Consider the following 57,671-nt stretch of genomic DNA (forward strand, 5'->3'; position numbering starts at 1 on the left):
GCCGATGAAGCCGGCGACGAACAGGTTGACCGGGTGGTCGAAGAGGTTCTTGGGCGTGTCGACCTGCTGGAGCTTGCCGTCCTTGAGGACCGCCACGCGGTCGCCCAGGGTCATCGCCTCGACCTGGTCGTGGGTGACGTAGATGGTGGTCACGCCCAGCCGCTCGTGCAACTGGTGTAGGGAGGCGCGCATCTGCACGCGCAGCTTGGCGTCCAGGTTGGACAGCGGCTCGTCCATGAGGAACGCCTGCGGCTCGCGGACGATCGCGCGTCCCATCGCCACGCGCTGGCGCTGGCCGCCGGAGAGGGCGGCGGGCTTGCGCTTGAGGTAGGGCTCCAGGCCGAGCATGGCCGCGGCCTCCTTGACCCGGCGCTCGATCTCGGGCTTGGGGGTCTTGCGCAGCTTCAGGCCGAAGGCCAGGTTCTGCTCCACCGTCATGTGCGGGTAGAGCGCGTAGTTCTGGAAGACCATGGCGATGTCGCGGCTCTTGGGGGGCAGGTCGTTGACGACCTTGCCGCCGATGGTCAGGGTGCCCGCGCTGATCTCCTCCAGACCCGCGATCATCCGCAGCGCGGTCGACTTGCCGCAGCCGGACGGGCCGACGAGCACCATGAACTCGCCGTCCTTGATCTCCAGGTTGAGGTTGTCCACGGCTTTGACGCCGCCGCTGTAGATCTTGTCGACGCCGCTGAGGACGATCTCGGCCATGAGTGCACAGCTCCTTATGTGACCGATAACGGATCGGTGTGTGACTTAGATCGAACACCAGATTGATCGATTTGTCTACCTGTCCGCAATGGATGATCGATTTCGTGATCGATTTGATCGATTTTTTCGGGCTGGGGTGGACTGGCGTCAGCGGCGGCGTTGCGTTAGCCTGACACGCGCCGTCAATCCAGACAGCGGCGTGACGGCCGTGCGCCGTCGGCGCCACCGCGCGCCGACACACGAGCGCGCACGGTGATGGACGAGTGCGTGAGTCTGGGTAGGCTGACGGCCAGTCCAGCGCTGGACGGACCGGTCTGCGGCCTGGAGACTCGCGCGTCGGACGCCGCGCCATGCACCAGGTTCGGCGCACGGCGTGGGAGGACCAGCACACCGCGGCCGGGCGGGGGGTTGGACCCGGAAAAGGCCCGAACATCCAGTAGACAACGGTCTCCGAGCTCGCCGCCTACGGGACGGAACCGGTCCGAAGGGTGTCCGGGCCTTTCTCCGCACTCCCCGCATCCCACGCGTTCCCCCGACCCCGCCGCACCCCGTAGGCTTCTCGCGTGACCCTCCTTCTCCGCGTCCTGGCCGCGGCCCTGTCGGGCCTGGCCCAGCTCGCCGCCCTGGAACCGTACGGACTGTGGCCGCTGGCCGTCCTCGGCCCGGCGCTCCTCCTCGCCGCGGTCCACGGCACACGCCCGCGGCGGGCCGCCTGGCTCGGCGCGGTCAGCGGAGCCTGCCTCATGGTCCCGCTCATCAAGTGGCAGGAGGTCTTCGGCGTCGACGTGTGGCTGCTCATCGCCGCCGCCGAAACCGTCTACTTCGTCCCCATGGCCGCAGGAATCGCCCTGGTGGCGCGCCTGCCCGGCTGGCCGCTGTGGACCGCGGCACTGTGGGTGGCCCAGGAGTTCTGCCGCGCCCGCTTCCCCCTCGGCGGCTTCCCCTGGGGCAAACTGGCGTTCAGCCAGCCCGACACGCCCTTCGCCGGCTACGCCGCCCTCGGCTCCTCCGCGCTGGTCACCTTCACGGTCGCACTGGTCGGCGCGGCCCTGGCGGCCGCGGCCCGCGCACTGTGGTCGGCCCGCCGCGGCACCACCGCACGCCGCCTGCTGCCGCCGCTCCTGGGCGGCCTGGCCGCAACCGCCCTCGTCCCCCTCGGCGGCACCCTGGCGCTGCACGCCACCGCACTGGAGGAGGACCACACCGCCACCGTCGCCCTCGTCCAGGGCGACGTGCCCAACGCGGGAGAGATGAACATCCTGGGCGAGCGCATGCAGGTGCTGCGCAACCACGTCGACGGCGTCCACGCACTGGCGCGCCTGGTACGCCAGGGCGAGGCCCCCCAACCCGACCTGGTGATCCTGCCGGAGAACGCCAGCGACATCGACGCCTACACCGACCCGCAGGCGGCCGACCTCATCTCCGCCGCAGCCGACGACATCGGAGTGCCGCTGCTGTTCGGCATCACCCGCTACAGCCCCGACGGCACCGAACGCGAGATCCGCAGCGTGGTGTGGCACCCCGCCAGCGGCCCGGGCGACCACTACACCAAGCGCTACCTGGTGCCCTTCGGCGAGTACGTGCCGATGCGCGACCTGTTCGCCACCGTCGTCACCCGCCTGGAGCAGGTCGGCAGCGACGCCGTCCCCGGCACCGAGCCCGGGGCGCTGGACATGAACGGCACCACGGTCGCCGCCGCCATCTGCTTCGACATCGCCTTCGACCTGCCGGTGCGCGAGTCGGTGGCCGCGGGCGGCCAGATCATCGTGGTGCCCACCAACAACGCCAACTACAACTTCACCGGCCAGTCCGCCCAGCAGCTCGCGATCACCCGGCTGCGCGCCGTGGAGCACGGCAGGCCCGCCGTGGTCGCCGCCACCAGCGGCATCAGCGCCGTGGTCGACCAGCGCGGACACGTCCTCTACCGCTCCCCGGAGGCAGAACCGGCCGTCCACGTCGCCGAGGTCCCCGCCATGCGCGGCCTGACCCCCGCCACCCGGCTCGGCGCCCTCCCCGAGACCGCCCTGGCCCTGCTCGGCCTGGGCGCGGTCGCCGCAGCCCTGCTGCGCTCCCGCCGCAACCGCGCCCGGCAGGAGCAGCCGGACGGCCACGACACCGCGCCCCTGCCCACCGGCTGACCCCCACACCCCGCCCGGGAGGGCCGCCGGCCCTCCCGGGCGGGGAAGGTCAGGGCACCCGGGTGCCGGGCGGCACGATCGCGTCCAACGCCGCCAGGTCCTCGGCGGCGGGCTCCCAGCGCGCCGCCGCGGCATTGGCGCGGACCTGCTCGGCACTGGTGGCCCCGGCGATCACCGACCCCACCACCGGCCGGGCCAGCAGCGCCGAGACCGCCACCTCCAGCAGGGTCAGCGAACGCTCCGCCGCGTAGGCGGTGAGCCGCTCCACCGCGTCGAACCGGGCCTCGGTGAGCCGGTCGGCGATCCCCCACGCCGCATACCGGCTGTCGGCCGCAGGCGCGACCCCCCGCCGGTACTTGCCCGTCAACAGCCCGCTCGCCAGCGGGAAGTACGGCAGCACGCCCACCCCGAAACGCTCGGCGGCGGGCAGCAGCTCGGCCTCCACCCGCCGGTCGAGCAGGCTGTACTCGTTCTGCGCGCTCACGAACGGCACCAGCCCCCGCGAGCGGGCCGTCCACGCGGCGTCGGCGACCTGCCAGGCGGCCAGGTTGGAGGAGCCCACGTAGCGCACCTTGCCCTCGCGCACCAGCTCGGTGAGCGCCTCCAGGGTCTCCTCGACCGGAGTGAGCGGGTCGGGCCAGTGAAGCTGGTACAGGTCGATGTAGTCGGTGCGCAGGCGGCGCAGCGACCGCTCCACGGCCCTGCGGATGTAACGGCGGGAGCCGCGCGCCCCCCAGTCGGGGCCGTTGGCCCCCTTCAGGTCGCTGCCGAACTTGGTGGCCAGCACGAACTCGTCGCGGCGCCCCTGGAGCACCTCGCCGAGGATCTCCTCGGAGTCGCCGTAGGAGTCGGCGGTGTCGATGAGCGTGATCCCGGCCTCCTGGGCGGCGTCGACCACCTTGCGGGCGCCCTGGGCGTCCACCCGGCCCCGCCAGCCGAAGTTGTTGGTCCCCAGGCCCACCACGGACACGACCAGACCGGAGTCGCCGAGACGGCGGTATCGCATCGATGTCATACCACGATCGAATCGCGCACCGGGCCCGCTTATTCCCCGCACCGGGAACGCCGCGCGGGCGCGCCGCGTTGACAGGAGGAGAGTCGTTCCCGGCCGTTGGATGGGGCACCATGCCGCTGTTGACCGTGATCGCGCTGATCGCGCTGCCGTTCCTGGAGATCGGGCTGATGGTCCTGGTGGGCAGCCAGATCGGGGCCGCCTGGACGATCGTGGCGCTGGGCGCGCTGAGCCTCGCCGGCGTGCTGGTGGTGCGCCACGCCGGACGCGGCGCCTACGCCGACCTCCAGCGGGCGCTGCGCACCGGCGAGCCGCCGCGCGCCGACCTGCTGGACACGCTGATGCTGCTGGCCGGCGGCGTCCTGCTGGCCGTCCCCGGCTTCCTCACCGGCCTGGCGGGCGCGCTCATGGCGCTGCCCCCCACCCGCCCCGCGCTGCGCTGGGCCGTCGACGGCTGGCTGCGCAGGCGCCTGGAGCGCGTGCGCGCCCAGATGGAGGCCGACCTGCTCACCCTGCGCGACTACGCCTCCGGCGCGGCCGGGCCCGACGGCGGCTTCCGCCCCGGCCGGGGCCGGGTCATCCAGGGCCGCGTCATCCACGACGAACCCGGCCAGGACGGCCCCGGGGAGGGCACGCCGCCCGTCCTGCGCGGCTAGCCGTCCCCGGAACCCTCCCGGCCGCGGCCCGCCGCGGGCTCACGCCCCCGAGCCCGCCGGCTCCGGCAGCCCCAGCACCGCGCGGACACGCCGGGCCAGCGCGGCCTCCTCGCCCGCCGGCAGCACCGGGTCGAGGGAGAAGTCCGCCTCCGGCCACACGAAGCACCACATGAGCCGGCGGTCGAACGTGCGCAGCGCCACCGTCTGCGTCCTGCCCTCCAACACCCCGGTGACGGTCATGGTCGGCCCGTCGGGCAGCGGCCGCACCCCCAGCCGGTCCAGCTCCACGCACAGCCTCCTGGCCGCCTCCTTGCGTTCGTTCATCGTCTCCTCCCGGGCGGGGCCGCGCCCCCGTCGGCAGCGGCCGAGAATCCTGAAACCCCCGCCTGGGATCCACTGTCGCGTTACAAACGACAGGAGGAGACCGGAGCCACTGACCTGCCCATTCCATTCGTGCGGGGTGGCCGGTCGTGAAATCGGGGTGGAGGCTGGTGGAACCGTGGTGAAACGTCAGGTCCGCGCAGAAGGGATCAGGTTCGGGACGGAGCTGAGGAGGATCCGGCTCAACGCCGGGCTGACCCAGGGCCAACTGGCCCGGGCGGTCAACGTCTCGACCTCCCTGATGAGCTGCTTCGAACGGGGGACGCACTGGCCCAGACGGGACGTGGCCGAGGCCCTGGACCGCGCCACCGGCGCCTCGGGGCACCTGATACGGCTGTGGGTGGAGCTGAGCAACCGGCAGGCCTACCCCGGCTGGCTGGGCGAGCTGGTGGAGGCCGAACCCCAGGCCACGCTGATCCGCGACTACGCGCCGCTCGCCGTCCCGGGGCTGTTGCAGACGGAGGCCTACGCCCGGACGGTGATCGAGGCCGCCAACTCCCTGGCCACCCCGCGCCAGATCGACGAGCTGGTGGCCGGACGCATGCGCCGGCAGCGGATCTGGGAGTCCGCCGAGCCGCCGGCGATGGTGACCGTCATCGCCGAACCGGTGCTGACCAGCCCCATCGGTGGCCCAGTTGTTATGAACTCCCAGCTCGAACACCTGATCAGCCAGGTGGAGAAGCATAGAATCCGGTTGCAGGTGATACCGGCGGACACCCGGCTGCACCCGGGGCTGGCGGGGATGTTCCTGCTGCTGTCGTTCCGGGACAGAGCCGATGTCCTGTACGTGGAAAACGCCGTGTCGGGAACCATGATCCACGAACCCGACCAGGTGCGGCGCATGTCGATGCTGTTCGGGGACCTCCAGGCGGTCGCACTCTCGCCCGAACGGTCGCTGAACCGGCTCAACGAGATCAGGAGGCAGTTCCGTGGAACTCCGGAAGCAGTGGCGTAAGTCCAGCTACAGCGCGGGCAACGGCGGGGCGTGCGTGGAGGTCGCCGAGACGGCCTCGCGGGTGCTGGTCCGCGACACCCGCCACCGGGAGCTGGGCCACCTGGAGTTCGGGCACCGGGAGTGGGCCGGCCTGCTGCGCGCGGTCAAGACCGGCCGGCTCTAGCGGCCTCCCGCCGACGGGACCGCCCGCGACGGCGACCCCGCCCGCGGCACGGCGTGTTTCACCGGTTACTGGTGGGACAATCGGTACGTGATGCAAGAAACCGGTTACAACTACCTGATGGACATGGACGGTGTGCTCGTCCGCGAGGAGCACGCCGTCCCCGGGGCCGACCAGTTCATCGCCGAGCTGCGCGCCAACGGCACCCGCTTCATGGTGCTGACCAACAACTCCATCTACACCCCGCGCGACCTGCGGGCACGGCTGCTGCGCAGCGGACTGGACATCCCCGAGGAGGCCATCTGGACCTCGGCGCTGGCCACCGCGCGCTTCCTGCAGGAGCAGCGGCCCGGCGGATCGGCCTACGTCATCGGGGAGTCAGGGCTGACCACCGCGCTCCACAACGCCGGCTACATCCTGACCGAACGCGACCCCGACTACGTGGTCCTGGGGGAGACCCGCACCTACAGCTTCGAGGCGATCACCCGGGCCATCCGCCTCGTCGAGAGCGGCGCCCGGTTCATCGCCACCAACCCCGACGAGAAGGGGCCCAGCCGGGAGGGGTCGCTGCCCGCCACCGGGGCGGTCGCCGCACTCATCGAGAAGGCCACCGGACGCGCCCCCTACTACGTGGGCAAGCCGAACCCGCTGATGATGCGCTCCGCGCTGCGCGCCCTGGGCACGCACTCGGAGAACACCGTGATGATCGGCGACCGGATGGACACCGACGTGCGCTCCGGACTGGAAGCGGGCATGAAGACCGTCCTGGTTCTCACCGGGATCTCCGACGCCACCACCGCGGAGCTCTTCCCCTACCGGCCCACCGCCGTCCTCGGATCCGTGGCCGACCTGGTCGGGCGCAGCCGCGACCCGTTCGCCCCGCAGCCCTGCGCCGACTGACGTCGGCTCGGACACAGACGACCGCGGGGCGGCGCCAGGCGCCGCCCCGTGCCTCGTCGGACCGCGGTCAGGCGCTGCGCCGCTGCTCGGACAGGGAGCGCATGTGCTTCTGCTCCTCGCGGCGGCGGGCACGCAGCAGCTCCAGACGCTCGGCCAGCACCTCCTCCAGGTCCTCCATGCTGCGCCGCTCCAGCAGCATGTCCCAGTGGGTGCGCGCGGGCTTGGTCTTCTTCGCCTGCGGCTGCTTGCCGTCGACCATCAGCGCGCTCTCCCCGCAGAAGCGGCACTCCCAGGTCGCGGGGATCTCCGCCTCCGAGGCGAAGGTGATGGCGAAGCGATGGCCCCGAGGGCAGTCGTAGGTCACCTCCTGGCGCGGAGCCAGGTCGGTGTTGCGGTCGTTTTCGTAGCTGGTCGCCCCGAGTCGGGTTCCGCGAAGTGCTCGCTCGGCCATCGTGTGGGTGCCTCCAGGCGCTCTTGCGGTCTCGTGGGTGTCAACGCAACAGTCGGTCTCAAGATTCCCCGGACGGTGAACGCCCAACCGTGCGACAATGATCCGTTTCACGGTGGTCCCGGATCCGGTCCACCGATCCCCGCATTGTGGCCTGGGCCACCTGCCCCGCGGGCCGTGAATCACCGCAGTTCGCCACCGTTTGGCACAGCCTTTGCGGAGCGGCCGCCGCCGCACGGCACCACGCCGAAAACCCGTGCTTTCGCCGCGGAAGCATCCCTGAAACATTCCGCTCCTAGGCTTCGGAGGCGTTCCCCGCACAAGGAGCACTGCCGTGAACCAAGGTCCGAGCCGCCCCCGCCCCACGCCCGGAACACCCCCTCAGCCGCGCTGCCCTGTGCACGCCCAAGCCGTCCCCCTCTACCGGAACGCCCACCGCTCCGACCACGCGCTGCTGTGGGAGGAGCTGCGCGCCCGCTTCGGCGCGGTCGCCCCCGTGGAGATCAGCCCCGGAGTCCCCGGCTGGCTGCTGCTGGGCTACCACGAGAACCTCAACGTGCTGCGCAACCCCGTCAGCTTCTCCACCGACCCGGCCCGGTGGCGCGAGGCACGCGAGGGACGGCAGGAGAACCGCGTCGGCGGCACCGCCCTGGCCGCGGACGGCGAACGCCACCGCCGGATGCGCACCCCCCTCGTCGAGGCGCTGCACGCACTCAGCGGACGCCGCCTCAGCAGGACCGTCACCCGCCTGGCCTCCTCGCTCGTCGACCGGTTCGCCACCACCGGACGCGCCGACCTCATCGCCGACTACGCGGCGCCGCTGCCCGCCATGGTGCTCAACTTCCTGTTCGGCCTCGACGACCGGTACGGCGACCTGCTGGCCCGGCTGTGCGCGGCCCGCGACGGCGACGACCCCGACGCAGCCGAGCGCGCCACCGCCGACCTGCGCCGCTACGTGCGCGCCCTGGTCGCCCGCCGCCGCGCCGAACCCGGCGACGACCTCGTCTCACGGCTGCTCGCCCACCCCGTCGCCCTCACCGACGCCGAGGTCGCCACCGAAGTGGAGACGCTGCTGCGGCTCGGCGTGGAACCCACCGCACACCTCATCGGCAACGCGCTGCGGCTGCTGCTCACCCAGCCCGAGGTCGCCGCCGCCTACCGGGGCGCGGCGCTGCCCTCCGTCGACTTCCTCGACTACGTGATGTGGGCCGACCCGCCGTTGCAGGCCCTGCAAGCCCGCTACCCCACCCACGACGTCCGCATCGGCGGCGCCGACATCAAGGAGGGCGAGGCCCTGGTCCTGGGATTCGCCCCCGCGCACGCCGACCCGGCGACCCGCCGCGGCCACGCCCTCGACGACCTCGCCGGCAACCGCTCCCACCTGATGTGGGGGGCCGGACCGCACGGCTGCCCCGCCCGGGCACTGGCCTCCGAGGTCGCGGCCACCGCCATCGACGTCCTCCTCGACCGCCTCGACCCGAAACTGGACGGGCCGCCCGAGCAGCTCCGCTGGCGCGCCTCGCTGTCGGTGCACGGACTGGCCGCGCTGCCCGTGGTCTTCCCCCCGGAACCGGCCCCCGCCGTGCCGCAGCAGCCCGCCCCCCGCCCCAGGCGCCGCCTGCTGGCACGCACCGCACGCCGCACCGCCGCCCCGCGGGGAGCCCGCTACGGCGCCCCCGGCGACACCGCCGAACCCCCCGCGCCCCGCACACCGACCGCCCGCCACGCGCGCGTCCCCGCACCCGCCTCCCGGGCGACCGGAGCCCGCTACCATGTGCCCGCCCCCGCCGACGAGCCGCGACCCGACCCCCTGGAGGGCCTGCTCGCCCAGTGGGCGTGACCGGGGTTCCCGGGCCGCGGCCCGGGAACCTCAGACCCGCTCGGGCACCCGGTTGCCCGCCGCGCGGATCGCCGCCGGGACGTCCACGGCCAGCAGCAGCACGAACCCCAGGGCGAAGAACACGATCATCGACAGGATCGCCAGCCGGTAGTCCCCGCCGGTGGCGTCCAGCACCACGCCCAGCGCGAGCGCCCCCAGAAACGCCGACCCCTTGTCGCTGATCTCGTACAACCCGAAGTACTCCGCCTCCTTGCCCCTGGGGATGAGCTGAGAGAACAGGGAACGCGACAGCGCCTGGGTGCCGCCCAGCACGATCGCGATGAAGAAGGCCAGCGCGAAGAACTGCACGGCCGCGCCCTCCTGCAACAGCGGCGCCACCGCCACCACCGCGGTCCACACCACGAGACTGCCCAGGACGGCTTTCTTCGCGCCCACACGCCGGGCGATCGCACCCAGCAGCAGCGCCCCGCCGAACGCCACGAACTGCACCATGAGGATCGTGCCGATCTGCACGGTCTGGTCCAGGCCCAGCGCCTGGTCGGCGAAGGTCGCCGAGAACCCGATGACGGTCTGGATGCCGTCGTTGAACAGGATGTAGGCGACCAGGAACAGCAGCGTGCGCGGATAGGCGCGCAGACTCTTGACGGTCTGCCACAACTGGGTGAAGCTGCGGCCCACCGACAGGCGCCGCGGAGCGCCGTCCGGCTCCCCCCGGCGCCGGTTGCGCAGCCGGGCCAGCGGGATCAGGGTGAACACCGCCCACCACACGCCCGCCGACACCAGGCAGATGCGCACCGCGTGCCCCTCCTCCAGGCCCAGGCTCTCGTGGCTGAGGAACAGCGCCAGGTTGAGCGCGAGCAGCAGCGCGCCGCCCAGGTAGCCGGTCGCCCAGCCGCGGGACGACACCGCGTCCCGCTCGTCCTCGGAGGCCAGGTCGGGCAGGAACGCGTTGGCGACCACCACCGAGGCGCCGAACGCGACGTTGGCCACCACGAACAGGCCCGCGCCGAGCACGTAGCGGTCCCCGTGCACGAAGTACAGGCCCATGGTGGCGAACGCGCCGAGGTAGGCGGTCACCCCGAGCAGCTCCCGCTTGCGCCCGCTGGTGTCGACGAACGCGCCGAGCACCGGCAGCAGCACCAGTTGGAGCAGCACCGACAGGGACGTGGCGTAGGGGTAGAGCGAGGCGGGCGTGACCAGCCAGCCGAACACGCTGATCCGGCCGTCGGCCCCGGCGCCGCCCTCGGCGAGCGCGGTCAGGTAGGGGCCGAGGAAGACGGTGATCACGGAGGTGGTGAAGACCGACTGCGCCCAGTCGTACATGTACCAGGCGCGCCGCTCGGAGCGGCGGGCACGGTCCTCGCCGGGAGGGGCGGGGGGCGGCGCGGGAGTGGGGGACGACAACGCGGTGCTTCCTCTCGTACGGGGACCGGCGTGCGGCGGCCGGCGGGTGGTCAGGACGAGGGGGCTGCGGGCCACAGCCCCCGGTCGGTCAGGACGCGGCGCAGCGCGGCGACGTCGTCGGTGACGATGCCGTCCACGCCCGCGTCCAGCAGGCGCCCCATCAGCGCGGGGTCGTTGACGGTCCACACGTGCACCTGGAGGCCCAGGCGGTGCGCGGCCGCCACCAGGTCCCGGGTGAGCAGCGGGAACCCCCGGTAGCGCAGGGGGATCTGCACGCAGGAGACGTCACGGCGGGCCAGCGGGAGCAGCAGCGGCACCAGGGAGGCCAGCCGCACCCGCAGCACGTCCACCGGGCCGCTGGACAGGGCCACCGGGCGGTCGAAGGTGCGGCGCACCCGCTCCAGACGCGCCTGGCTGAACGAGCCGACGCACACCCGGTGCCAGGCGTTGGTGCGGCGCAGCACCCGGCGCAGCGGCTCCACCGCCGCGTCGTCCTTGACGTCGATGTTGAACCGCGCCTCGGGCAGGGCGCCCAGCAGGTCCTCCAGCAGCGGCACCGGCTCGCTGCCGCCGACGCGGGCGCGCGCCACCTCGGCGTAGGGCAGTTCGGCGACGGCGCCGGTGCGGTCGGTCACCCGGTCCAGGACGGGGTCGTGGAAGGCCAGCAGCACCCCGTCGGCGGTGGCGCGCACGTCCGTCTCCAGGTAGCGGTAGCCCAGGCGCACCGCGTGCTCGAAGGCCGCCGCGGTGTTCTCCAGGTCGGTGCGGACCCGGCCGTCCGGGCCGGTGATCCAGCCGCCCCGGTGCGCCAGGCCGATGGGGCCGGGGGCGGCGAGGTACACGTCGCTCACCCGACCAGTATGGCGGGGCGGGATAACGGCCGAGGTACAGAAAGGGGCAGATCGGGAAGCAGCGGGCGGGCAAGCGGGAAAATCCCGGTTCGCATGGTCGAACGGGGCGCGTGGCGACTCTGGAACGGGCGACGACTGTCCCCCCGAGAACCGGCTTCGAGCCGAAGGAGGCGTCATGACTATCGCCACGGACGACCACCGGCGGGGACGCCGGGAACGGCGGCTGCCGGCCTGCCCCTCCCGCCGCCGTGTCCGCCCCGGACGCGACCTGCCGCTCCTCGCCCAACTCGTCGCCGAGGTGCTGGCCGGACAGCGCTCCCCCCGACAGTTGCGCCCCTGCCTGTCCGAGAGCGCCTACCGGAGCCTGCTGCTGCGCGCCGGCTGCTACACCATGCGGCAGCGGCCCCGCCTGCGCATGGTGGTGCTGGACGGCCCCGAACCGGGCGTCGCCGAGGTGAGCGGCGTCGTCGCCTACGGGGAGCGGCACCGCGCGCTGGCGCTACGGGTGGTCTACGCCGAATACCGTTGGGTGTGCACGCACATCGAGACCGACGTGCGCTGACCCGGGGTGGTTCGGGCGCGGCCGCGGCCACGCCCGAACCACCCGGAACAGGCGGTCGGTTTCGTTACTATCGGCAGGGTCGGACGGCACGGCGTACTAGCGGAGGTCAAACGTGGGCCCCTTGGAGAACGGCGATCCGGAACGGATCGGCCGCTATCGGCTGATCGGGCGGCTGGGCGCCGGAGGCATGGGCCAGGTCTACTTCGGTCGTTCCGCGGCCGGGCGGCCGGTGGCCGTCAAGCGCATCCACCCGCACATGGCCACCGACCGGTCGTTCCGCGAGCGCTTCGCCCGCGAGGTCACCGCCGCCCGCCGGGTCAGCGGGGCGTTCACCGCCCCGGTCATCGACGCCGACCCCGAGGGCGAGGTGCCGTGGCTGGTCACCGCCTACGTCCCCTCGCTCCCGCTGGACCAGGCGGTGCGCGACCACGGCCCGCTGCCGGAGCCGAGCCTGCGGGTGCTGGCCGCGAGCCTCGCCGAGGCGCTCACCGAGATCCACCGGGTCGGACTGATCCACCGCGACCTCAAGCCCGGCAACGTGCTGCTCGCCGAGGACGGGCCGCGCGTCATCGACTTCGGCATCGCCCGCGCCACCGAGGGCACGGCCGCCACCCAGTCGATCATCGGCACGCCCGGGTTCATGTCGCCCGAGCAGATCCAGGGCGCCCCCCTCACCCCCAAGAGCGACATGTTCGCCTACGGCGCGGTGCTGGTGTACGCCGCGGGCGGGGTGGGGCCGTTCGGCGAGGGCCCCATGCCCACCATGGTCATGCGGGTCCTGCACCACGAGCCCGACCTGTCGTCGGTGCCGGCGTCGCTGCGCGGGCTGGTGGCGGCCTGCCTGGCCAAGGACGAGCGGAACCGCCCCGGGCCGGGGGAGGTGCTGGACGCGCTCGGCGACGTGCCCGCGGGCTCCTCCTGGCTGCCCCCGGTGTTCATGCGCGGCATCCAGGAACGGGTCGCCCAGGTCAACGCGGCGCTGAGCGGGGCGCTGCCCGCCGACGGCGGCGCGACCGCCGTGCTGGGAACGCAGGGCGCCGCCCACCCCGCGACCGAGGTGCTCGGCGACGACCAGCAGCGGACCTCGGTGCTGGGCGCGGACCCCGGCCCCGCCGGCGCGGCGCCCACCGCCGTCTACGGCCAGCCCAGCGGCGGCCAGGTCCCGCCCACCGCCGCCTACGGCCAGCCCAGCGGCGGCCAGGTCCCCCCCACCGCCGCCTACGGGCAGGGCGCACACCAGACGCCGCCCACCGCGGCGATGCCACCCGCCACCCAGGCCACCCCGCCCTCGCGCGACGACGCCTACGCCGACCTGTACCGCGGCTCCCCCGCCGAGGAGCAGCGCCGCCGCGAACGCGAGGAACTGCGCCGCCGCGAGGAGCGCATGCGCCGGGAAGAGGAGGAGAGGCTGCGCCGCGCCCGCGAAAGGGAGCTGGAACGCCAGGAGGAGCTGCGCCGCCGCCAGGAGGCCGAGCGCGCCCACCGGGAGCGGCTGCGCGCCGAACGCGAGTACGAGCGGCGGGCCCGCGCCGCCCGCGCCGCCGCCGACCAGCCCAGCCTGTGGAGCTTCGTCAAACTGCTCCCGCTGCTGATCATCCCGATCATCCAGATCCCGCTGGGCTGGGGCGCCTCCATCGCCTGGGAGTGGTTCGCCACCACCGAGCTCTACACCGGGGACGGCTGGTACTACCCTGGCCTGCTCACCGTCGACGGCTTCTTCCAGGCGCTGTACCTGGGCTACTTCCTGCTCAACAACGTCGTCGCCGCCGAGTACCTGGTCCGCTGCCTGCGCACGGGGTTCGTGACCGGGACGATGCTGGCCCTGGCGGCCGCCCTGGGCACCAACTGCGCCCTGTGGTACTTCGGGTTCTTCGGCTGACCGACCGCCCCGCAACCGGCATTCCCCCCAGTGGCCACAACAGGCCGCAACCTCGGACAAGCCCCTCCGGCCCGCTATGGTGCTGCCCCGACGCTGCCCGACACGGCGGAGGAGGCCCGGTGGGAGCACGACGGCGGCCCCTGGAGGCGGCACTGGACCGGGTCGAGGCGCACGGCCGCGCCGGACGCACCACCGCCCAGCTCATCCGCTTCGGCCTCGCCGAGGCGGCAGCGTGCGCGTTCGCGGCGTGCGTCTTCACCGGCCTGGCCCTGTCCACCGTGCTGCCGCTGCCCCTGCCCCGCTACGACGCACTCCTGGTCTACCTGGTCGCGGTGACCGCGGTGTTCTGGGCGCTGCGCCTGGAGACCGGCCGGGAACTCCTCGCCGTCCTCGGCTTCCACGTGGTCGGCCTGGCCTTCGAACTGTTCAAGGTGCAGATGGGCTCCTGGACCTACCCCGAACCCGCCTGGACCAAGATCGCCGGCGTCCCCCTGTACAGCGGATTCATGTACGCCGCGGTCGGCAGCTACGTGGCGCGCGCCTGGCGGCTGCTCGACCTGAGGCTCACCGGCTACCGGCGCGCCGCCACCGCCGCCGTGGCCGCCGCGGTCTACCTCAACTTCTTCGCCCACCACTGGCTGCCCGACCTGCGCGCCCTGCTCGCGGTCGCGGTGCTCGCGGTCACCTGGGGCACGTGGGTGCACTTCACCGTGGGACAGACCCGCTACCGCATGCCGCTGGCGCTGTCGTTCGTCCTCATCGGCTTCTTCCTGTGGGTCGCCGAGAACCTCGCCACCCTGCTGGGCGCCTGGAACTACCCCGACCAGACCGAGTCGTGGACGATGGTCTCGCCCAGCAAGTTCGGCTCCTGGGCGCTGCTGGTCACCGTGTCGTTCGTGCTGGTGGTCGCCTGGAAGCGCAGGCACGCACTGGAGGAGGGCGCCCCGGCCGCTCAGTCCGCGTAACGGCGCACCATGGCCCGCGCCAGCGCCAGCAGCCGCTCCCGCAGCTCCCGCGGCTCCAGCACCTCCGCGTCGGGACCGCACTGGGCGAACTGCGCCACCGCCTGCTCCACGGTCTCGAACGGCACCCGCGCCAGCAGGCGCCCACCGGGCTGCGGCTCGGCCGCCGCCAACGCGTCGTGCAGCACGGGCGGCGAGGCGGCGCGCAACAGCTCCAGGCCCCGCTCGGTGAGCAGCACCCGCGCGGTGTGCCGGTACAGGCCCGCCTCGAACTCGCGGGACCACGCCTCCCAGTAGGCGGCCAGGTCGAAACCGTCGGGCCGGTCGAAACGCTCCCCGGTCACGGTGAGCTCCTCCACCCGGGAGGCCCGGAAGGTCAGCGGCCCGCGGCCGGGCGCGGCCGGGTACGGCAGCGCCACGAAGTACCACAGCCCGCTCTTGAGGACCACGCCCAGCGGCGCGAGGACGTGCACCACCGGCTCGGCCCGCCACCGCCGGTAGCGGACCTCCACCACCTGCTGCTCCCACACCGCCGAGGCGATCGCCGCCAGGTGCGGGGCCCGGTCGGGGTCGCGGAACCAGGCGGGCGCGTCCAGGTGGAACCGGTCGCGCACCCGCTGGGCGCGCTCACGCATGCCCTCGGGCAGGGCCGCCAGGAGCTTGCGGTGGGCGGCGGCCATCTCCGCGCCCAGGCCCAGCTCCGCGGCGGCCTGCGGCACCGCAGCCAGGAACACCGAGTCGGCCTCCCCGCTGTTGAGCCCGGTCAGCCGGGTGCGGTAGCCGTCCACCAGCCGGTACCCGCCGCCCGCGCCGCGCTCGGCGTACACGGGCACGCCCGCAGCGCTCAGCGACTCCACGTCGCGGTAGACGGTGCGTTCGGAGACCTCCAGCTCGGCGGCGATCTGCGCGGCCGTCAACCGGCCGCGGTTCTGCAACAGCAGGAGCAGGGAGAGCAAGCGGCTGGCGCGCATACCCCCATTCTCGCCCGCTCCCCGCCCCGGCTTTCTCCCGGACAGAGGGGTTGAGGGCGGCCGCCTCGGATAGAGGGCACCCGCGACGGGACGACAGCACAGCACGCGCCGGCGCGCCGTGGAGCAGTCCCGCCGCCGGCGCGAGAAGGAGACGACATGAGAGCCGTGGTGTGGCACGGAGTGGGGGACATCCGGGTGGAGGAGGTCGCCGAACCGGCCGTCCAGGACCCCCAGGACGCGATCGTCCAGATCACCACCAGCGCGATCTGCGGCACCGACCTGCGCCTGCTGCGCGGCACCCTGCCCGGCATGCAACCGGGCACGGTGATGGGCCACGAGGGGGTGGGGGTGGTCACCGAGGTCGGCCCCGGGGTGCGCAACTTCCGGCCCGGGGACCGGGTGGTGGTCCCCGCCACGATCGGCTGCGGGACGTGCAGCTACTGCCGCGCCGGCTACTTCGCCCAGTGCGACAACGCCAACCCGGGCGGCCGCCGCGCCGGGACCGCCTACTTCGGCGGCCCGCGCGCCACCGGCTCCTTCCACGGCACGCAGGCCGAACGGGTCCGCGTGCCCTACGCCAACGTCGGCCTCGTGGGCCTGCCCGAACGGGTCAGCGACGAAGAGGGCATCCTGCTCTCCGACATGTTCCCCACCGGCTGGTTCGCCGCCCGGCTCGCCGAGGTCACCAGCGGCGACACCGTCGCCGTCTTCGGCTGCGGACCGGTGGGCCTGTTCACGGTCCTCAGCGCCTGGCAGCAGGGCGCGGGCCGGGTGCTGGCCGTCGACGGGGCGCCCGACCGCCTGGAGCAGGCGCGCGCCCTGCACGCCGAGGTCGTCGACTACACCGCCGAGGACCCGGTGGCGGCCCTGGTCGAGCTGACCGGCGGCATCGGCCCCGACCGGGTGGTCGACGCGGTCGGCGCGGACGCCCACCGGCCCGCCGGCGGAGCCGCCGCCGCGGCCGAGGACGACGTGCACCGCCTGGAGAAGGAGCACGCGGCCACCGTGCCCAGCGCCCGCACCGGGGACGGGCAGACCGTCGGCGGGGGAGGAGCCCAGGCCCTGCACTGGGCCGTGGACGCGGTGGCCAAGGCGGGGACGGTCGCGGTCGTCGGCAGCTACCCGCCCGACGCCGACGCCTTCCCCGTCGGCCGGGCCATGAACAAGAACCTCACGGTCAACGCGGGCCACTGCAACCACCGCGCCTACATCCCGCAACTGCTGGACATGGTCGCCTCCAAGCAGCTCGACATCACCTCGGTGCTCACCCGGGAAGAACCCGTCACCGGTGACGTCCTGCACGCCTACGAGGCGTTCGACCGGCACGAGCCCGGCTGGACCAAGGTGGCGCTCACCGCCGTGTGACCGCGACGACGAACGAGGAGGCCCGATGCCGTCACTACGTCGCGACGACCTGATGATCCCCGACTACGAGTACCTGCCGCTGGGCACGCTGCAACACCGCATCCGCGCCCTGGACCAGGAGCAGATGCGCCAGCTCATCGCCTACGAGGAGGCGCACGCCCGGCGCACCCCGGTGCTGGAGCTGATGTACCAGCGGCTCCGGAGCCTCCAGGAGGGGGCGCAGCCCTCCTCCGGGGACCAGACGGCCGCCCCCGAGGTGCCGCCGCCCGCCTCGGGCGACTCCCCGGTGAGCCGGGCCGGGCAGGCGCCCGCCGCCGGCCCGCCGCCGCACGGAAACCCCGCCCAGCCGGGCAGGGCCAAGGGCGACCGCCGGACCTGACCACCAGGGCACCGCCCGGCGCGGGCCGACCGGCCCGCGCCGGGCGGTGCTGTCCTTCGCACTCCCGGAACGGACACCGCCCCGGTTGGGTACCGTCGGCGGTGTCCCCTGTCCACCCCGACCGTCCGGGAGGTGCCCCCCATGGCGTCCGGTGAACCGTTCCGCCTGTCGGTGCTGGAAGGAGTGCTGGAGCGCGTCACCTACGCCAACGAGGAGACCGGCTACACCGTGGCCCGCGTCGACACCGGACGCGGCGGCGACCTGGTGACCGTGGTCGGCGCGCTGCTGGGCGCCCACCCCGGCGAGTCGCTGCGCATGGAGGGCCGCTGGACCTCCCACCCCCAGTACGGGCGGCAGTTCCAGGTGGAGAACTACACCACGGTCCTGCCCGCCACCGTGCAGGGCATCCGCCGCTACCTGGGCTCCGGCCTGGTCAAGGGCGTGGGGCCGCGGCTGGCCGAGCACATCGTCAACCACTTCGGCGCCGAGGCGCTCGACATCATCGAGCACACCCCCGAACGGCTCATGGAGGTCCCCAAGCTCGGCCCCAAACGCACCAAGATCATCACCGAGGCCTGGGAGGAGCAGAAGGCCATCAAGGAGGTGATGGTCTTCCTGCAGACCGTCCGGGTCTCCACCTCCCTGGCGGTGCGCATCTACAAGAAGTACGGCGACGACGCGATCCGCGTGGTGCGCGAGGAGCCCTACTCGCTGGCCGCCGACGTGTGGGGCATCGGCTTCAAGACCGCCGACGCCATCGCCCAGGCCGTCGGCATCCCGCACGACAGCCCCCAGCGCGTCAAGGCCGGCATCCAGTTCACCCTGTCGGAGTCCACCGGCGACGGCCACTGCTACCTGCCCGAGGAGACGCTGATCAGCGAGGCCGTCAAGATCCTCCAGGTGGACTCCGCCCTGGTGATCGACTGCCTGGCCGAACTCGTCGCCGAGGAGGGGGTGGTGCGCGAGAAGCTGCCCGACCGCGACGGCGAGACGGTGACGGGCATCTACCTGCTCCCCTTCCACCGCGCCGAGACGGCACTGGCCAACCAGTTGCGCGCCCTGCTCAACGCCGACCAGGACCGGCTGGGCGCCTTCGCCGACGTCGACTGGGACCGGGCACTGTCGTGGCTGCGCTCCCGCACCGGCGCCGAACTGGCCCCCGAACAGGAGAAGGCGGTCAAACTCGCCCTGACCAGCAAGGTCGCGGTCCTCACCGGCGGCCCCGGCTGCGGCAAGTCCTTCACCGTCTCCTCCATCATCACCCTGGCCGCCGCCAAACGCGCCAAGATCGTGCTGGCCGCCCCCACCGGGCGCGCCGCCAAACGGCTCACCGAGCTGACCGGCCACGAAGCCTCCACCGTGCACCGGCTGCTGGAGCTCAAGCCCGGCGGCGACGCCTCCTACGACCGCGACAACCCCCTCGACTGCGACCTGCTCGTCGTCGACGAGGCGTCCATGCTCGACCTGCTGCTCGCCAACAAACTGGCCAAGGCCGTGCCGCCCGGCGCGCACCTGCTCCTCGTCGGCGACGTCGACCAGTTGCCGTCGGTGGGCGCCGGACAGGTGCTGCGCGACCTGCTGGCGGAGGGCTCGCCGGTGCCCAGCGTCCGCCTCACCCAGGTGTTCCGCCAGGCCGCCAAGTCCGGCGTGGTCACCAACGCGCACCGCGTCAACACCGGCAGGCCCCTGCTGCTGGAGGGCATGTCGGACTTCTTCCTCTTCCCCTGCGAGGACGCCGAGGCCGCCGCCGAGCTCACCGTGGACGTGGTCGCCCGGCGCATCCCGCGCCGCTTCGGCCTGGACCCGCGCCGCGACGTCCAGGTGCTCACCCCCATGCACCGCGGCCCGGCGGGCGCGGGCAACCTCAACGCGCTGTTGCAGGAGGCGCTCACCCCGGCCCGCCCCGGCGCGCCCGAGCGGCGCGTGGGCGGCCGCGTCTTCCGGGTCGGCGACAAGGTGGTGCAGATCCGCAACAACTACGACAAGGGCGCCAACGGGGTGTTCAACGGCACCCTCGGCACCGTCACCGCCATCGACCCGGTCGAGCAGGAGCTGACGGTCCTCACCGACGAGAACGAGGAGGTCGGCTACGACTTCGCGGAACTCGACGAGCTGACCCACGCCTACGCGCTGACCGTCCACCGCTCCCAGGGCAGCGAGTACCCGTGCGTGGTCGTGCCGATGACCACCAGCGCCTGGATGATGCTGCAACGCAACCTGCTGTACACCGCGATCACCCGCGCCAAGAAGCTGGTGGTCCTGGTCGGGTCGCGGCGGGCGATCGCCCAGGCGGTGCGCAGCACCGCCGCCGGACGCCGCCACACCGCGCTGGACCACCGGCTGGGCCGGTGGAGTCAGTCCGCTTCCGCGTAGGCGCTGCCGTCGGGCAGGTCCAGCTCGAACCAGACCACCTTGCCGGTCGTCTTGGCGCTGGCGCCCCACCGCCGCGACAGGTGGCTGACGAGTTGCAGGCCGCGCCCGCCCTCGTCGGTGGTGGACGCCCGGCGCAGCACCGGACGGTGCTGGTCGTCGTCGGTGACCTCGCACAGCAGGATGTCGGTGCGCAGCAGCCGCAGTTCGATCGGCCGGGACGCATAGCGGACGGCGTTGGTGATCAGCTCGGTCGCCAACAGCTCGACCAGGTCGGTCATCTCCGCCAGGCCCCACTCGGCGAGCGTGGTGCGCAGCAGGCGGCGGGCCAGCGCGGGCGTGGTGGGCCGCGGTTGCAGCATCCACTGCGCGAAGTCGCCGCTGGAGATGCCGCGCAGCCGCGCCACCAGCAGCGCCACGTCGTCCTCCTGCTCGGCGGTGTTCAGCGCCTGGAGCAGCGTCTGGCACTGCTCCTCCAGCGGCAGGTCCGGGTCGCTGAGGTGGGCGCGCAGCTCCTCCAGCCCGGACTCCACGTCCCGGGTGCGCGTCTCCACCAGCCCGTCGGTGCACAGCACCAGCACGTCGCCGTCGGCGACGCTGAACTCGAAGGACTCGAAGGCCACCCCGCCCAGCCCGATGGGCGCCCCGGTGGGCGGGCGCAGCACCTCGGTGCTGCCGTCGCCGCGCAGCAGCACCGGCGGCACGTGCCCGGCGCTGGCGATCGTGCACAGGTGGATGACCGGGTCGTAGACCGCGTACAGGCAGGTGGCCAGGTAGGTGTCGCCGAGCTGGTGGGCCAGGTCGTCCAGGTGGCGCAGCACCTGGTCGGGCGGCAGGTCCATGGCGGCCAGGGTCTGCACCGCGGTGCGGAACTGGCCCATGACCGCGGCGGAGCGCAGCCCGTGCCCCATGACGTCGCCCACGACGAGCGCCACCCGGTTGCCCGGCAGCGGGATCGCGTCGAACCAGTCGCCGCCGACCTGGGCGGTGTGGCTGCTGCTGACGTACCGGGAGGCGATGTCCACGCTGGACAGCCGGGAGGGCAGGGTCGGCAGCATGCTGTGTTGCAGGGAGTCGCCGACGCTGGCCTGCACCTGGTACAGGTAGCCGTTGTCGACGCCGAGGCTGGCCTGGGCGGTCAGTTGGCGCGCGGTGAGCACGTCGACCTCGTCGAAGCCGGGCCGGTCGGGGTGGCGGGCCAGGACGGCGGCGCCCAGCTTGCGCCCCCGCACCGTCAGCGGCACGACGAGCAGCGGACAGCCCGACAGGTTGCGCCCGCCCGGACCGTCGCCCAGGACCGCCGCGGTCACGGGGTCCACGGAGCAGACCACGGGCTGCCCCTCGGCCATCGCCCGGTGCACCGGGTGGGCGGGCACGGGTGTCCAGGTGTCGCCCGTGACGGCGAGGGCGCGCCAGCGGGGGTGGTCGTCGTGGGTGACCGCGGTCTGCCACAGGGTCCGCGACGACGGAGGAGCGGGCTCGGGAGGCCCCACCTCCAGGCGGTGCGGCAGGCGCAGGGCGTCCACCAGGTGCACCGCGGCGAAGTCCGCCAGGGTGGGCACCAGCGCGTCGGCCAGACCCCAGGTGGTCTTCTCCGGGTCGAGGCTGGCGCCGATCGCCATGGTCGCCTCGTTGAGGAAGCCGAGGCGGTCCCGGAGCAGTGCCCGCGGCTCCGGGACGTCGGGAGAGGTGCTGCGCCTGTGTGGTCTCGGTTCCATCGGTGTGGGCTCTCCGCGTTCGACGGACGGTCCTGGGAGGGTGGGGCTGCGCGGCCGGGAAGCGGAGCAGGGCCGCCCGGCGGCGGCCTGCCCGCTTCCGCGACGCAGCGGCCCGGAGGAGTGTCAGTCGATGCGGCGACAGGTGAGGAAGAGCTGGACTTCGGGGTAGGCCTGGGAGCTGGCCGGGGCGTAGGAGAAGGCGTTCTGGTGCTCGACGGAGAAGCCGGCGTCCTCGACCACGGCGCGCAGTTCGTCGCGCAGGTAGCCGCTGACGTGGACCAGGTTGCCCAGGAAGGGGATGGGCTCGTCGTCGATGTCGGCCTCCACCATGGACAGGCAGAACCAGCCGCCGGGCACCAGCGCGCGGTGGATCGACCTGAGGACCTCGGGGATGCGCGCGCGGGGCAGCATCAGCAGCGCGAAGAACGCGACCACGGCGTCGTATTCCTGCTCCGCCTTCAGGTCGACGATGTCGGCGACGTGGAACTCCCCCTCGGGGACGTTGCGGCGGGCCAGGTCCACCATGGCGGGGGAGATGTCGGTGCCGGTGACCCGGAACCCGGCGTCGACGAGCTGTCGGCTGGTCGGTATCCCGGTGCCGCAGCCGAGGTCGAGCACGTGGGCGCCCTTCGGCAGGTGGGCGGCGAGCCGCTGCACGGTCTCGATCTGCCCCTCCTTGTGCGGGAACGCCTCGTCGTAGTTCTGCCCGATGTTGTCGAACGCCGCCGCGTGGCTGGCCGCCCGTTCCTTCCACGCCTCGGCGGAGGTGATGTCCTGCGTTTCGCCAGTCATCGTGATGTGCCCCTTTGACTTTCGCCAGAGTTTTCGGCTGGCCGGAAAGTACAGTTCCCCGGAAAGGGGATGCGATCCTACCCCGTTTATGATCATGTGGCCACGCGCGAGGAAAAAACGGATGCGAATGATTCATGTAACGGATCGACCGTTGCATTTTGGGGCTTAAGGCCTAATTCAGACGCTACCTGGCAAACGCGACAAAAGGGTGTTGTGGGTGTGGTGGGTCCGGAGCGGGTGCGCCTCCCCTCACGGCCTGCGCGGCCGCGAGCAGCCCCGGCGCACTCCGCACGGGCCGGCCCCGTACCACCCCGCTCCGACGCGCCGCGAACAGGGCGGGCAGCGGCAGCACGGGCGCGGTACGCCGAGAGCGCGCCCCCTCACGGCCTGCGCGGCCGCGAGCGCCCTCTGGCGCGGCTTTCGCGGCTCAGCCCTCGTACAGCCAGTCCAGCACGACCGCGGCCGTCCACGACTGGCTGAGACTGCCCAGCGGGGCGCCGGTGAGCGGGTGGTAGTACTCGGCGAAGGTGCCGTCGGAGACCAGGCGCAGCGTCTCGGCGCGGATGTCGGCGGCCGTGTCGTACATGCCGCCCCGGCGCATCGCCCAACTGAACAGCCAACTGATCACCGGCCACTGCGGCCCCCGCCAGTACTGCTTGGGCATGAAGTGGGGGGAGGAGGGGGAGACCGTGGGCGGGGTGGCGACGACCAGGTCGGGGTGGCCCATCCAGTCCGGGCCCTCCAGGACGGCCAGCATCTCCGCCTGCTGCTGCGGGTCCAGCCCGCCGCACAGCAGCGGGGCGAAACCGGCGATGCTGGGAGTGGAGACCCACTGCCCGGCGCGCACGTCGTAGTCGCGCGCCAGCCCGGTCACCGGGTCGCGGGTGTCCAGCACCGCGGCCCGCGAGCGCGCCGCCCACCGCCGCAACTGCGCGATCTGCTCCTCGGGCTGGCCCCCCTCCTCGCCGAGCTCGGCCAGCACCTCGCAGGAGAGCGCGAACAGCGCGGTCATGAACACGTCGCCCACCAGGAAGCTGCCGGTGCGCACGACCTCGTCGGGGCGGTAGCCGACGCGCCGCATCTCCTCGATCAGCCACAGGTAGCGGTCGTACTCGGCGTCGGTGGGCCGCTCGCCCTCGTCGCCCACCTTGTCGAGGTCCTTGCGCACGTACGGCGGCAGGTCCGCACCCGGCTGCACCGCCGCGTAGGCGGAGTCCCAGCGGGGCGAGTTGTCCATGCCGGACTCCCAGCCGTGCGTCACCGCGATCAGGCCGGTGCCCAGCGGGTCGCGGTAGGTGGCCAGCCACCGCTGCCAGGCGAACAGCCGGGGCCAACTGTAGTGCAGCAGCGACTCGGCGCGGCGGCGGTCCGCACCGGAGCGCCGCCGCCCGGCGTCCACGATCTTGCGCAGCGCGATGGCGTGGACCGGGGGCTGGCAGATGCCGGAGGTGTGCGGGCGGGCCGGCGCGTGCTCGCACACCACCGCCGTCTGCCAGCGGTCGGGACCGGGGAAGTAGCCGTTCTCCTCGCTGAACACGATGTGCGGGATCATGCCGTCGGCCCACTGCCCGCTCAGCAGGGTCTCCATCTCCCGGGCGGCACGGTCCACGTCCAACTGGGCCAGGCCCACCATGATGAACGCGGCGTCCCAGCTCCACATGTGGGGGTAGAGGCGCGGCGAGGCCGTCACCATGGTTCCGGTGTCGTTGCCGGCCAGGACCCAGGCCGCACCCGAGGCGAGCGCGACGGATCCCAGCCGGGGGCGCTGTGGTTGGGGCGCGAACAGGCCGATGGGGCCCGTGGTCATGGAAGTCTCCAAAGGGACGAGGTGCTGCCGGGTAGAGACGGGTTCGGTCCGATGCTCGCGCGCCTGTTGCGGGTGCGGGAGAGGAGCAACGAGCGTGTTAATAAAATGTTACAGCCACGGTCAGGGAAGAGCCATCCTTCTGGCGAATGCCGGGCTGCCCCGAAACAGGTTTTCTGCGCGCCTTTGCGCCGACGCCCGAGCCTCGTGTGCGGACCCGTTTCCGCTATGGTGCCGCGCTTCCCGCGCGGAACCGAGCCTCCTGGTCGAATGTGTCTCGCGTCACGTCCGCCGGTAAAGTGCGGTTTGTCCGGGCGTGGGCTCCAACCGCAGGTCACCGCCGTCGCCGCGCACCACAAGCGGAGGAAAGCCGCAAAAGACGCCAGAACACCGCCACCGACAGGCCGATACCGGCACCGACCGGATCCCGTAGTTCCAGACGTCCCTTAACCGGCGGGCCGTTCGGCCCCGCACCGCCCGGCCCGCGCCTCACCGCGCCCCGCCCGACCACGCGTCCCCGACGCCGCACACCCCCGCCCGACGGGCACCGCAGGAGAGGGCACCCGAAAGACCCGGGTCACCGGCACACCGCTGCCCCGCAGCAGGTGCACACACGCCCGCACCCGCTCGGCCAGGTCCGGCACCGCGGCGTCGAAGAGCACACCCGCCACGTTGCCGCTGTGCGCGACCTGCACCCCCGTGCCGCCGCTGCCGCGGGCCGCCTCCTCCACCGCGGGCAGCTCCGGCTTGGGCACGGCGCGCTGGTTGCGCCGGGCACTCTCGGTGGCGACCCGGCCCAGCAGCACCGGATCGGCCTCGGCCACCGCCCGCCGCAGCAGCGCGCGCAGCTCCTCGAACGCCGCCAGGTCCGCCGCCCCGTAGCGGACGGGCGCCAGCCGCAGCGTGTCCACCGCACGCCCCCCGCCGGTCAGACAGCCCACCACCACGCTCGCGGGCAGGGCCGCGCCGAACTCCTCCAGGACGCGCCCCTCGCGCTGCGCGAACAGCACCGGACGCTCCCCGAGCATGGTCGGGTCGGCCGCGGTCTCGGCGCGCACCGCGATCCGCGCCACCTCCCGCGCGGACAGCTCCACGGCGAAGCACGCCGCCACCGCGCGCACGGCCGCGATGACGTCACTGGTGGAAGAACCCATGCCCAGGCCCACCGGCGCGCCGCCGCGCAGCACCAGCCGCCCACCGCACACGGCACGTCCCGACCGCCGGGCGCACTCGGCGACGGCCAGCCGCGCGGCCCGCGCGGCCTTGACCCGACCGGCGGGGACCACCGCGATCCGGTGGGCGGGCGCGTGGGGCAGGGGCACGAACACGGCGCGCGTCACGGGCGCGGCCAGCGGCAGGGTGACCAGGCCCCGGCAGGGCCTGCCCCCGCCGTCGCGGAAGACGCCCTGGAGGATCTCCCCGTGGTGGCAGGGCGCCGACCCCCGGCCCAGGGTCACGGCCCGCACCCCGCGCCGGGCACGGCCGCACCACAGCCCCGGCACGGCGGGGCGGCACAACTCTGGGCGGGCACGACGCGAGCCTAGCCCCCGGCCCCGCCGCCCCGGCAGGCGGGGCCGCCTCCCACCGGGAACACCCCCACGGCCACCCGCCGACACGGGGCCGCACCCCCGCCCCCCAAGACAACAAACCAGCGAAAAACAGGATTTTTCGTGAAGACGCTATTATCGTCGCGAAACGACAGACCGGACCTTTCCCACATCCGTCGGCTCCACCGCGAAGACCGGCGACACGCCGCAGTCCACGCCGACAGCCCGACGGCTCCCACGAGACAAGCGATGAGCGACTACATCCCCCCGGCGGCCCTCCCGGAAGACTTCCTGCAGCGCGCCGACGTCCAGGAAGCCCTGGCCCGCAGGGACTTCGGACAGCTCTTCCACCTCGCGCGGAAGTGGGCGGGCATCAGCTACAGCAAGATCGCCGCCTCCTGCGGCATCAAACCCGAACGGGTGGGACGGCTGGCCCGCGGCACCGGCTCCATCACCACCTACGACAAGATCGTCCAGATCTGCGACGGCATGCGCATCCCCGGCCACTTCCTCGGCCTGCTGCCCCGCCCCTGGGAGAACCAGCAGGACCCCGCCGGCAGCACCCGCCCCTGAGACCGCCCGGACCCGCCGCCGACCGGCGGACGGACGGACCGGCCCCGGGGCACCGCCCCGCGCCGGACCCGCCCGCCGCCGGCCGACCTCACACCCGCACCGTCACGCCGCGGCCCGCTGCGCGCTCAACCGCACCGGCAGCGACGCCGGGGAGTTGATGAACACCGACCCCAGCCGCGGCACGTCCCCCTCCACCAGGGAGACCTCCGGGAACCGGGTGAACAGCGCCTTCAGGGCCACCTCCAGCTCCAGGCGGGCCAGCGCAGCACCCAGGCAGGTGTGCGGGCCGTGCCCGAAGGCCAGGTGCCGGGGACGCGACCGGGTCAGGTCGAACTCCGCGGCATCCGCACCGTAGCGGTCGGTGTCGAGGTTGGCCGCCAGGTAGGCGAGCAGCACCGGCTCCCCGGCCCGCACCGTCCGCCCGCCGATCTCCACGTCCTCGGCGGCGAACAGGAACGGCAGCGTCGCCACGCTCCCCGCCTGCCGCAGCACCTCCTCCACCGCGTCCGTCCACGCCGCCGACCCCGACCGCAGCAGCGCCAACTGCTCCGGGTGCGACAGCAGCGCCTGCACACCGTTGACCAGCGCAGACGACGTCGTCTCGAACCCGGCGGTCACCAGCAGCCACAGCGTGTCACGCAGCTCGGCGTCGCTGAGCTGGTGCTCCTCGTCGGTCGCCGACACCAGCGCCGACGTCAGGTCCTCGCCCGGCTCGCTGCGCTTGTCCGAGATCAGCTCGGTGAGGAACGCGTCCAACTGCTCACGCATGGCGCGCACCTCCTCCGGCGTGGACGGCGAGAACGCCGTGGCCACCATCTGCCGCATCCGGTCGTGGTCGCGCTCGGGAATCCCGAACAGCTCGCTGAACACCCGCATCGACAGCGGATAGGCGAACTCGGCCTTGAGGTCGACCGGGCCGTCCCGCTCGGCCAGCTCCTCCAGCAGGGAGTCCACGACCGCGCCGACCGCCGGGCGCAGCGCCTCCACCCGCCGCGGGGTGAACGCCTTGGAGACCGGGCCGCGCATCCGCCGGTGCGCCTCACCGTCCACGGTGAGCATGTTGTCCAGGTACACCATCGCCGCCACCGGGTGGTCGGTGGCGACCTCCCCCTCCGACAGGGCACGCCAGGTGCGCCAGTTGCGGCGGAACCGGGTGTCGACCAGCGCCTCGCGCAACTCCCGGTCGTGGGTCAGCGCCCAAACCTCCAGACCTTCCACCACCACGCGGGCAAGCGGCCCCGCTTCACGGAGCCGGAGGGCTTGGTCGTGGGCGTCTGAGGGGACGAGGACGATGGGTTCGGGGACTGCGGCCATGAGGCTTCTCCAGGTGGGGTGATGTCAACGGGGTAGAAGGTGACGGGCAGGGACTTCAGGCCGTGCGCGAACAGCGACCTGCGCCACTCCAGCGTCTCGGCGGGCACCGCCAGCCGCACGTCCGGCAGCAGGTCCAGCAGCGCCTCCACGGCGTCCACCGCGATCTGGCGGGCGATCTGCTGGGCCGGACACGCGTGCGGGCCGGTGCCCCACGCCAGGTGGGCACGCATCCCCGACAGGCTGAGCGGGTCGATGTAGGGGGCCACCGTCGGATCGGCGTGCGCCGGACCGTAACCGATGATCAGACAGTCGCCCTCGGACAGGCGGGCCCCCTCCAACACGGTGTCGCGCACCGGGTAGCGGCCCGGAAGCAGCGTGATCGGCGGAGACCGCCACAGCACCGTGTCGACCACGTCCTCCACCCGCAGGTGCGCCCCCGCCACGTCGTGCCGGACCTGCTGGTCCGTCATCAGCGTGTACACCGTGTTGGCGATCAGGTTCATCAACGGGTCGTGCGCCGCCGAGATCAACAGGATGAGCTGGTGCGCGATCTCCTCGTCGTCCAACGCGTTGGGGTGGACGACCATCCGCGACACGATGTCGGACCCCGGCTCCTCCCGCCTGCGGGCGGTCACCGCCTGGGCGTAGGAGAACAGGCCCAGCCGCGCCGCCTCCGCCTGCTCACCGCCGTCCCACACCTGCCGCATCAGGTCCACCAGGTCGGCGCCCTCCTGCGGCGGCAGGCCGAAGTAGCGGTTGAGCACCAGCAGCGGCACCCGGAACGCAAAGTCGGACACCAGGTCGGCACGCCCCGACTGCGCCACCGGCGCCAGCAGCTCGGTGGAGATCCGCCGCACCGCCAGCCGCGTGCCGTCGGCGGTGATCCCGCTGAGCGCGTCCACGATCACCGGACGGTAGCGGCTGTGGTCGGGATCGTCGGAGGCCAGCGCGTTGCGGAAGTACCAGAACGGACCCGGCACCTTCTCCGGGGTGGCCCGCCCCTCCCGGGCCTCCCGCCACCGCCGCGGATCACGCGCGAACTCCGTGGAATCCTGCAACACCCGGCGGTTGGCGTCGTAGCCCAGCAGGATCCACGCGGCCACCCCCGGCGCCACCTCCACGGGCGCCACGGCACCGAACCGCTTGCGCAGCCGCTCCAACAGCTCCGGAAGGTTGGTGTCCAACTCCCCGTGCACGGGCACCGCCAGACGGTGCAACGCCTCCGGATGGGACAGGTCGACAGGGCAGCCGCCGGGGGGCCCCTCCCCAGTGCGGGACTCCGGACGGTCTGCCGGAAAGAGTGGCTGGTTCACGAACCACCGCCCGCAGACAGGATCCAGCGGGAACGAAGAAAACGAGAAGACATCAGACTCATAACGCCAAGATCGTGAACAACCCTCCGCCCGTTTGTCATGCCCATGACGGATATCCCCATGATGGGGATGCCCCGTGTCGGTACCATCGGACCTGTGACGGTCCACGAGCAGGCAGACGCCGCAGAACCGAGACCGACCTTCGCCCTGCCCGAGGAGGTCACCTGGCGGCTGCACCTCGACCGCGCCATGTGGGTGGCAGGCGTACGCGCCCTCATGCTCCAAGCCCTGCACCCCGTCGCCCTCCAAGGCGTCTGGCAGCGCTCCGACTTCCGCACCGACCCCACCGGACGCCTCCTGCGCACCGCCGACTACGTCGCCGTCACCACCTACGGCAGCCCCGCCGAGGTCGAACAGGCCGCCGCCCGCGTCCGACACGTCCACGCCCGACTGTCCTTCACCGACCCGGCCACCGGCCGCCGCCACCGCGTCGACGAACCCGACCTGCTGCTGTGGGTGCACTGCGCCGAAGTCGTCTCCTACCTGGAAGTGGTGGCCCGCGCGGGACTCCCGCTCACCCGCGCCGACGCCGACCGCTACCTCGCCGAACAGGTTCGCACCGCCACCCTCGTCGGACTCGACCCCGCCGACGTGCCCGCCTCCGTCGCACAGATGCGCCGCTACCTCGCCGCGATCCGCCCCCGCCTGCGCGCCGGACCCCAGGCCCGCGCCGTGGCCCGCTACCTGCTGTGGCCCGCCCTGCCCGACCGGCTCGCCCCACTGCGCCCCCTGCGACCGCTGTGGCTGCCCGTCGGCGCCCTCGCCTACTACACGCTGCCGGACTGGGCACGCCGCGCCTACCGGCTGCTGCCCGAACCACCCGGCACCCAGACCGCCGTCACCGCCGCCCTCGGCGCGCTGCGCACCGCCCTCAACGCCCTGCCCACCACCGTCTACAACCTCCTCTTCGACGAAGCCACCGTGCGCCGCGCCGACGCCGCCAGACACCGGCTCGCCGCAGCCGGATACGACGTCAGCCGCGGCCTGCAAGGCCTGCGCCGCCCCGCCTCCCGGCCACCCGGCCGCACCCACCCGAATCAGCCCGCCCCGCACGGGTAGCAGCCCCCACGAGGACACCCGCCGGGAGGGCCGAGATGACCTACATCAACCGGACGGACGCGGGACGACGCCTCGCCGCACAGACGGCACGCCGACTCGGCGGCCAGGACACCGTCGTCCTCGGCCTGCCGCGCGGCGGCGTCCCCGTCGCCCACGAGGTCGCCACCGCGCTCGACGCACCCCTGGACGTCATCGTGGTCCGCAAGATCGGCGTCCCCTACCAGCCGGAACTCGCCATGGGCGCGATCGGCGAAGACGACGTCCGCGTCGTCGACCGGCGCGTCCGCGCCATGACCGGCCTCGGCGACGACGACTTCGCCGCCGTGGAACGCCGCGAACGCGCAGAACTGCACCGCCGCGTCCACCGCTTCCGCGCAGGACGCCCCAGGACACCACTGCACGGCCGCACCGCCGTCGTCGTCGACGACGGCATCGCCACCGGCTCCACCGCACGCGCCGCCTGCCAGGTCGCCCGACGCCTGGGCGCACGCCGCGTCGTCCTGGCCGCCCCGGTCGGCTCACCCGACGCGGTCGCCCGACTGCACGACGACGCCGACGAGGTGATCTGCCCGCTGGTCCCCGACGGCTTCTCCGCGATCGGCGAGTGGTACACCGACTTCACCCAGACCACCGACGACGAGGTCACCGCACTCCTCGCCCGAGCAGCCGCCCGCCCCCGCACCGAACACACCCCCTCGCACGGCCCCGCCGTCGACGAGGTCGAGATCCAGGCCGGACCCGTCCGCCTGCCCGGACACCTGACCGTGCCGCAACGGGCCGTGGGCATCGTGGTGTTCGCCCACGGCAGCGGCAGCGGACGGAACTCGCCGCGCAACCGCGCCGTCGCCGAGGAACTGCACCGGGGCGGACTGGCCACCCTCCTGTTCGACCTGCTCGACGACGCCGAAGCCGAGGAACGGGCCAACGTGTTCGACATCGCCCTGCTCGCCGGACGGCTCGCCGTGGCCGCCGAGTGGGTGCGCGAACGCCCCGACACCGCCCGACTGCCCCTCGGCTACTTCGGCGCCAGCACCGGAGCCGCCGCCGCACTCGCCGCCGCCGCCCGACCGGACAGCGACGCCCAGGCCGTCGTGTCCCGCGGCGGCCGCCCCGACCTCGCCGGAGAGGCCCTGGAATCGGTGCGCGCCGCCACCCTGCTCGTCGTCGGCGGCGACGACCAGACCGTCCTCGACCTCAACCGCAGGGCCCGGGTGCGGCTGCGCTGCGAGCACCGGCTCACCGTGATCCCCGGCGCAGGCCACCTCTTCGAGGAGCCGGGCGCGCTGACCACCGTCGCAGAACTGGCCCGCGACTGGTTCACCACCCACCTGGCCGCGGCCCCGCGCCCGGCCCGGCGCTGAACCGCCCGGACCGCCCGACCAGAAGGAGGAGGCGAAGGACCGTGGCCGTGCACCGGTGGAGCAGCACCGCGCTACGGCGCTGGCGCGGCCAGCCGCGCCGCAGACGGCGCTACGAGGCGCTGATGGCGGCATGCCTGCTGCTGTTCGCACTGTCCGCGCCGGTCGGCATGCTGCTCGGCGCGGGCTGGGGCCTGGCGATGTGCGTGGCCGCAACCGCCATCCCGCCCGTCGCCGTGGTCATCGCCAACACCGCCGACCCCCGCGACCCCAAGGACCACGACGCCCGGTACGGCCCCAACGCGCCCCGCTGAGCCGGGGACCGGACGCGGCCGACCTCCGGCTCAGCGCACCATCGGCCATGGCACCAGGGCCGTTTGCGGCACCGGCCATGGCCACGGGGCAGACGGCGCTCAGGAAGGCACGGCCGTCGCCTCTATACGGCCCAGCACCTCCACCAGCGCCTCCATGCCGTCCTCGTCGAACAGGTCCTCGGGGCCGTTGGGGGCCAGCTCTGCGAACGGCGACTCGTACAGCGCGCCGACCTCCAGCACCCCGTTGCGCTCCAGGTAGTCGACCATCCTCACCACGAACCGCGTCTGCGCGGCGCTGAGGGAGCGGCCGTGCCGGAACGCGGAGAAGGCCGCCTCGACCGCGTCGCGGTCCAGACCGAGCTGGAGCCGCACCAGACGGCCGAGGCCGCCCCCGTGCTCCTGCTCCGCCTCCCGCAACTCCTCCGCGGTGCACACCTGCGCCTCCAGCAGCGCCCCCTCCAGGGCGGCCAGGTCGGCGGCATCGACCTGCACCGCCGAACGCAGCTTCCGCACCGCAGGAAGGTCCTCGTGGCCGCGCAGGAAGCGCCGCAGCCGCCCCTCCAACCGGTCGCGTGCGGCGTCCGCCGGCACACCCCGCAGCACGGCCTCCGCGACCTCGCCGAGCTCGTCCTCGAAGTCGGTGTAGACCACCGTCCGCTGCACGGGGTCGACGAACCGCACCAGGGAGCGCATGCGGCGGCGCATCGACTCCAGCATCGGTGCGGTCACGTCCACCCACCACTCGTCCCCGGCGACCTCCTCCAGGAACTCCTGCTGCCGACGCACGTCGGGAATGGAGGTCTTCCCCAGCAGCGCCGATGCGAGCTCCTGGATCCTGCCGCGGAGCCGCTCCTCGCCCGTCAGGTCGCCCGTGAGCCGCCCCAGTTGCAGGCGCAGCGACCACAGGTCGAAACGCCTGGCCTCCTCGGTGTCGTCGTCGGAGCGGTACTCGCTGGGCAGGCCCGCCAGGTGCTCGGTGATCTCGTCGTAGTCCTCCGGGCGCAGACGGCGCCAGTGCGCGTAGTCGCTGTAGAACTCGACCTGGCGCAGGTGCGGGCGGACCAGGAAGCTGTCGCGGTTCATGCCCGCTACCGTGCGGTGCAGGTGGTGGGCCAGCTCACGGCGCAGGCCCGCCTCGCTGCGGGTGCCGTCCTCCTGCGGCTCCTCCTCACCCGCGGCGGCACCGCGCTCGTCGAGGACACGCAGCACCTCCAGACGCTGCCGCATCAGCCGCTCGCCCAGCGACGGGGCCACGTGCCCCTCCGAGGAGGGCAGGTCCTGGTTGAAGAACTCGACGTTGCCGCACAGGTCGAAGACGAGGAAGTCCTCCTTGTCGCGGCCGGGACCGAACAGGTCGGGGCACAGCCGGGTGCCCCGACCGATCATCTGCCAGAACTTGGTCTTGGACCGCACCAGTTTGAACAGCACCAGGTTGACGACCTCGGGTACGTCGATGCCGGTGTCGAGCATGTCCACCGAGATCGCGATGTGCGGAGCCCGGTCGGAGGCGGCGAACCGGTCGATGAGGTCCTGGGCGTACTCGCTGCGGTGGGTGACGACCCGGGCGAATTCGCCCCGGTACTCGGGATAGTTGGCGTTGAACCGCTCCTCGATGAACTCGGCGTGCGCCTGGTTCTTCGCGAAGATGATGGTCTTACCGAGCCGGTCGCCGCCCGCGACCCGGTGGCCGCGGGTCATCAGCACCTCAAGCGCCTTGTCCACGGTGTCGGCGTTGAACAGGAACTTGTTGACCGCCTCGGAGTCCACCTCGTCGGGCGGACCCTCCTCACCCCAGTCGAGGGCGTCCCACTCGGCCTTCTCCTCCTCGCTGAGGTCGTCGTAGCGGATGCCCTCGCGCTGGAACCGCAGCGGCACCGCCACGGTCTTGGGCAGCACCAGGTAGCCGTCGTGGGCGGCGTCCTCCAGGCTGTAGACGTAGGTGGGGTTCCCGGCCTCCAGCTCGAACAGGCGGTAGGTGTTGCGGTCCACCTCGTCCTTGGGGGTGGCGGTCAGGCCCAGCAGCAGCGCGTCGAAGTAGGCGAAGATCTCCCGGTACTTCTGGTAGACCGAGCGGTGCGCCTCGTCGACGACGACCAGGTCGAAGAAGCCGGGACCGAACCGGCGCACCCCCTCGTCGGTGCGGTCGATGAGGTTCATCATGGTCGGGTAGGTCGACACGTACACCCGGCCGTCGGCGTCCCGCTCGGTGACCAGGTTCACCGGGTTGGAGGCGCCCAGGTGGTTTTTGAACGCGTTCACGGCCTGGGTGACCAGCGCGGTGCGGTCGGCCAGGAACAGCACCCGCTTGACCCACCCGGCGCGCATGAGCTGGTCGACGAGGGCGACCGTGGTGCGGGTCTTGCCCGCGCCGGTGGCCATCACCACCAGGGCCTTGCGCCGCCCCGACTCGAACGCTTCGCCGATGCGGCGGATCGCCTCCTTCTGGTAGGGGCGGCCCGCGATGTCGGAGTTGACCGGGACGCCCGCGAGGGCCTGGCGGGCGCGGCGCTGGACGAGCAGCCGCAGTTCGTCCTTGGTGTAGAAACCGCGCACCTGCCGGGGCGGGTACACAGTGTCGTCCCACAGGTAGGTGTCGTAGCCGCTGGTGTAGAAGATCACGGGACGGCGGCCGAACCTGGCTTCCAGGGCGTCAGCGTACAGCTTGGCCTGCTGCTGGCCCTCGGCGGGGCTGCGCCGGGCGCGTTTGGCCTCGACCACGGCGAGCGGGCGGCCGTCGTCGTCCCACAGCACGTAGTCGACCCGGCCGTTGCCGGAGGCGTTGGGCATGCCGGAGACCGGGTACTCGCGGTCGTGTTCGCCGTCGAGGCTCCAGCCCGCCTCCCGCAGCATCAGGTCGATGAGCAGGGCGCGGGTCTGCGCCTCGTCGTAGTCGTGCCGGTCGGCGCGCGCGGAGTTGGCGGCCTTGGCCTCGGCGACCTCGGCGCGCAGCCGCTGGAGTTCGGCGTTGAGCGCTTCGTTGTTCGCGCGGGCCTCGGCGAGTTCGGCGTCCCGGCGGGCGTGCTCCTGCTCCAGCCTCTTGAGTTCGGCCTGCCGCTTGATCCGCTCGGCGGGGGTGGCGGGGCGTTTGATGACGCCCGCGTCGAAGACGAGGGTGTCGGCGGGCAGGTGGGCGGGGTCACGGGTGTAGGTGCGGGCCACCCAGTACAGCACGTGGAACAGTTCGGCCGCGACCTTCACAGCGTCCGAGGCGTGCACCGGCTCGGGCCGGTGCACCGCCCGGTTGCCGATACGCCGGATCACGTCCATCTTCCGCTGGAGAGCAGCACCGACCAGGGCGACCAGCGTCGGCTCGGTGATCAGCCCGTGCAGGTCGTCCCTGGCCGGTCGACGGAGAGAGGCGTCGTACCGGTACAGCCAGTCGACGGTCAGCTCCAGCGCACGCCGCGCGTAGAAGCACGACGTGCGCGGATCGACCCGCGCGAGCCGTTCGGCCCGCACAGCCTCGTCGTACAGTTCCGGCCACTCAGCGGAGAGGAACGCAAAGTTGGACATGCCCGGGATCTTATAGCGGGCGATCTAGAAAAAACGGGCATTTCATCAGAATTGGCTACGAGGCTGGCGGGATACGGCCGCTGCGGCTACGCGGCGTCGGAGAAGAGTTCCCCGCGGAAAGCCCGGTGCTGGAGGGAGGCGAACAGCTCGTCCAGGCGGGCGAGATGGGCGCGGTGGGCCTCCTTGAGGGAGTTGATGGCGGAGACCTGTGAGAGGTAAGCCTGCTGGTTGGCGATCGGGGGAATGTTTACCTGAATTCCTCGCACGTCGCGCTGGTTGATGCTGGACTGGTTGACCGCGTTTTTCGCTGCGGACATGATCTGTGACTTGACGTATCTTGTCTGCAAGAATTGAACAAGATATCCGGGTTCGACTACATCGCGTTTCAGGCTGAACCTCATCATGTTCGACTCGAACACGGTTGGCTCCGGAAGGTGAGGAACCAGGGCGCACTTTCCCAGGTATTCAAGGCTGTTGACCCTGTTGATCAGGACGTCGCCTGGGTGGAGGAGATAACGATCAATTTCGTTGGCTTCGAGTTCAACGCGTTTAAGGGAAGAGGGGTTCTTGATGACTCCGTCGTAGAACGCATCAATCCGGACAATAGGGGTGCCTGTCCCGTACCTGCTCGATGGCTTGTATATCCCGTTCTGGGGGCCGTTGTTGATTAGTTCTCCCAGAGAAACCCTTGTCCAGTTTTTAGTATTTCTTTGGGGGTCGCCGAACATGTCGAGGAAGACGGACTGGATGAGATCGTCGAGGAGGGCGATGGACTCGCGGCGCTTGGCGCGCAGGGCGTCGACCTTGTCGAGGACAGCGGCGATCCGGCGTTGTTCGTTGAGCGGAGGGAGGGGGACGGGAAGTTTCTTTAGATTGTCAATAGGAAAGTTGTCCGCAGTGGTGGCTCGGACCCATTGCAGAATATGCCCTGATCGCTCCTTGATGAATCGGGCTAGATAGTTTGGATCTATGCGATCTGAACAGACCAGGGCCTTCATGTCTTGATTGATGGCGACCGGCCTGCGGTTTAGGCTGACTGGGAGAGTGTGTTTCAGAACTCCAGAGCGAACGACAATTAGGACAGAATTTGCAGGAACGAGTCGGGTGCTGCTGTGCTCAAGTCCTTCCTGGGTGATATTTACTTGAGCCTTGTCTATGTGCCATGATTTCATGTCCTTGGGGGTCACCCAAGGGATGTCGCCACCATAGTAGTCGGGATTGGTTCGGGCTGGGGTTCCGCCGCCGACCACACGGACTACTTCGCCGATGAGAGCTCTGTCCCATTCATTCATTCCAGTAGTCCTTTCAGATCCGACATGCTTTCTTGGATTTCTGTTTCAATTCGGGTCAGATCATTCATGATCTCGGCTGGAGCGCGGTGCTTGACTTCCTCGTAAACGACTTCCTTGTACCGGTTGAGGCTCAGGTCGTAGCCGTTCTCAGCGATCTCGTCCTTAGGGACGCAGAAGCTTTGTTCGGTGCGGGCTCTGTCTTGCTCGTCTGCATTACGCCGGTTCCAGCGAGCGAGTACATCGGGCAGGTTGTTCTTGGCGTGCTCGTCCTCGCTCAACTCTCCGGCTGCGGGAACCGGGCCGAGTTTGTCTTCGGGGAGCAGCGGGTTCCGCTTGTCGTCCAGGCTCAGCCCGTCGGCGGTGACCTCGTAGAACCACACGTTGTCGGTGCCGCCGCTGTTGGTCTTGGTGAACAGCAGGATCGCGGTGGACACCCCTGCGTACGGTTTGAACACCCCGCTGGGCAGCTTGACCACGCCGTCCAGCTTGTGCTCCTCCACCAGGATGCGGCGGATCTCCTTGTGCGCCTTGGTGGACCCGAACAGCACACCGTCCGGCACGATCACCGCTGCCCGGCCGCCCGGCTTGAGCAGGCGCAGGAACAGCGCGAGGAAGAGCAGTTCGGTCTTCTTGGTCTTGACGATCCGCTGGAGGTCCTTGGCGGTGCTCTCGTAGTCGAGACTGCCCGCGAACGGCGGGTTGGCCAGGATCAGGGAGTACTTCTCGGCCTCACCGCTGGCGCTCTCGGCCAGGGAGTCGCGGTAGCGGATGTCGGGGTTCTCCACCCCGTGCAACAGCATGTTCATGCTGCCGATGCGCAGCATGGTGGAGTCGAAGTCGAACCCGTGGAACATGCTGTTGTTGAAGTGCCGGGTCTGCTCGGGGCCGAGCAGAGCGTCGGCATGGGTACGGCGCACGTAGGAGGCCGCCTCCATGAGGAAGCCCGCTGTGCCGCACGCCGGGTCGCAGATCTCGTCATCCGGTCCGGGGGCCGTCATCTCGACCATGAGCTGGATGATGTGGCGGGGCGTGCGGAACTGGCCGTTGTGCCCGGCGGTGGCGATCTTGCTGAGCATGTACTCGTACAGGTCGCCCTTGGTGTCGCCCGCCTCCAGGTCAACTTCGTCGAGCATGTCCACCACCCGGGCCAACAGGCCGGGAGTGGGGATGGTGAACCGGGCATCCCCCATGTGCTCCGAGTAGGTGGAGCCTCCTCCACCGAGGACGCGCAGGAAGGGGAAGACGCCCTTGTCCACGATCTCGTACATGACCTCGGGGGCGTAGCCCTTGAAGACCGACCAGCGGAGGTCCTGCTGGTCGTCGGTGAAGATCGGGTTCTCGATCGGCCGTCTGGTGCGGTTGGCCTTGCGCTCCTTGCGGGTGTGGATCTCGTCCAGCCGCTTGATGAACATCAAGTAGGTGATCTGCTCGATCACCTCCAGGGGGTTGGAGATGCCTCCCGACCAGAAGGCGTCCCACACGCGGTCGATCTTGTTCTTCAGTTCTCCGGTGATCACGCGGCGACCGTACCAGGGTTGGAGGACATATCGGGCCTGTTCTTGCCGTATCGGCGCCGGTGGGAGCGGGAAGTGAGGCCGCGCTCCCACCGGCGCCCCGATCACGGCCGTGCGGTGTCAGAGGGCGGGCCAGGCGCTTCCGGCCAGGTCGTAGTCGAGGGTGAACCAGACGCGGCGGAAGGACTGGCGGCCGTCGTCGCCCCAGGAGGTGGCCAGGGCGTCCACCAGGGCCAGGCCGCGGCCGTGCTCGCGCTCGGGGTCGAGGGGGAGCACGGCCAGGTACTCGGGGTCGCGGATCGGGGTGATGCGGCCGTCGCCGGAGTCGGAGCAGGTGAGTTTCATGTGGGTGGGGGTGCGCACCACGTGCAGGGTGAAGGTGCCGCCCGCACGGCCGGAGTTGGTGTGGCGGATGGCGTTGGTGGCCAGCTCCACGCCGAGTAGGCGGAACAGGTGGACGTAGTCGGGGTCGCGTCCGGCCGCGCACGTGGCCAGGAAGGCGTGGACGAGGGGGAGGAAGGCGCGTTCGCCGCGGAACTCGAAGGAGCGGCGGGTGTAGGGGACGGGCTCGGCTGTGGTGTCGAAGTAGTGCTCCTTGCCGGGCGGGATCACCAGCCCCAGCGGGACGGTGACGGAGGGGAGCGGCGGAGGGGCGAGCAGCGGCATGGCGAACTCCTCGGAAGACGACGTGGCTGTGCGGTGAGATGCCCGTGAACAGTGCGGTTTGCGGGACAGGGACGGCAGACGCCTCATAAGTTCGGTCGACAGACAGTCCGTAGCTGTCTGACCACTCCCATAGTAAACTCAGAATCCCAATCCACAAGCGAAAAACTCAGATTCCCAAAGTTGGGATGGTTCATGGACTACCGCAGCCCCAACGTCCGTCGCCGACGTCTTGGCCAAGTCCTACGAGGACTCCGCGAACAGGCCGGGATGACACTGGAGGAAGCCGCCCAGAAGGCCAACGTGCCCCGCTCCACCCTGGGACGCATCGAAACCGCTGACGCCCGACGCCTCCGTGCGAGTGATCTTGATGCGCTCGCCGACCTCTACAAGGTGGACCAGAAGACACGCGAGGCGATGCACCAGCTCGCTCAGCAGTCCAAGGAGCGCGGCTGGTGGTCCAAGTACCGGGATGTCTTCGGCGATCAGGCGCTTCCCGACTGGGAGGCGGAGGCGTCGATGATTCGGACCTTCGAGGCGCTGACCATTCCCGGCCTGTTCCAGACTCCCGAATACGCCACCGCTGTCTTCCAGGCTGGCCGTGCCATTAGGGAAGAGGATGTGGTCCGCCGTGTCGAGGCGCGCATGAAGCGTCGCGAGATCTTCAACTGGATCAAGCCGCCGCACATGGTGGCGGTCATCGACGAAGGGGCACTGCGCCGCCTTGTCGGTGGTCCCGAGGTGATGCGTGAGCAGCTTGTTCACCTGAAGAACATGGCCCACCGTCACCACATCGACATCCAAGTACTTCCTTACGCAGCAGGAGCACACCTCGCCCTGGCCGGACCGTTCACTATCCTCGACTTCCCAAGTCCGAAAGACCAGCCGATCGTCTACGTTGGCACTGCCGCAGACGACCTGTTCCTGGAGCAACCAGACGAAATCGAGCGGTATAACGTGGCATTCAGTAACGTTCAGGGCGTGGCGCTGTCCACAGCTCTGTCGGTTGAGTTCATCGACGACGTTCTGAAATCCCTGGGGAGCGCATCATGACCGTCAGACTGGAGTTCCGGAAGAGCAGCTACAGCGCTCAGAATCAGAACTGCGTAGAGGTAGCCTCAGTGCTTCCCGACTTGCGCAAGAGCAGCTACAGCAGACAGGAACCCAACTGCGTCGAAGTCGCCCCTCTGCCTGCCCCCGGCGCAGCGGTGCGGGACTCCAAGCACCCTGGTGCCGGGTACCTCGCCTTCCCCGCCACCGAGTGGGAGGCGTTCCTCGCCACCGCGCGCCGCGGCGCACTCTGATCCGCATGGGGCTGCCGCCTGCGGGGCGGACTACAGAAGGCGGCCGTGGTTGGTGCCGGCCTTCGCCGTGAGGGGTGTGTTTCGGCCGGGGAGGCCCGGCAGCCTTCACCTCTCCCTGGGTGGGGGAGGAGTTATCACCTTTGCGCCTGTGAGTGGTTTCTCGAGGGCGCAGGGGAGAGGGCTTCCCCTTCGGGGCGGGGGAAGTGACCCCGAGCTCACGAGGGCGGGGCAGGGGCTTTCACCTTTCTGGCCGAGGGCGGCTTTCCCAGCGCCCGGGAGCGGCGGAAGGGCCTCCCCGCGGCCGGGCGGCTTCCTGGGGCGTAGGAGCTTCGCTGTCCCTCCGGTACCAGGAGTCTCCTCGGGGCTGTCGCGTCTCGTGGTCGAAGGACGCCCTGGTCGGGCGGTGGCGGTCCTCGGCCGAGGAGCTTCCCCTCCCGCGGTGGCCGTGGGGGCATGGGTGCTCGTGCGGGGAAGGCCGCCCCGCGGGCGTCGCGGCTGCCGGGAGGGCGCCCGAGCTGCCTGCTCCTAGCATGGGAAGCAGGACCGCCCCGCCGGGGTTGACACAGGGTGGAGACGTGACGAGGAGGGCAGCCGTGACCGAGCAGCAGTACTCCGAAGGACAGCGGGACCGCGACGGCCAGGAGCGGGACACGACCGCGGAACCGCAGTTCAAGGGACGCAAGAACGGCCCCTACAAGGACGTCTCCCCGGAACTCGCCGAGTGGATGCGCACCGGGTGGGCCGACACCGAGCGGCGCGACCTGGAGCCGATCGAGCAGGCCGCCTACACCGCCAAGCGGCGCGCCGCGCTCAGCGCCCGCTTCCCCGGCGAGCGGCTGGTGATCCCCGCGGGCAACCTGAAGACCCGCTCCAACGACACCGACTACCCGTTCCGCGCGGCCAGCGACTACGTGTACCTGACCGGCGACCAGTCCGAGGACGGCTGCCTGGTGCTGGAGCCGCGCGCCGGCGGCGGCCACGACGCCGCGCTGTACCTGCGGCCCCGCTCCAGCCGGGAGAACGGCGAGTTCTGGCTGGACGGGTACGGCGAGCTGTGGGTGGGGCGGCGCAACAGCCTGGCCGAGGCCTCCGCGCTGTACGGGCTGCCCACCCGCGACATCCGCACCCTGGCCGACGTGCTGCGCGAGGCCCCCGAAGCACCCACCCGGATCGTGTGCGGCCACGACGCCGGCCTGGAGGCGGTCCTCACCCTGCGCCGCTCCACGGGGGACGCCCGCGACGCCGAGGAGGCCGCGGAGCGCGACGCCGAGCTCGCGGTCTTCCTGCACGACCAGCGCCTCGTCAAGGACGAGTGGGAGATCGGCCAGCTCCAGCGGGCCGTGGACTCCACCGTGCGCGGCTTCGAGGACGTGGTGCGGGCGCTGCCGCAGGCGCAGGCCACCTCCGAACGCTACATCGAGGGCACGTTCTTCCTGCGCGCCCGCGTGGAGGGCAACGACGTCGGCTACGGCACGATCGCCGCGGCCGGGCCGCACGCCACCACGCTGCACTGGGTACGCAACGACGGCCCGGTGCGCCCCGGCGACCTGCTGCTGCTGGACGCGGGCGTGGAGACCACCACCCTCTACACGGCCGACGTCACCCGCACCATCCCCGTCAGCGGGCGCTTCAGCGGCGTGCAGCGGCGCGTCTACGACCTGGTGTACGCCGCGCAGGAGGCGGGCATCGCCGAGGTGCGGCCGGGGCGGCCGTTCCGCGCCTACCACGACGCCGCCCAGCGGGTGCTCGCCGAGGGCCTGGTCGAGTGGGGCCTGCTGGAGGGGCCGGTCGACCGCGTCCTGGAGCTGGGGTTGCAGCGCCGCTACACCCTGCACGGCACCGGGCACATGCTCGGCCTGGACGTGCACGACTGCGCGGTGGCGCGCACCGAGGCCTACGTCGACGGCACCCTGGAGCCCGGCATGGTGCTGACCGTGGAGCCGGGCCTGTACTTCCAGCCCGACGACCTGACCGTGCCCGAGGAGCTGCGCGGCATCGGGGTGCGCATCGAGGACGACATCCTCGTCACCCCCGACGGCAACCGGAACCTGTCGGCGGCGCTGCCCCGCACCTCCGCCGACGTGGAGGCGTGGCTGGCCGAGCTGCTGCCCCGCTCCTGAGGCCGCCTGCTGCCCGCGCCCCGGCGCCCGCGCGCCGGGGCGCGTCCTTTTCCCGGCAAACGGAAAAAGATTATGTAATGCGGACAAGTCCGAAACAATGGAATTCGCACGCCGGAAGTCGACACAGCCCACTGAGTGACAAACCACTCAACCGGTCTGTCCTGTGCTTTTTCAGTAAGGAGACGTCGACTTACGGCAAAATGTGCCGAACGGGGATCAAACCACGATAGAAATGTCCGGTGATCTATCACGTGGCACCGATCGAGAGATGGCGGTCCAACCCCGACCGCCCGTATGCGCCCGCCTCGCTGCAGCGGGACGGATTCATACACGGCGTCGCCGACGAGGAGATGACCCTTCGGGTCGCCAACGCGTTCTTCCGCAACCCGCCCAGTCCGGTGATCGCCCTCGTCATCGACGAGGCAGGACTCGGCGACGAGGTGGAGGTCCGCGACGAGAAAGCCGTCCCCACCCCGCCGGGATTCGACGACGGAGTCGTGTTCCGACACGTCTACGGCCCCATCGACCGCTCCGCCGTGGTGGCACTGCTCGACCTCGAACGGGACGAGCACGGCCGCTACACCGCACTCGTCCCCCGCCGCTGACCGCCACCGCACCCGCCGACCGGTTCCCCCGCACCGGGGTCTCGTGCTCCGGACGGGTTCGGGATACTTTGACCACGGCGGGAGAAGGCTTCGCCCGCGGTCCATGCGGCGTTCGGATCCGTCCGGCAGTCTTTTCTCCCGTCCCGGCAGAACCGGGGCCGGTCCCGGCGGATCCGACCGGGCGGGCGCGGTACGGCTCGACGGGCCCCGGTCCCGGCGGCGGGAACCGGAGGCGCTCCGCCGACCGGGGCCCGGCAACCGAACCAACCTGGACGATGGGGAGAAGATGAAGATCTCGGTGGTGGTGCCCGCCTACAACGAGGAGGCGGCCATCGGGCACTGCCTGGACGCACTCGTGAACCAGATCGTGCCGGTCGACGAGATCCTGGTCGTCGACAACAACTCCACCGACCGGACCGCCGAGATCGCGGAGAAGTACCGCGACCACGGCGTCCGGGTGATCCGCGAGACGGTCCAGGGGCTGATCCCGGCGCGCAACCGCGGATTCGACGAGGCCACCGGCGACATCCTGGGACGCATCGACGCCGACACCCGGGTCGAACCGGACTGGTCGCAGCGCCTCGCCGAGGCGTTCGCCGACCCGACGGTCTCGGCGGCCACCGGCCCCTCCTGGTTCTACGACGCACCGCTGCACCGCACCGGCCTGGCCGCCCAGCGCCTCTTCTGCCACCGCGTCAACCGGATGCTGTCGGGCCACCCCATGCTGTGGGGCTCCAACATGGCGCTGACCAAGGAGTGCTGGCAGGAGCTGCGCCACCACGCCTGCCCCGGCCCCGACATCTTCGAAGACCTCGACCTGGCTATCCACCTGCACCGGCTGGGCCGCAAAGTGCACTACGCCGACCGGCTGCGCGCCCCCGTCTCGGCCCGCCGCATCGCCGGGTCACTGCGCGACCTCCACCGCTACCTGCGCACCTGGCACCGCACCTACGCCCTGCACGGCCAGCGCAAGGCCGCGGTGGGCGCACGGGCCTTCAAACTCGCCGGACTGGTCTTCCTGTTCCCCTCGGTCGCGCTGATGCTGCGCGCCTACACCCCCGACGAGGGCAGGCTGTCGCTGCGCAAACTGCTCTCCCGCTCCTCCTCGGCCGAGGCGCGGCCCATCCCCTGACCCGCACCGGGCGGGCGGCGCGCGCCGCCCGCCCGCTAGTCCACGGCCCGCCAGTCGGCGTTGGCCCCGCAGACCACCACGCACGGCAGCTCCCCGGGGACCCGCCCGGCCAGCCACGCCGCCAACGGCACGGCCGCGGCCGGCTCCGCCGCGATCCGGAACTCCTCCCACAGCAGGTCCCGCGCGGCCAGGATCTCCTCGTCCGACACCAGCGCCGTGGCCACACGCCGACCGCGCACCACCGCGAACGGGACCTCGCCCACCCGGGAGGCGCCCAGCGCCGAGGCCGCCACCGAGTCCACGGGCGCGTCCACCGGTCCGCCCGCCGCCAGCGCGGCGTGCAGGCTCGCGCAGCCGTGCGGCTCCACGCCGACCGCGGTACGCTCCTCGCCGATGCCCAGGCTCACCCCGGCGAGCAGCCCGCCGCCGCCCACGGCCACCGCCACGGCGTCGCACTCGGGCGCGTCGGCGACGATCTCGTAGCCGATCGTGCCCTGCCCCGCCACCACGTCCGGGTCGTCGAAGGCGTGCACGTAGCGCACCCCCTCGTCGGCGGCGCGCGCCAGGGCCGCCGACGCGGCCGCGGCGTAGTCCCGGCCCGCGCGCACCACCTCGGCCCCGGCATCGCGCAGCCGCCGCTCCTTGACCCCGGGGACGGTCTCGGGCACGTACACGGTGGCCGCCACGCCGAGCATCCGGGCGGCCGTGGCCACCCCCAGGCCGTGGTTGCCGCCCGACGCGGTGACCACCCGCCCCGCGGCCCCGCCCGCCAGCAGCGCGTTGAGCGCGCCGCGCAGCTTGAACGCGCCCGTGGCCTGCAGGTGCTCCAGCTTCAACAGCAGGGGGCGGCCGTGCAGGCTCGCCCGCAGCAGCGGGGTACGACGCAGGTACGGGGCGGTGCGCTCGGCGGCCCGACGCACGTCGAGGGCCGTGGGAACCGGACGGGGCACGGTGATGCTGGACGTCATGGTTCCACTCTGCCCCCGACACACGTTAAGTTAAAGTTGCCTTTTCTAAAGATGTTTAAGTAATTCTTATCTTTGGGGGTGTGGTGCTCGACGCCAACCGGCTGCGGGTCCTGGTGGAGGTGGCACGCGCGGGATCGATCACGGCGGCCGCCGAACGCCTGTCCTTCACCCCGCCCGCGCTCTCCCAGCAGCTCGCCAAACTGGAACGGGAACTCGGCTGCGTCCTGCTGGAACGCGGCCGCAACGGGGTGCGCCTCACCGAAGCCGGACGGGTCCTGCTCGACCACGGCGAACGCGTCCTGGGGGAGCTGCGCGACGCCGAACGGGCCGTGCGCGCCACCCTCGGCCAGCACCCGCCGACCCTGGCCCTGGGCGCGTTCGCCAGCGCCGGAAAGACCCTGCTGCCCGGCGCCCTCGCCGCCTTCCGCCACGCCCACCCGCACGTGCGCCTGGCCCTCAGCGACGTCGAACCCCCCGACGGCTACGGCCCCGTCACCTCCGGCGACCTCGACCTGCTCATCACCCACCGCTACCCCGGAACCGAACTGCCCCCCGCACCCGGACTGCACCGCGAACCACTGCTCACCGACCCGCTGCTGCTGGTCCTGCCCGCCACCCACCCCGCCGCCCACCGGCCCCGCCTCACCCTCGCCGACCTCGCCGACGAAGAATGGATCTGCGGCGCGCCCGGCATCCACAACCGCATCGCCCTGGACACCGCCGCACAACAGGCCGGAGTGGACGTCACCGTCGCCTACGAGACCCGCGACTACGAGGTCACCCTCGCCCTCATCCGCGCCGGCGTCGGCATCGGCCTGGTCCCCGCCACCATCCTGCGCTCCCACCCCGAAAAAGGCTGGAAGGCCCGCCGCCTGCACGGCACCGACCTGGCCCGGCAGATCTTCGTCGTGCACCGGCCCCGCCTGCACGACCCGGTGCCCGCCATGGTCGCCACCCTGCGCGAGGCCGCCCGCACCGCCCTGGACTGAACCGCCCCGCTCACGCCGGGACAGGCTGCCGGTCCGGCAGATCCTGCTCGGCCCAGATGGTCTTGCCGTCGCTGCGGTGCCGCGTCCCCCAGCGCCGACTGAGCTGCGCCACCAGGAACAGGCCGCGCCCGCCCTCGTCGAAGGTGCGCGCCCGCCGCAGGTGCGGCGCCGTGTTGCTGGCGTCCGACACCTCGCAGATCAGCGTCCCGTCCCTGATCAACCGCAGCTCGATAGGCGCCCGCGCATACCGGATGGCGTTGGTCACCAGCTCACTCACCACCAGCTCGGTGGTGAACGACAACTCCTCCAACCCCCACTCGGCGAGCCGCTCCGACGCCCAGGACCGCGCCTCGCCCACCACCGCCGGATCCGCGGGCAGGTCCCGGGTGGCCACCCGGTGCGCGTCCAGGGCACGCGTCCGCGCCACCAACAGCGCCGCGTCGTCGGGAGCACCCCCCGGAAGCATGGTGCGCACCACCGCGTCGCACACCCCCTCCAGCGTCTGCGCCGGACGGGCCAGCACACCGCGCAGCCGCTCCAACCCCAGCCGCATGTCGTGGTCCTGCGCCTCCAACAGCCCGTCGGTGTAGAGCACCAGCAGACTGCCCGACGGCACCTCGAACTCCACCGACTCGAACGGCAGCCCGCCCACCCCCAGCGGCGGCCCGGCAGGCACCTCCACGAACTCGACCCGCCCGTCGGGATGCACCACCGCGGGCGGCGGATGCCCCGCCCGCGCCATCACACAACTGCGCGACACCGGGTCGTAGATCGCATACAGACACGTCGCGCCGATCTCCGACATCAGGTCCAGCCGCTCCTCCGTCGCCGGCGAAGGGTGGGACACCTCCTCCGCGTTCAGATGCGTCACCAGGTCGTCCAGGTAGGTGAGCAGCTCCTCCGGGGCCAGCTCCACGTCCGACAGCGCCCGCACGGCCGTACGCAGCCGCCCCATCGTCGCCGACGCGTGCAGGCCGTGCCCGGTCACGTCCCCCACCACCAGCGCCACGCGCGCCCCCGACAACTGGATGACGTCGTACCAGTCGCCGCCCACACCGAACCGGAAACCCGCAGGCAGGTAGCGGGTGGCGACCTCCACCGCCGAGTTGTGTGGCAGCCGCTGCGGCAGCAGGCTGCGTTGCAGGGTCAGCGCCGCGGTGCGCTCCCGCGAGTAGCGGCGCGCGTTGTCGATACGCACCGCCGCCTTGACCGCGATGTCCTGGGCCAGCAGCAGGTCGTCGTCGGTGAACGGCGTGGTGCGCTCATGCCGCATGAGCAGGGCCAGCCCGAACAGCTTGCCGCCGATCAGCAGCGGAAGCATCATCAGCGACTGCACCCCGTGGGTGCGCAGCGCCGACCCCTGCCCGGGCTTCTCCTCCAACCACCGGGCCAGACGCGGGTCGTCGATCCGGTACCGCACCGGGCTGCGCCGCGCCAGACAGTCCCCGATCGGCGAGTCCAACGGATAGTCGAACAGGTCGCCCGGAGAGGGAACCCCCTCCAACGGCCCCTCCAGCACCGAGTGGCGGGCCAGACAGCGCAACCCCACCGGATCGGGCAGCGGCGCGAACGTCGGCTCCGCCCCCTGGTACACCGACTCCAGCAGCGACACCACCACCGAGTCGGCGAACCGGGGGACCAGCACCTCCGCGGCCTCCTCCGCGGTGCGCGCCATGTCCAGAGTGGTGCCCAGACGCGTGTTGGCGTCGTCCAGCACGGCCAGGCGGCGGCGCGCCCAGTGCTGCTCGGAGTTGTCGAGCACCGTGCAGGCCACGCCGTGGATCCGCCCCGCAGGATCCCGCAGCGGCGCGAAGAACACCGTCCAGGCGCGCTCGCGGCCCCCCTCGCCCACTTGACCGTGGACCTCGTGGCGCACCATCCGCCCCGTGCCCAGCGTCTGCTCCACCAGCCGGTCGAACTCGGCGAAGACCGCCAGCGGGACCAGCTCCCGCAGCCGCATCCCCACCGCCTGCTCCGCGGAGATCCCCGAGATACGGACCATGGCCTCGTTCATCTCCGCGATCCGCCCCTTGTGGTCCAACAGCGTCACCGGCAGCGGCGACTGGGCCAGGGCCCACTCCCGCAGCAGCGGCAGATCGGCGTCGTCCACGGCCGGCAGCGACTCCACGGAGAGATTCGGACGGGTGACCGTCAGATGCCACTGGAGCGACCCCTGCCCCCCGAAAAGCGGCTGGGCGTACAACCGCAGCCGCAGCGGGGCGCCGTCACGGTCGTGCACGGACACCTCCCCGGTCCACGCCGCCGGATACCGCGCGAAGTCGACCGGCGCGGACGCCCCCAGACCGAACACCTCGACCACCGGACGGCCCACAGCCTCCTCGGGCGAGTAGCCGAACAGCCACTGGGCCCCCGCACTCCACGCCAGCACGGTGCCGTGCCCGTCCACCGTGGCCGAAACCGTACTCCCACCGGGAGTCGGTCCGTAGGAGGCATCCCCGAAGGTGTTGTCGCTGTCCATGCCTCACCTCGCTGACGCCGATCGCCGAGCCGCCGCCTCCCAGGCAACTTCCCAGATCAGGGCGGATTCACCGGAGACGGTCCGATCCGCGGCCACAACCGACCCGGCCCGCGCCGCCTCACGCGGCCAGTGCCGGCACGGCCGAGCACACCCCGCCCCACCCGCCCCGGGCGACCACGAGCACGGGAGCGGCCACCCGCACACCCCCGGCCGCCGCGTCGAGGAACACACCGCCCGCCCCCACGTCCACCCGGTGCCCCGGCGGCGCGATCCGCCCCGCCAGCTCCGTCACGGCCGACAGCACCTCCTCGGCCGAGGACGCACGCCCCGGCAGGACGGCCAACGCCTCGCCCCGGCTGATCAGCGGCAGCCACAGCCGGGAGGCGACCGGCTGCACGGACACCAGGTAGCGGTCGTGCCAGGCCGCGCACAGCGCCGCCTCGCCCGGGCAGCGGCCCACAGCGGCGTCACCGACCAACGCGATGATCCCCACGGCGAAGGCGTCGAGACGGAACGGTCGCAGAGCGGTCGCGGACATCGTCGTCCTCCACACGGAACAGCCGGGCACCCTCCTCGGCACCCCCACCGGCTCTGATGCGCACACAACGGCCCGAGGGCGCACCGTGGCCGCACCCGGCCACCGCGCGCCCTCCTTCGCGGTTACCCACCAGGCCCGCCCCGAACCGGGACGCCGCGCAAAAACGCGGCCCGCGGATCAGGCCGACGCGGGCAGGCCGCTGTCCGGCTCGAACCGCACCACCACCGACTTCGACGTGGGAGTGTTGGACACCTCGGCCGTGGAGTCCAACGGCACCAGCACGTTGGTCTCCGGGTAGTAGGCGGCCGCGCACCCCCGCGCCGTCGGATAGTGCACCACCATGTAGTGGGCGGCGCGCCGCTCCACCCCGTCGGGCCACTCGCTGACGATGTCGGTGTAGGACCCGTCGGCCAGCCCCAGCTCCGCGGCGTCCTCCGGGTTGACCAGCACCACGCGGCGCCCGTTGCGCACCCCCCGGTACCGGTCGTCCAGCCCGTAGATCGTCGTGTTGTACTGGTCGTGCGAGCGCAGCGTCTGCAACAGCAGCCGCCCCTCAGGCACCCGCAGCACCTGCGTCGGGTTCACCGTGAAATTCGCCCTGCCGGTGGCCGTGGGAAAACGGCGCTCGTCGCGCGGCGCGTGCGGCAGCGTGAACCCGCCCGGGCGGCGCACCCGCGCGTTGAAGTCCGCAAACCCCGGCACCACCCGCTCGATACGGTCACGGATCAGGTCGTAGTTGCCGGCGAACTCCTCCCACGGCACCGGGTCGTCCTCGCCCAGCACCCGCCGGGCCAGACCCGCCACGATCGCCACCTCCGAACGCATCTGGTCCGACAGCGGCTGCACCGACCCGCGCGAGGCGTGCACCATGCCCATGGAGTCCTCCACGGTCACGAACTGCTCCACCCCGCCCGACAAGTCCCGGTCGGTGCGGCCCAGCGCGGGCAGGATCAGCGCCCGCGCCCCGGTGACCACGTGCGACCGGTTCAACTTCGTGGACACGTGCACCGTCAGCCGGCACCGCCGCATGGCGTCCTCGGTGACCAGGGTGTCGGGCGACGCCGCCACGAAGTTGCCGCCCATCGCGAAGAACACCCGCACCCGGCCGTCGCGCATCGCGCGGATCGTGCGCACCGTGTCGTAGCCGTGCCTGCGCGGCGGCTCGAAACCGAACTCCGCGCCCAACGCGTCGAGGAACTCCTCGCTCGGCCGCTCGAAGATGCCCATGGTGCGGTCGCCCTGCACGTTGCTGTGCCCGCGCACCGGGCACACACCCGCACCCGGACGGCCCACGTTGCCGCGCAGCAGCAGGAAGTTGACGACCTCGCGGATGGTGGGCACCGAGTGCCGGTGCTGGGTCAGGCCCATCGCCCAGCACACCACGATCCGCCTGCTGGCCAGGATCATCGCCAGCGCCTCGTCGATCTGCTCCCGCGGCAGACCGGTGGCGGCGTCCACGTCCGCCCAGAACGCGTCGTCGTCGCCCGAGCACAGCTCCTCGGCGAAGGCGTCGAAGCCGTGCGTGTACTCGGCGATGAAGTCGCGGTCCAGCACCGAACCGGGGGAGCGCCGGTCCGCCTCCAGCATCATCCGGTTCCAGGCACGAAACAGCGCCAGGTCCCCGCCCAGGCGGATCTGCAGGAACAGGTCGGTCAGGCGGGTGCCGCCGCCGACGACGCCACGCACCTTCTGCGGGTTCTTGAACCGCTGCAAGCCCGCCTCCGGCAGCGGGTTGACCGTGATGATGCGGGTCCCGCCGCGCTTGGCCCGCTCCAGCGCCGACAGCATCCGCGGATGGTTGGTGCCCGGATTCTGCCCGGCCACGATGATCAGGTCGGCCTGGTACAGGTCCTCCAGCAGCACGCTGCCCTTGCCCACGCCCAGCGTCTCGGTCAGCGCCGACCCCGACGACTCGTGGCACATGTTGGAGCAGTCCGGCAGGTTGTTGGTGCCGAACTTGCGCGCGAACAACTGGTAGAGGAACGCCGCCTCGTTGCTGGTGCGGCCCGACGTGTAGAACGCCGCCCCGTCGGGGGAGTCCAGCGCCGCCAGCTCCTCGGCGACCAGGTCGAAGGCCCGCTCCCACGACACCGGCACGTAGTGGGTGGCGCCCTCGTCCAGGAACACCGGGTGGGTCAGCCGCCCCTGCTGGCCCAGCCAGTACCCGGACCTCTCGGCCAGCTCGGCCACCGAGTGCCGGGCGAAGAACTCGGGGGTGACGGCGCGGCGCGTGGCCTCCTCGGCCACCGCCTTGGCGCCGTTCTCGCAGAACTCCGCGGTGTGCCGGTGCTCCCCCTCCGGCCAGGCACACCCCGGGCAGTCGAACCCCTTCTTCTGGTTGACGTTCAGCAGGGTCAGCACGCCGCGGGCGGCACCCGCCTGCCGGCCGACCACCCGCAGACTGTTGACGACGGCGGGAACACCCGCGGCCGAGTCCTTGGGAGCGCCGATCTCGGGCGTGTCCTGACGGGGGTCCTCCTGCGGCGCGCGTGACATGTGTCGAGCTCTTTCCGTCTCAAATCGTCCAGTCGCGGACCCTGCGGTGAGGGCCGCCTTCCCCTCCCCACCCGGCGTGACCTGGGTGAAGGGCGCTGACCCAGGATAGTGAGCGCAGATACGGGCCGCCCAGGAGGGTCGTGTGGTAGCGTGGAACACGGGTTGCAGTCGTTGATTTCTCCTGATCGTTCGCGATCGCCCGCGGAGTGGTTGACCGGCGGGCGTTTTTCCTTGTCGAAGAAGGTTCGCAGCACCCGCAGATCCGCACGGTGCGGGTCTGGACCCGATTCGCAGAAGGAAGATCGCATGTCCCAGGGGACCGTCAAGTGGTTCAACGGTGAGAAGGGCTACGGCTTCATCAGCCAGGACACCGGAGGACCCGACGTTTTCGTGCACTACAGCAACATCGAAGGGCGCGGGTTCCGCAGCCTCGAGGAGAACCAGCGCGTCGAGTACACCGTCGCGCAGGGCCCCCGAGGCCTACAGGCCGAGAACGTGCACGTTCTCTGACCTCCGAACCCCACGGGGCCGCCCGGACCACCGGACGGCCCCGTCCGCGTCCCACCGGCGCGCCGTCAGCCCCCCGAGGCCAGCGCCCCCGCCAGGCTCGGCGCGACCGGCAGCAGCGGCAACCGCGTCGCCTGGTAGGCGTGGTACACGTCCGGCTTGCCGCTCCACGTGCCGCCCCGCGGCGGGCACAGCGACGCGTCCAGCTCGTGGTGCCAACTGCCGCCCACGGCGTCCACGAAGTACGCGGCGGCGTGGTCCCACCACTCCCGGTACCACCGCTCGTAGCGGCCCTCCCCGGTCCGCCGCCCCAGCACGGCCGCCGCCGAGATCGCCTCGGCCACCACCCAGTGCATACGGGCCCGCACCACGGGCGTGTCGTCGTAGTCCAGCGTGTAGACGAACCCCGCCGAGCCGTCCACCGACCAGCCGCGCTCCACCGCCGCGGCGAACATCGCCTCGGCGTCGGCCAGCAGCCACCCCGGAGCGTCCGGCAGCGCCGCCTCCAGGTGCACCAGCAGCCGCGCCCACTCCAGCACGTGGCCCACCGTCACCCCGTAGGGGCGGAACGGATGGGCCCGGTCCTGCGCGTTGTAGTCCGCCACCACCCGCCAGTCCACGTCGAAGTGCTCGGGCAGCCGCCAGTCGCGGGCCGCCGCCACCTCGTGCACGAAGAACCGCGCCACGCGCAGCGCCCGCTCCGCCCACACCCGCTCCCCGGTGGCGTCGAAGACCGCCAGAAACGCCTCCACCAGGTGCATGTTGCTGTTGGCGCCCCGGTAGGGCTCGTCGGCGCTCCAGTCCCGCTCCCAGCTCTCCCGGCAGCGGCCCGCCTCCTCGTCCCAGAAGTACCGCTCCACCACGTCCGCGGCCTCGGCCAGCAGCTCCCGCGCGCCCGGACGCCCGGCGACCGCGGCGCTGGCCGCGGCCAGCAGCACGAAAGCGTGCTGGTAGGCGTCCTTGCGGGTCTCGGCGGGACGGCCGCGCGCGTCCAGCGCGGCAAACCAGCCGCCGTGCTCGCGGTCGCGCAGCGGCCCCGCCAGCGCCCGCAGCCCGTGGTCGGCGAGCAGCCCCGCCCCGGGCACCCCCTCCAGGTGCGCCAACGCCGCCACGTGGGCGACCCGGCAGGTGATCCAGGTCCGCGTGCCCTGCTCCGGCACCGGCGCACCCCCGGCGTCCAGCCAGGCGAAGCCGTGCGCGGGGTGCGCTGCCGCGGACACGAAACCCAGCAGGCGCCGGGCCTCGGCGTCCAGCCAGGCCCGGTGCGCACTTCGTACGGTCCATGAGGTCGTCATGGCGTTCCCCTCGGTCGTGCGGACATCGGGACGCCGCCCTCCCTCCGTGCCGTCGGCGTGTGGGTGCGGCACGCGCACACGGCGCCGCGTGGAGGATACCGGCCGAACCGCCCCCGCACGCTCCCCGGCCGCGGCGCTCACCCAGGGCCCGCGCGGCGGCACAGCCGCGCATACAGCGGGGCCAGCGCACCGTCGGACGCGCCCGGCGCGGGCGGCCCGGCCACCGCCGGCAGCGCCGGCAGGGCAGGGGCGGCCCAGAACGCCGCGGGATCGGCGGGCAGGGGAGCAGCCGCCACCCGCACCGGCGGCACCGCGTCGCCGCCGTCGGCCGCCCGCCCGGCCCGGGCCTGCCCGCGCACCGCGGCCACCAGCGCACCCCGCTCCATCCCCCGCCACGCCGCCAGCACGAACGGGTCGGCGTCCACCCGCTCCGCCACAGCCTCCAGCACCGCCGACACGTGGTCGCACACCTCCCCCCACTCCGGGCACGAACAGGACACCACCAGCTCGTCCAGCCCCCGCGGCAGCAGCGCCAGCCCCAGCACGTCGAACACCCGCACCACCTCGACCGGCAGCCGCCCGGCGAGCAGACGGGCACGAAACAGCGGCTGGCCGCCCAACGCCGCCGCCACCGTGTCCCACTGGGCGGCATCCAGCACGGGCAGGATCAGGCTCACCCGATGCACCCGGCCGCGCGCCGCCACCCGGGCCGACACCTCGCCCGCGGTGACGCGCAGCCCCGCCACCGCGCCGACCGGCACCCGACGGGCAGCGGACAGCCCCAGCACCGCACGGAACAGACGCGACCAACCCTCCCGGCGGCTCACCCCACCACCGCCTCCGGCGACAGCCGCACCACCTCCCGCAGCTCGGCCACCGACAGCTCCGCCAGCCACTCCTCCCCGCTGCCCACCACGCTCTCGGCCAGCGCCTTCTTCCGCTCGATCAGCTCGTCCACCCGCTCCTCCACCGTGCCCACGCACACCAGCTTGCGGACCTGCACGTCACGCCGCTGCCCGATCCGGAACGCACGGTCGGTGGCCTGGTCCTCCACGGCCGGGTTCCACCACCGGTCCACGTGCACCACATGGTTGGCGGCGGTCAGGTTCAACCCGGTGCCCGCCGCCTTCAACGACAGCAGGAACACCATCGGCTCCGCCGACTCCTGGAAGCGCCGCGTCATCTCCTCGCGGCGGGACCGGGGCGTGCCGCCGTGCAGCCACAGCACCTCACAGCCCAGCACCTCCGCCAGGTAGGGGGCGAGCCGGTCCCCGAACGCGGTGTACTGGGTGAAGCACAGCGCCTTGTCGCCCACCGCGACCGCCTCGCCCAGCAGATGCTCCAGCCGCTCCAGCTTGCCGGAGCGGCCCGCCAGCGCCGAACCGTCGCCGAGGAACTGCGCCGGATGGTTGCAGATCTGCTTCAGCTTCGACAACGCCCCCAGCACCACGCCCCGCCGCCGCACGCGGTCGGCGCCGTCCAGCCGCTCGGCCATCTCGTCCACCACCGCCCGGTACAGCGACGCCTGCTCGGGAGTGAGCGTGCACCAGGCCCGCATCTCCTGCTTGTCGGGCAGGTCCGCGATGATCGACCGGTCCGTCTTGAGCCGCCGCAGCAGAAACGGGCCGACCCGGCGGCGCAGCAGGGCCGCGGCCCGCGCACCGTCCTCCCCCTCGGCCGACGCGGCCGCGAAAGCACGCTCGAACTGGGCGGCCGGCCCCAGCAGCCCCGGATTGGCGAACTCCATGATCGACCACAGCTCGCCCAGGTTGTTCTCGACCGGCGTGCCCGTCAACGCGATCCGGGTGTCGGCCGGCAGCGCACGCACCGCCCGCGCCTGCCGGGTCGTGCTGTTCTTGATCGCCTGCGCCTCGTCGCAGACCACCCGCCGCCACGGCACCGCCGCCAGCTCCTCCACGTCGCGGGACACCACCCCGTAGGTCGTGACCAGCAGGTCGGTCGACCCCAGCAGGCGGGCCAGGTCGTTGCCGTGCGGCCGGTCCGGGCCGTGGTGCAGCCGCACCCGCAGCCCGGGCGCGAACCGGGCCGCCTCACGCAGCCAGTTGCCGGTGAGCGACACCGGGCAGACCATCAGCGTCGGCCCGGACACGCCGCGGGCGCGCTCATCGGCCAGCAACGCCAGCAACTGCACGGTCTTGCCCAGCCCCATGTCGTCGGCGAGGATCGCGCCGAACCCCAGGTCGCCGAGGAAACGCAGCCAGGCCGCACCACGCCGCTGGTAGGGGCGCAGCTCCCCCTCGAAGCCGGGCGGGGTCTCCAACGGGGTCAGGCGGTGCTCGCAGTCACCGCCCAGCAGCGCGCCCAGCGCGCCGTCGGCCCGCACCGACTCCACCGGAACCGGCAGGCCGGCGGACGGCGCCACCGCCAACGCCACGGCACGGGAGCGGCGCATCCGGCCGCGGCCCCGCAGCCGCAGCAGCTCCAGGGTCCGCTGCAACGCGCCCGGGTCGACCATCGTCCACCGGCCCCGCAACCGCACCAGCGGCTGCTTGAGCCGGGCCAGCTCGGCCAGCTCCTCCAGGTCGACGCGCTGCCCGCCCAGCACCGCCTCCAACGAGAAGTCCACCAGGTCGTCCACGCCCAGGCCGCCGCGCCCCGCGGGAACACGGTCGTGCACGGTCAGCTCCAGCGCCAGCGCGGACCGGCCGCTCCACGCGGGCAGCAGCACGGTCACCCCGGCCGCGTCCAGACGGGGCGCGGCCTCCCGGACGAACGCGTGGGCCTCCCGCAGCGACAACCGCACCGTGTCGGGGGCCAGCTCCTCCACCGCCCGCGCCAGCGGGGAGAAGACCCGGGCCGCACGGTCCAGCTCGCGCAGCGCGGCCGCCTCCGCCTCGGGCCCCAGCCAGGCCCCGCCCTCCCCCCGCCACAGGTCCCGCAACGGCAGCCGCAGACTCGGATCGACCGCGGACTGCACCCACAGCTCCAGCGACCACGCGTCCCCGCCCGCCTCCTCCTCCGGCTCCACCAGGCGCAGCAGCAGCCGGGGACGGCCCACACGGTGGGCGGCGTCGAACGCCTCCCGCAGCTCCCCGGCAAGCCGCGCACCGGCACCCCGCAGCCGCGCATCCGGGCCCGTCAGCGCGGCCGTCCACGGGGCCGCTCCCGGCGGCACGGCAGAGCCGAGCCGCTCGCGCGCCACCTCGTCGACGAGCGCGCACAGCACGGCGTGCACCTGCACGTCGGCCGAGGGCGGCTCCCCCGGGTCGAGGTGGGCGTGCGCGGACGGCGGAAGAGCCGCGCACAGCTCGGCGAAGTACGCGGCGTCGGCACCGGCCAGCAGGGGACGCCAGCGCAGGCACGGCGGCACGCCCACGACCAGCGGAGCCACGCGGGCCGCGGCCACCAGGTGCTCGGCGAAGGCGTGCACCGCACACAGGTGGGCCAGGCCCGGACCGACCGCCAGGCCGTCCGCGGCGCAGTCGCGCAACGCCGCCAGCAGCCCGGCAGCACCCGCCCGCACCGCCACGCCCGCCACACGCCAGCGGCGCAGCACCGGGGACGGCACGGCGGGGCTCCCCGCGGGCGGCACCAGCGCGGGGGAGGGCAGCGGATGCCGATCGGAGCCGGGCAGGCTCACCACCAGCGACACCGGCTCGACCGCGGCGGCCGCACGACCGACCGCCCCGACCAGCGCGGCCCGCAGGGAGTCGGCGTCGGCCGAGAAAGGATGCGCAGGCACGGCGGCACGCGACCCGGTGACGGCACGGCCGGCCGAGTCCTCCGCCCACAGCACGAGCGCGCCCTCCGCCCACACCGCGTGCACCACCAGCACGGTCCACCCCCGCATCGCCTCCGCTGCCGCGCGGCACCCAGTATGGCGAGCCGCGACGACAGGACGCGCCGCAGCCGCGGACCCGGCCCACCCCGCGGAAAACACCCGGGCGGGGAACCGGCCGCACCGGGACGGGATCCAAGACAGCGGCCCCCACACCCCTCGAACGAAAGCGACGGACCGCGTTGTTCGGAATCCTGCGGCCGTGCCGGCACTCCCTGCCCGGCGACCTGGCCACCCAGTGGATGTCCCACCTGTGCGGACTGTGCCTGGCCCTGCGCGACGAGCACGGCCAGACCGCACGGGTCGCCACCAACTACGACGGCCTCGTGGTCTCGGCCCTGGCCGCCGCCCAGACCACGCCCGGCAGCAGCACCCGCACCGCAGGCCCCTGCCCGCTGCGGGGCATGCGTTCCGCCCAGGTCGCCGACGGCGCGGGCGCCAGGCTCGCCGCGTCGGTGTCGCTGCTGCTGGCCGCCGCCAAGGTCGACGACCACGTCGCCGACGGGGACGGCGTCTACGGCCGCACCCCGGTGCGCGGCGCGGCACGCCGACTCGCCCGCCGCTGGGCGGAGGACGCCCGCGCCTCCGGCCGACGACTGGGGTTCGACGCGCAAGCCCTGCTGGCCGCCGCCGACCGGCAGACCACGGTCGAGGAGGCCCTCGG

General features: G+C 72.3%; 48 protein-coding genes (1 of these 48 running past the window's edge). 24 read left to right on the plus strand and 24 right to left on the minus strand.

Going from position 1 to position 57,671, the window contains the following annotated elements; genetic code table 11:
- A partial coding sequence (locus tag AC529_RS14120) for an ABC transporter ATP-binding protein (RefSeq protein ID WP_157080217.1) occupies nucleotides 1-708 on the minus strand: 708 nt, incomplete at its 3' end.
- 563 nt (nucleotides 709-1,271) lie between these two features.
- Between AC529_RS14120 and lnt the strand changes: the two genes are divergently transcribed.
- Nucleotides 1,272-2,846: an apolipoprotein N-acyltransferase gene (gene lnt, locus AC529_RS14125; protein ID WP_068757437.1), complete on the plus strand. Its 1,575-nt coding sequence runs from the start codon at nucleotides 1,272-1,274 to the stop codon at nucleotides 2,844-2,846.
- A gap of 49 nt (nucleotides 2,847-2,895) precedes the next feature.
- Here the strand turns inward: lnt and AC529_RS14130 are convergent, their stop codons facing one another.
- Nucleotides 2,896-3,861 carry an aldo/keto reductase gene (locus AC529_RS14130; RefSeq protein WP_198156432.1) on the minus strand — a complete coding sequence of 322 codons (966 nt, stop codon included), beginning with the start codon at nucleotides 3,859-3,861 and terminating at the stop codon, nucleotides 2,896-2,898.
- Between the two features lie 110 nt (nucleotides 3,862-3,971).
- On the opposite strand from AC529_RS14130, the gene AC529_RS14135 reads away from it, so the two are divergent.
- Complete coding sequence (locus AC529_RS14135) at nucleotides 3,972-4,514, plus strand: FxsA family protein (protein WP_068757440.1); 543 nt, start codon at nucleotides 3,972-3,974, stop codon at nucleotides 4,512-4,514.
- 39 nt (nucleotides 4,515-4,553) lie between these two features.
- Here the strand turns inward: AC529_RS14135 and AC529_RS14140 are convergent, their stop codons facing one another.
- On the minus strand, nucleotides 4,554-4,838 hold the full coding sequence (locus AC529_RS14140) for a hypothetical protein (protein WP_068757441.1): 285 nt from the start codon (nucleotides 4,836-4,838) through the stop codon (nucleotides 4,554-4,556).
- A 178-nt stretch (nucleotides 4,839-5,016) separates the two neighbouring features.
- Here AC529_RS14140 and AC529_RS14145 point away from each other — a divergent pair, with 178 nt between their 5' ends.
- The 3 genes from AC529_RS14145 (at nucleotide 5,017) to AC529_RS14155 (ending at nucleotide 6,910) form a co-directional block, all read left to right on the plus strand.
- Complete coding sequence (locus tag AC529_RS14145; protein ID WP_232306735.1) at nucleotides 5,017-5,850, plus strand: helix-turn-helix domain-containing protein; 834 nt, start codon at nucleotides 5,017-5,019, stop codon at nucleotides 5,848-5,850.
- On the plus strand, nucleotides 5,825-6,013 hold the full coding sequence (locus AC529_RS14150) for a DUF397 domain-containing protein (protein WP_068757444.1): 189 nt from the start codon (nucleotides 5,825-5,827) through the stop codon (nucleotides 6,011-6,013). The genes AC529_RS14145 and AC529_RS14150 overlap by 26 nt, the downstream gene beginning before the upstream one ends.
- Nucleotides 6,014-6,130: 117 nt before the next feature.
- Entirely contained in the window at nucleotides 6,131-6,910 is a 780-nt protein-coding gene (locus AC529_RS14155; protein WP_068757445.1) for an HAD-IIA family hydrolase, read from the plus strand.
- A 67-nt stretch (nucleotides 6,911-6,977) separates the two neighbouring features.
- On the opposite strand, the gene AC529_RS14160 is transcribed toward AC529_RS14155, so the two are convergent.
- Nucleotides 6,978-7,361, minus strand: coding sequence for an RNA polymerase-binding protein RbpA (locus tag AC529_RS14160; RefSeq protein WP_068757447.1), 384 nt, complete (start codon nucleotides 7,359-7,361; stop codon nucleotides 6,978-6,980).
- 331 nt (nucleotides 7,362-7,692) lie between these two features.
- On the opposite strand from AC529_RS14160, the gene AC529_RS14165 reads away from it, so the two are divergent.
- Nucleotides 7,693-9,198: a cytochrome P450 family protein gene (locus AC529_RS14165; protein ID WP_157080209.1), complete on the plus strand. Its 1,506-nt coding sequence runs from the start codon at nucleotides 7,693-7,695 to the stop codon at nucleotides 9,196-9,198.
- Between the two features lie 30 nt (nucleotides 9,199-9,228).
- On the opposite strand, the gene AC529_RS14170 is transcribed toward AC529_RS14165, so the two are convergent.
- Complete coding sequence (locus AC529_RS14170) at nucleotides 9,229-10,602, minus strand: MFS transporter (protein ID WP_068757451.1); 1,374 nt, start codon at nucleotides 10,600-10,602, stop codon at nucleotides 9,229-9,231.
- A gap of 50 nt (nucleotides 10,603-10,652) precedes the next feature.
- Complete coding sequence (locus AC529_RS14175; protein ID WP_198156433.1) at nucleotides 10,653-11,453, minus strand: glycerophosphodiester phosphodiesterase; 801 nt, start codon at nucleotides 11,451-11,453, stop codon at nucleotides 10,653-10,655.
- A 175-nt stretch (nucleotides 11,454-11,628) separates the two neighbouring features.
- Between AC529_RS14175 and AC529_RS14180 the strand changes: the two genes are divergently transcribed.
- The 3 genes from AC529_RS14180 (at nucleotide 11,629) to AC529_RS14190 (ending at nucleotide 14,859) form a co-directional block, all read left to right on the plus strand.
- On the plus strand, nucleotides 11,629-12,015 hold the full coding sequence (locus AC529_RS14180; RefSeq protein WP_232306736.1) for an Rv3235 family protein: 387 nt from the start codon (nucleotides 11,629-11,631) through the stop codon (nucleotides 12,013-12,015).
- Nucleotides 12,016-12,127: 112 nt separating this feature from the next.
- The gene (locus AC529_RS14185) at nucleotides 12,128-13,894 is read left to right on the plus strand and encodes a serine/threonine protein kinase (RefSeq protein ID WP_068757453.1); all 1,767 of its coding nucleotides are present in this window, start codon (nucleotides 12,128-12,130) and stop codon (nucleotides 13,892-13,894) included.
- Between the two features lie 119 nt (nucleotides 13,895-14,013).
- A complete protein-coding gene (locus AC529_RS14190; protein ID WP_232306737.1) occupies nucleotides 14,014-14,859 on the plus strand; it encodes a DUF817 domain-containing protein in 846 nt (281 codons plus the stop codon).
- On the opposite strand, the gene AC529_RS14195 is transcribed toward AC529_RS14190, so the two are convergent.
- Nucleotides 14,847-15,827 carry a helix-turn-helix transcriptional regulator gene (locus AC529_RS14195; RefSeq protein ID WP_068757455.1) on the minus strand — a complete coding sequence of 327 codons (981 nt, stop codon included), beginning with the start codon at nucleotides 15,825-15,827 and terminating at the stop codon, nucleotides 14,847-14,849. The two genes, AC529_RS14190 and AC529_RS14195, sit on opposite strands and share 13 nt — an antisense overlap.
- A 156-nt stretch (nucleotides 15,828-15,983) precedes the next feature.
- On the opposite strand from AC529_RS14195, the gene AC529_RS14200 reads away from it, so the two are divergent.
- The 3 genes from AC529_RS14200 to recD2 all read left to right on the plus strand — a co-directional run bounded on the left by AC529_RS14200 (nucleotide 15,984) and on the right by recD2 (nucleotide 19,944).
- Nucleotides 15,984-17,192, plus strand: a complete 1,209-nt coding sequence (locus AC529_RS14200; RefSeq protein WP_068757456.1) for a zinc-dependent alcohol dehydrogenase — start codon at nucleotides 15,984-15,986, stop codon at nucleotides 17,190-17,192.
- Nucleotides 17,193-17,217: 25 nt separating this feature from the next.
- Nucleotides 17,218-17,571, plus strand: a complete 354-nt coding sequence (locus tag AC529_RS14205) for a hypothetical protein (RefSeq protein WP_068757458.1) — start codon at nucleotides 17,218-17,220, stop codon at nucleotides 17,569-17,571.
- Between the two features lie 141 nt (nucleotides 17,572-17,712).
- Nucleotides 17,713-19,944 (plus strand): SF1B family DNA helicase RecD2, encoded by a 2,232-nt coding sequence (gene recD2 / locus AC529_RS14210; protein WP_068757459.1) that lies wholly within the window; start codon nucleotides 17,713-17,715, stop codon nucleotides 19,942-19,944.
- Here recD2 and AC529_RS14215 read toward each other — a convergent pair.
- The 4 genes from AC529_RS14215 to AC529_RS14230 all read right to left on the minus strand — a co-directional run bounded on the left by AC529_RS14215 (nucleotide 19,926) and on the right by AC529_RS14230 (nucleotide 25,712).
- Nucleotides 19,926-21,659 carry an ATP-binding SpoIIE family protein phosphatase gene (locus tag AC529_RS14215; protein ID WP_068757460.1) on the minus strand — a complete coding sequence of 578 codons (1,734 nt, stop codon included), beginning with the start codon at nucleotides 21,657-21,659 and terminating at the stop codon, nucleotides 19,926-19,928. The two genes, recD2 and AC529_RS14215, sit on opposite strands and share 19 nt — an antisense overlap.
- Before the next feature lie 123 nt (nucleotides 21,660-21,782).
- Nucleotides 21,783-22,451, minus strand: coding sequence for a class I SAM-dependent DNA methyltransferase (locus AC529_RS14220; protein WP_068757462.1), 669 nt, complete (start codon nucleotides 22,449-22,451; stop codon nucleotides 21,783-21,785).
- Between the two features lie 427 nt (nucleotides 22,452-22,878).
- Nucleotides 22,879-24,258: a glucosylglycerate hydrolase gene (ggh, locus tag AC529_RS14225; RefSeq protein WP_083948235.1), complete on the minus strand. Its 1,380-nt coding sequence runs from the start codon at nucleotides 24,256-24,258 to the stop codon at nucleotides 22,879-22,881.
- 443 nt (nucleotides 24,259-24,701) lie between these two features.
- Nucleotides 24,702-25,712, minus strand: coding sequence for a GHMP family kinase ATP-binding protein (locus AC529_RS14230; protein WP_083948276.1), 1,011 nt, complete (start codon nucleotides 25,710-25,712; stop codon nucleotides 24,702-24,704).
- Nucleotides 25,713-26,051: 339 nt separating this feature from the next.
- Between AC529_RS14230 and AC529_RS14235 the strand changes: the two genes are divergently transcribed.
- Entirely contained in the window at nucleotides 26,052-26,375 is a 324-nt protein-coding gene (locus AC529_RS14235) for a helix-turn-helix domain-containing protein (protein WP_068757463.1), read from the plus strand.
- A gap of 102 nt (nucleotides 26,376-26,477) precedes the next feature.
- Here AC529_RS14235 and AC529_RS14240 read toward each other — a convergent pair whose 3' ends face one another.
- Together AC529_RS14240 and AC529_RS20555 are read right to left on the minus strand one after the other, a co-directional pair.
- Nucleotides 26,478-27,599, minus strand: a complete 1,122-nt coding sequence (locus tag AC529_RS14240) for a cytochrome P450 family protein (protein WP_332307065.1) — start codon at nucleotides 27,597-27,599, stop codon at nucleotides 26,478-26,480.
- Nucleotides 27,566-28,891, minus strand: a complete 1,326-nt coding sequence (locus tag AC529_RS20555) for a cytochrome P450 (protein WP_232306738.1) — start codon at nucleotides 28,889-28,891, stop codon at nucleotides 27,566-27,568. The genes AC529_RS14240 and AC529_RS20555 overlap by 34 nt, the downstream gene beginning before the upstream one ends.
- A gap of 360 nt (nucleotides 28,892-29,251) precedes the next feature.
- Here AC529_RS20555 and AC529_RS14250 point away from each other — a divergent pair, with 360 nt between their 5' ends.
- From AC529_RS14250 to AC529_RS14260, 3 genes are read left to right on the plus strand one after another with little or no spacing between them, the layout of a single operon-like run.
- Nucleotides 29,252-30,121, plus strand: coding sequence for an oxygenase MpaB family protein (locus AC529_RS14250; RefSeq protein WP_232306753.1), 870 nt, complete (start codon nucleotides 29,252-29,254; stop codon nucleotides 30,119-30,121).
- A gap of 35 nt (nucleotides 30,122-30,156) precedes the next feature.
- Complete coding sequence (locus AC529_RS14255) at nucleotides 30,157-31,482, plus strand: phosphoribosyltransferase (RefSeq protein WP_068757466.1); 1,326 nt, start codon at nucleotides 30,157-30,159, stop codon at nucleotides 31,480-31,482.
- A 41-nt stretch (nucleotides 31,483-31,523) separates the two neighbouring features.
- Complete coding sequence (locus AC529_RS14260) at nucleotides 31,524-31,793, plus strand: DUF3099 domain-containing protein (RefSeq protein ID WP_269745546.1); 270 nt, start codon at nucleotides 31,524-31,526, stop codon at nucleotides 31,791-31,793.
- Between the two features lie 99 nt (nucleotides 31,794-31,892).
- Here the strand turns inward: AC529_RS14260 and AC529_RS14265 are convergent, their stop codons facing one another.
- The 4 genes from AC529_RS14265 to AC529_RS14280 form a co-directional block, all read right to left on the minus strand.
- Nucleotides 31,893-35,306, minus strand: coding sequence for a DEAD/DEAH box helicase family protein (locus AC529_RS14265; RefSeq protein WP_068757467.1), 3,414 nt, complete (start codon nucleotides 35,304-35,306; stop codon nucleotides 31,893-31,895).
- A gap of 86 nt (nucleotides 35,307-35,392) precedes the next feature.
- Complete coding sequence (locus tag AC529_RS19720) at nucleotides 35,393-36,598, minus strand: restriction endonuclease subunit S (protein ID WP_083948241.1); 1,206 nt, start codon at nucleotides 36,596-36,598, stop codon at nucleotides 35,393-35,395.
- Nucleotides 36,595-38,115 (minus strand): type I restriction-modification system subunit M, encoded by a 1,521-nt coding sequence (locus AC529_RS14275; protein ID WP_068757470.1) that lies wholly within the window; start codon nucleotides 38,113-38,115, stop codon nucleotides 36,595-36,597. Before AC529_RS14275 ends, AC529_RS19720 begins: the two co-directional genes overlap by 4 nt.
- Nucleotides 38,116-38,232: 117 nt before the next feature.
- On the minus strand, nucleotides 38,233-38,778 hold the full coding sequence (locus AC529_RS14280) for an ATP-binding protein (protein WP_068757473.1): 546 nt from the start codon (nucleotides 38,776-38,778) through the stop codon (nucleotides 38,233-38,235).
- A gap of 192 nt (nucleotides 38,779-38,970) precedes the next feature.
- On the opposite strand from AC529_RS14280, the gene AC529_RS14285 reads away from it, so the two are divergent.
- From AC529_RS14285 to AC529_RS14305, 5 genes are all read left to right on the plus strand, one after another.
- Nucleotides 38,971-39,828, plus strand: coding sequence for a helix-turn-helix domain-containing protein (locus AC529_RS14285; protein WP_068757474.1), 858 nt, complete (start codon nucleotides 38,971-38,973; stop codon nucleotides 39,826-39,828).
- The gene (locus tag AC529_RS14290; RefSeq protein ID WP_068757476.1) at nucleotides 39,825-40,079 is read left to right on the plus strand and encodes a DUF397 domain-containing protein; all 255 of its coding nucleotides are present in this window, start codon (nucleotides 39,825-39,827) and stop codon (nucleotides 40,077-40,079) included. Before AC529_RS14285 ends, AC529_RS14290 begins: the two co-directional genes overlap by 4 nt.
- A 593-nt stretch (nucleotides 40,080-40,672) precedes the next feature.
- Nucleotides 40,673-42,199: an aminopeptidase P family protein gene (locus AC529_RS14295; RefSeq protein WP_068757478.1), complete on the plus strand. Its 1,527-nt coding sequence runs from the start codon at nucleotides 40,673-40,675 to the stop codon at nucleotides 42,197-42,199.
- A 239-nt stretch (nucleotides 42,200-42,438) separates the two neighbouring features.
- Nucleotides 42,439-42,804: a DUF952 domain-containing protein gene (locus tag AC529_RS14300; protein WP_068757480.1), complete on the plus strand. Its 366-nt coding sequence runs from the start codon at nucleotides 42,439-42,441 to the stop codon at nucleotides 42,802-42,804.
- Nucleotides 42,805-43,090: 286 nt separating this feature from the next.
- On the plus strand, nucleotides 43,091-43,936 hold the full coding sequence (locus tag AC529_RS14305; protein ID WP_068757482.1) for a glycosyltransferase family 2 protein: 846 nt from the start codon (nucleotides 43,091-43,093) through the stop codon (nucleotides 43,934-43,936).
- A 35-nt stretch (nucleotides 43,937-43,971) separates the two neighbouring features.
- Here the strand turns inward: AC529_RS14305 and AC529_RS14310 are convergent, their stop codons facing one another.
- Complete coding sequence (locus AC529_RS14310; protein WP_068757484.1) at nucleotides 43,972-44,904, minus strand: serine/threonine dehydratase; 933 nt, start codon at nucleotides 44,902-44,904, stop codon at nucleotides 43,972-43,974.
- An 83-nt stretch (nucleotides 44,905-44,987) separates the two neighbouring features.
- Here AC529_RS14310 and AC529_RS14315 point away from each other — a divergent pair, with 83 nt between their 5' ends.
- On the plus strand, nucleotides 44,988-45,893 hold the full coding sequence (locus tag AC529_RS14315) for a LysR family transcriptional regulator (RefSeq protein ID WP_068757653.1): 906 nt from the start codon (nucleotides 44,988-44,990) through the stop codon (nucleotides 45,891-45,893).
- 10 nt (nucleotides 45,894-45,903) lie between these two features.
- Here AC529_RS14315 and AC529_RS14320 read toward each other — a convergent pair whose 3' ends face one another.
- The 3 genes from AC529_RS14320 to AC529_RS14330 form a co-directional block, all read right to left on the minus strand.
- Entirely contained in the window at nucleotides 45,904-48,372 is a 2,469-nt protein-coding gene (locus tag AC529_RS14320) for a SpoIIE family protein phosphatase (RefSeq protein WP_068757486.1), read from the minus strand.
- Nucleotides 48,373-48,490: 118 nt separating this feature from the next.
- Nucleotides 48,491-48,910: a hypothetical protein gene (locus AC529_RS14325; RefSeq protein WP_068757488.1), complete on the minus strand. Its 420-nt coding sequence runs from the start codon at nucleotides 48,908-48,910 to the stop codon at nucleotides 48,491-48,493.
- 177 nt (nucleotides 48,911-49,087) lie between these two features.
- Complete coding sequence (locus AC529_RS14330; RefSeq protein ID WP_068757490.1) at nucleotides 49,088-51,406, minus strand: FdhF/YdeP family oxidoreductase; 2,319 nt, start codon at nucleotides 51,404-51,406, stop codon at nucleotides 49,088-49,090.
- A 306-nt stretch (nucleotides 51,407-51,712) separates the two neighbouring features.
- Here AC529_RS14330 and AC529_RS14335 point away from each other — a divergent pair, with 306 nt between their 5' ends.
- Nucleotides 51,713-51,916 carry a cold-shock protein gene (locus AC529_RS14335; RefSeq protein WP_068757492.1) on the plus strand — a complete coding sequence of 68 codons (204 nt, stop codon included), beginning with the start codon at nucleotides 51,713-51,715 and terminating at the stop codon, nucleotides 51,914-51,916.
- Between the two features lie 65 nt (nucleotides 51,917-51,981).
- Here AC529_RS14335 and AC529_RS14340 read toward each other — a convergent pair whose 3' ends face one another.
- The 3 genes from AC529_RS14340 to AC529_RS14350 form a co-directional block, all read right to left on the minus strand.
- On the minus strand, nucleotides 51,982-53,208 hold the full coding sequence (locus tag AC529_RS14340) for an AGE family epimerase/isomerase (protein ID WP_068757494.1): 1,227 nt from the start codon (nucleotides 53,206-53,208) through the stop codon (nucleotides 51,982-51,984).
- A gap of 137 nt (nucleotides 53,209-53,345) precedes the next feature.
- The gene (locus AC529_RS14345; RefSeq protein WP_068757496.1) at nucleotides 53,346-54,035 is read right to left on the minus strand and encodes an SWIM zinc finger family protein; all 690 of its coding nucleotides are present in this window, start codon (nucleotides 54,033-54,035) and stop codon (nucleotides 53,346-53,348) included.
- Entirely contained in the window at nucleotides 54,032-57,019 is a 2,988-nt protein-coding gene (locus AC529_RS14350; protein ID WP_232306739.1) for a DEAD/DEAH box helicase, read from the minus strand. The genes AC529_RS14345 and AC529_RS14350 overlap by 4 nt, the downstream gene beginning before the upstream one ends.
- Before the next feature lie 170 nt (nucleotides 57,020-57,189).
- Between AC529_RS14350 and AC529_RS14355 the strand changes: the two genes are divergently transcribed.
- Nucleotides 57,190-57,671, plus strand: the 5' end (the start) of a protein-coding gene (locus AC529_RS14355; protein WP_068757498.1) for a DUF5685 family protein. It continues 745 nt past the right edge of the window; 482 of the gene's 1,227 nt are visible here — the first part of the coding sequence; its start codon is at nucleotides 57,190-57,192; its stop codon lies off the right edge, out of view.

Source organism: Thermobifida cellulosilytica TB100, from assembly GCF_001517975.1.
GTDB lineage: Bacteria > Actinomycetota > Actinomycetes > Streptosporangiales > Streptosporangiaceae > Thermobifida > Thermobifida cellulosilytica.

Bases quoted from the DNA above. Each gene is read 5' to 3' on its own strand.
- AC529_RS14130 (WP_198156432.1), bottom strand. From the start codon at position 3,861: ATGACATCGATGCGATACCGCCGTCTCGGCGACTCCGGTCTGGTCGTG.
- AC529_RS14135 (WP_068757440.1), top strand. From the start codon at position 3,972: ATGCCGCTGTTGACCGTGATCGCGCTGATCGCGCTGCCGTTCCTGGAG.
- AC529_RS14140 (WP_068757441.1), bottom strand. From the start codon at position 4,838: ATGAACGAACGCAAGGAGGCGGCCAGGAGGCTGTGCGTGGAGCTGGAC.
- AC529_RS14155 (WP_068757445.1), top strand. From the start codon at position 6,131: ATGGACATGGACGGTGTGCTCGTCCGCGAGGAGCACGCCGTCCCCGGG.
- AC529_RS14160 (WP_068757447.1), bottom strand. From the start codon at position 7,361: ATGGCCGAGCGAGCACTTCGCGGAACCCGACTCGGGGCGACCAGCTAC.
- AC529_RS14180 (WP_232306736.1), top strand. From the start codon at position 11,629: ATGACTATCGCCACGGACGACCACCGGCGGGGACGCCGGGAACGGCGG.
- AC529_RS14195 (WP_068757455.1), bottom strand. From the start codon at position 15,827: ATGCGCGCCAGCCGCTTGCTCTCCCTGCTCCTGCTGTTGCAGAACCGC.
- AC529_RS14200 (WP_068757456.1), top strand. From the start codon at position 15,984: ATGAGAGCCGTGGTGTGGCACGGAGTGGGGGACATCCGGGTGGAGGAG.
- AC529_RS14205 (WP_068757458.1), top strand. From the start codon at position 17,218: ATGCCGTCACTACGTCGCGACGACCTGATGATCCCCGACTACGAGTAC.
- recD2 (WP_068757459.1), top strand. From the start codon at position 17,713: ATGGCGTCCGGTGAACCGTTCCGCCTGTCGGTGCTGGAAGGAGTGCTG.
- AC529_RS14215 (WP_068757460.1), bottom strand. From the start codon at position 21,659: ATGGAACCGAGACCACACAGGCGCAGCACCTCTCCCGACGTCCCGGAG.
- AC529_RS14220 (WP_068757462.1), bottom strand. From the start codon at position 22,451: ATGACTGGCGAAACGCAGGACATCACCTCCGCCGAGGCGTGGAAGGAA.
- ggh (WP_083948235.1), bottom strand. From the start codon at position 24,258: ATGACCACGGGCCCCATCGGCCTGTTCGCGCCCCAACCACAGCGCCCC.
- AC529_RS14235 (WP_068757463.1), top strand. From the start codon at position 26,052: ATGAGCGACTACATCCCCCCGGCGGCCCTCCCGGAAGACTTCCTGCAG.
- AC529_RS14250 (WP_232306753.1), top strand. From the start codon at position 29,252: ATGTGGGTGGCAGGCGTACGCGCCCTCATGCTCCAAGCCCTGCACCCC.
- AC529_RS14255 (WP_068757466.1), top strand. From the start codon at position 30,157: ATGACCTACATCAACCGGACGGACGCGGGACGACGCCTCGCCGCACAG.
- AC529_RS14265 (WP_068757467.1), bottom strand. From the start codon at position 35,306: ATGTCCAACTTTGCGTTCCTCTCCGCTGAGTGGCCGGAACTGTACGAC.
- AC529_RS19720 (WP_083948241.1), bottom strand. From the start codon at position 36,598: ATGAATGAATGGGACAGAGCTCTCATCGGCGAAGTAGTCCGTGTGGTC.
- AC529_RS14280 (WP_068757473.1), bottom strand. From the start codon at position 38,778: ATGCCGCTGCTCGCCCCTCCGCCGCTCCCCTCCGTCACCGTCCCGCTG.
- AC529_RS14285 (WP_068757474.1), top strand. From the start codon at position 38,971: ATGGACTACCGCAGCCCCAACGTCCGTCGCCGACGTCTTGGCCAAGTC.
- AC529_RS14290 (WP_068757476.1), top strand. From the start codon at position 39,825: ATGACCGTCAGACTGGAGTTCCGGAAGAGCAGCTACAGCGCTCAGAAT.
- AC529_RS14305 (WP_068757482.1), top strand. From the start codon at position 43,091: ATGAAGATCTCGGTGGTGGTGCCCGCCTACAACGAGGAGGCGGCCATC.
- AC529_RS14310 (WP_068757484.1), bottom strand. From the start codon at position 44,904: ATGACGTCCAGCATCACCGTGCCCCGTCCGGTTCCCACGGCCCTCGAC.
- AC529_RS14320 (WP_068757486.1), bottom strand. From the start codon at position 48,372: ATGGACAGCGACAACACCTTCGGGGATGCCTCCTACGGACCGACTCCC.
- AC529_RS14325 (WP_068757488.1), bottom strand. From the start codon at position 48,910: ATGTCCGCGACCGCTCTGCGACCGTTCCGTCTCGACGCCTTCGCCGTG.
- AC529_RS14330 (WP_068757490.1), bottom strand. From the start codon at position 51,406: ATGTCACGCGCGCCGCAGGAGGACCCCCGTCAGGACACGCCCGAGATC.
- AC529_RS14335 (WP_068757492.1), top strand. From the start codon at position 51,713: ATGTCCCAGGGGACCGTCAAGTGGTTCAACGGTGAGAAGGGCTACGGC.
- AC529_RS14340 (WP_068757494.1), bottom strand. From the start codon at position 53,208: ATGACGACCTCATGGACCGTACGAAGTGCGCACCGGGCCTGGCTGGAC.
- AC529_RS14350 (WP_232306739.1), bottom strand. From the start codon at position 57,019: ATGCGGGGGTGGACCGTGCTGGTGGTGCACGCGGTGTGGGCGGAGGGC.